This window comes from Reyranella massiliensis 521, from assembly GCF_000312425.1.
Taxonomy (GTDB): Bacteria; Pseudomonadota; Alphaproteobacteria; order Reyranellales; family Reyranellaceae; genus Reyranella; species Reyranella massiliensis.
This window is the reverse complement of sequence record NZ_HE997181.1, coordinates 911,572-967,588: the sequence shown is the minus strand read 5'-3', so window position 1 is coordinate 967,588 and position 56,017 is coordinate 911,572. Positions and strand designations below refer to the sequence as shown.

General features: G+C 64.9%; 58 protein-coding genes (2 of these 58 running past the window's edge). 37 read left to right on the top strand and 21 right to left on the bottom strand.

Annotation, left to right across the window (positions count from 1 at the left end):
* The 5 genes from BN60_RS04735 to acdA form a co-directional block, all read left to right on the top strand.
* Window positions 1–224 carry the final stretch of a transglutaminase-like domain-containing protein gene (locus BN60_RS04735; RefSeq protein ID WP_020694849.1) on the top strand. The gene continues 868 nt to the left of window position 1, outside the view, so 224 of the gene's 1,092 nt are visible here — the last part of the coding sequence; its start codon lies beyond the left edge, outside the window; its stop codon occupies window positions 222–224.
* A gap of 72 nt (window positions 225–296) precedes the next feature.
* Window positions 297–1,799, top strand: a complete 1,503-nt coding sequence (locus BN60_RS28580) for an adenylate/guanylate cyclase domain-containing protein (protein ID WP_020694848.1) — start codon at window positions 297–299, stop codon at window positions 1,797–1,799.
* Window positions 1,796–3,370, top strand: coding sequence for an adenylate/guanylate cyclase domain-containing protein (locus tag BN60_RS28575; protein WP_020694847.1), 1,575 nt, complete (start codon window positions 1,796–1,798; stop codon window positions 3,368–3,370). Before BN60_RS28580 ends, BN60_RS28575 begins: the two co-directional genes overlap by 4 nt.
* Window positions 3,371–3,389: 19 nt before the next feature.
* A complete protein-coding gene (locus BN60_RS04720; protein WP_020694846.1) occupies window positions 3,390–3,968 on the top strand; it encodes a peroxidase-related enzyme in 579 nt (192 codons plus the stop codon).
* Between the two features lie 24 nt (window positions 3,969–3,992).
* Entirely contained in the window at window positions 3,993–5,186 is a 1,194-nt protein-coding gene (gene acdA / locus BN60_RS04715; protein WP_020694845.1) for a 3-sulfinopropanoyl-CoA desulfinase, read from the top strand.
* A 16-nt stretch (window positions 5,187–5,202) separates the two neighbouring features.
* Here acdA and BN60_RS04710 read toward each other — a convergent pair whose 3' ends face one another.
* The 3 genes from BN60_RS04710 to BN60_RS04700 are packed head-to-tail and all read right to left on the bottom strand — an operon-like array spanning window position 5,203 to window position 6,809.
* Complete coding sequence (locus BN60_RS04710) at window positions 5,203–5,907, bottom strand: hypothetical protein (protein ID WP_020694844.1); 705 nt, start codon at window positions 5,905–5,907, stop codon at window positions 5,203–5,205.
* A gap of 9 nt (window positions 5,908–5,916) precedes the next feature.
* Complete coding sequence (locus BN60_RS04705; protein WP_020694843.1) at window positions 5,917–6,312, bottom strand: Rrf2 family transcriptional regulator; 396 nt, start codon at window positions 6,310–6,312, stop codon at window positions 5,917–5,919.
* The gene (locus BN60_RS04700; protein WP_245539810.1) at window positions 6,309–6,809 is read right to left on the bottom strand and encodes a GNAT family N-acetyltransferase; all 501 of its coding nucleotides are present in this window, start codon (window positions 6,807–6,809) and stop codon (window positions 6,309–6,311) included. The genes BN60_RS04705 and BN60_RS04700 overlap by 4 nt, the downstream gene beginning before the upstream one ends.
* Between BN60_RS04700 and boxC the strand changes: the two genes are divergently transcribed.
* The 17 genes from boxC to BN60_RS28570 all read left to right on the top strand — a co-directional run bounded on the left by boxC (window position 6,808) and on the right by BN60_RS28570 (window position 23,913).
* Complete coding sequence (gene boxC, locus BN60_RS04695) at window positions 6,808–8,472, top strand: 2,3-epoxybenzoyl-CoA dihydrolase (protein WP_020694841.1); 1,665 nt, start codon at window positions 6,808–6,810, stop codon at window positions 8,470–8,472. The two genes, BN60_RS04700 and boxC, sit on opposite strands and share 2 nt — an antisense overlap.
* Before the next feature lie 23 nt (window positions 8,473–8,495).
* Window positions 8,496–9,914, top strand: coding sequence for a benzoyl-CoA 2,3-epoxidase subunit BoxB (gene boxB, locus BN60_RS04690; RefSeq protein ID WP_020694840.1), 1,419 nt, complete (start codon window positions 8,496–8,498; stop codon window positions 9,912–9,914).
* A 144-nt stretch (window positions 9,915–10,058) separates the two neighbouring features.
* Complete coding sequence (locus BN60_RS04685; RefSeq protein ID WP_020694839.1) at window positions 10,059–10,415, top strand: hypothetical protein; 357 nt, start codon at window positions 10,059–10,061, stop codon at window positions 10,413–10,415.
* Between the two features lie 105 nt (window positions 10,416–10,520).
* Window positions 10,521–12,077, top strand: a complete 1,557-nt coding sequence (locus tag BN60_RS04680; protein ID WP_020694838.1) for a benzoate-CoA ligase family protein — start codon at window positions 10,521–10,523, stop codon at window positions 12,075–12,077.
* A 253-nt stretch (window positions 12,078–12,330) separates the two neighbouring features.
* Complete coding sequence (locus BN60_RS04675; protein ID WP_043283635.1) at window positions 12,331–13,179, top strand: cache domain-containing protein; 849 nt, start codon at window positions 12,331–12,333, stop codon at window positions 13,177–13,179.
* Entirely contained in the window at window positions 13,176–13,772 is a 597-nt protein-coding gene (locus tag BN60_RS04670; protein ID WP_043283634.1) for an adenylate/guanylate cyclase domain-containing protein, read from the top strand. Before BN60_RS04675 ends, BN60_RS04670 begins: the two co-directional genes overlap by 4 nt.
* A 143-nt stretch (window positions 13,773–13,915) precedes the next feature.
* Window positions 13,916–15,031 (top strand): ABC transporter substrate-binding protein, encoded by a 1,116-nt coding sequence (locus BN60_RS04665; protein ID WP_083856350.1) that lies wholly within the window; start codon window positions 13,916–13,918, stop codon window positions 15,029–15,031.
* 75 nt (window positions 15,032–15,106) lie between these two features.
* Window positions 15,107–16,021: a branched-chain amino acid ABC transporter permease gene (locus tag BN60_RS04660; RefSeq protein WP_020694836.1), complete on the top strand. Its 915-nt coding sequence runs from the start codon at window positions 15,107–15,109 to the stop codon at window positions 16,019–16,021.
* Window positions 16,022–16,043: 22 nt separating this feature from the next.
* Window positions 16,044–16,997: a branched-chain amino acid ABC transporter permease gene (locus tag BN60_RS04655; RefSeq protein WP_020694835.1), complete on the top strand. Its 954-nt coding sequence runs from the start codon at window positions 16,044–16,046 to the stop codon at window positions 16,995–16,997.
* On the top strand, window positions 16,994–17,752 hold the full coding sequence (locus BN60_RS04650; RefSeq protein ID WP_020694834.1) for an ABC transporter ATP-binding protein: 759 nt from the start codon (window positions 16,994–16,996) through the stop codon (window positions 17,750–17,752). Before BN60_RS04655 ends, BN60_RS04650 begins: the two co-directional genes overlap by 4 nt.
* The gene (locus BN60_RS04645; protein ID WP_020694833.1) at window positions 17,752–18,453 is read left to right on the top strand and encodes an ABC transporter ATP-binding protein; all 702 of its coding nucleotides are present in this window, start codon (window positions 17,752–17,754) and stop codon (window positions 18,451–18,453) included. Before BN60_RS04650 ends, BN60_RS04645 begins: the two co-directional genes overlap by 1 nt.
* A 17-nt stretch (window positions 18,454–18,470) precedes the next feature.
* A complete protein-coding gene (locus BN60_RS04640) occupies window positions 18,471–19,568 on the top strand; it encodes a polyamine ABC transporter substrate-binding protein (protein WP_020694832.1) in 1,098 nt (365 codons plus the stop codon).
* 1 nt (window position 19,569) lies between these two features.
* Window positions 19,570–20,577, top strand: coding sequence for an ATP-binding cassette domain-containing protein (locus BN60_RS04635; protein WP_020694831.1), 1,008 nt, complete (start codon window positions 19,570–19,572; stop codon window positions 20,575–20,577).
* An 11-nt stretch (window positions 20,578–20,588) separates the two neighbouring features.
* Entirely contained in the window at window positions 20,589–21,428 is an 840-nt protein-coding gene (locus BN60_RS04630; RefSeq protein ID WP_020694830.1) for an ABC transporter permease subunit, read from the top strand.
* Complete coding sequence (locus BN60_RS04625; RefSeq protein WP_020694829.1) at window positions 21,425–22,216, top strand: ABC transporter permease; 792 nt, start codon at window positions 21,425–21,427, stop codon at window positions 22,214–22,216. Before BN60_RS04630 ends, BN60_RS04625 begins: the two co-directional genes overlap by 4 nt.
* A gap of 87 nt (window positions 22,217–22,303) precedes the next feature.
* A complete protein-coding gene (locus BN60_RS04620; RefSeq protein ID WP_245539808.1) occupies window positions 22,304–23,482 on the top strand; it encodes a sulfite oxidase in 1,179 nt (392 codons plus the stop codon).
* Between the two features lie 11 nt (window positions 23,483–23,493).
* A complete protein-coding gene (locus tag BN60_RS28570; protein WP_020694827.1) occupies window positions 23,494–23,913 on the top strand; it encodes a hypothetical protein in 420 nt (139 codons plus the stop codon).
* On the opposite strand, the gene BN60_RS04610 is transcribed toward BN60_RS28570, so the two are convergent.
* Window positions 23,914–24,225, bottom strand: coding sequence for a winged helix-turn-helix transcriptional regulator (locus tag BN60_RS04610; RefSeq protein WP_020694826.1), 312 nt, complete (start codon window positions 24,223–24,225; stop codon window positions 23,914–23,916). It abuts the gene before it with no gap.
* 83 nt (window positions 24,226–24,308) lie between these two features.
* On the opposite strand from BN60_RS04610, the gene BN60_RS04605 reads away from it, so the two are divergent.
* Complete coding sequence (locus tag BN60_RS04605; protein WP_020694825.1) at window positions 24,309–24,878, top strand: carboxymuconolactone decarboxylase family protein; 570 nt, start codon at window positions 24,309–24,311, stop codon at window positions 24,876–24,878.
* Here the strand turns inward: BN60_RS04605 and BN60_RS04600 are convergent.
* Genes BN60_RS04600 through BN60_RS04585 form a run of 4 tightly spaced genes read right to left on the bottom strand, consistent with a single transcriptional unit; the run spans window position 24,847 to window position 28,093 of the window.
* A complete protein-coding gene (locus BN60_RS04600) occupies window positions 24,847–25,311 on the bottom strand; it encodes an SRPBCC family protein (RefSeq protein ID WP_020694824.1) in 465 nt (154 codons plus the stop codon). The genes BN60_RS04605 and BN60_RS04600 overlap by 32 nt on opposite strands.
* Window positions 25,277–25,636 (bottom strand): ArsR/SmtB family transcription factor, encoded by a 360-nt coding sequence (locus BN60_RS04595; RefSeq protein ID WP_051150087.1) that lies wholly within the window; start codon window positions 25,634–25,636, stop codon window positions 25,277–25,279. Before BN60_RS04595 ends, BN60_RS04600 begins: the two co-directional genes overlap by 35 nt.
* Before the next feature lie 44 nt (window positions 25,637–25,680).
* Window positions 25,681–26,838, bottom strand: a complete 1,158-nt coding sequence (locus BN60_RS04590; RefSeq protein ID WP_043283632.1) for a benzoate/H(+) symporter BenE family transporter — start codon at window positions 26,836–26,838, stop codon at window positions 25,681–25,683.
* A gap of 13 nt (window positions 26,839–26,851) precedes the next feature.
* On the bottom strand, window positions 26,852–28,093 hold the full coding sequence (locus tag BN60_RS04585) for a Zn-dependent hydrolase (protein ID WP_020694821.1): 1,242 nt from the start codon (window positions 28,091–28,093) through the stop codon (window positions 26,852–26,854).
* A 120-nt stretch (window positions 28,094–28,213) separates the two neighbouring features.
* On the opposite strand from BN60_RS04585, the gene BN60_RS04580 reads away from it, so the two are divergent.
* The 3 genes from BN60_RS04580 to poxB are packed head-to-tail and all read left to right on the top strand — an operon-like array spanning window position 28,214 to window position 32,167.
* Complete coding sequence (locus tag BN60_RS04580) at window positions 28,214–29,386, top strand: CaiB/BaiF CoA transferase family protein (protein WP_020694820.1); 1,173 nt, start codon at window positions 28,214–28,216, stop codon at window positions 29,384–29,386.
* On the top strand, window positions 29,383–30,411 hold the full coding sequence (locus tag BN60_RS04575) for a histone deacetylase family protein (protein ID WP_020694819.1): 1,029 nt from the start codon (window positions 29,383–29,385) through the stop codon (window positions 30,409–30,411). The genes BN60_RS04580 and BN60_RS04575 overlap by 4 nt, the downstream gene beginning before the upstream one ends.
* Before the next feature lie 34 nt (window positions 30,412–30,445).
* Complete coding sequence (gene poxB, locus BN60_RS04570; RefSeq protein ID WP_020694818.1) at window positions 30,446–32,167, top strand: ubiquinone-dependent pyruvate dehydrogenase; 1,722 nt, start codon at window positions 30,446–30,448, stop codon at window positions 32,165–32,167.
* Here poxB and BN60_RS04565 read toward each other — a convergent pair.
* The 3 genes from BN60_RS04565 to BN60_RS04555 are packed head-to-tail and all read right to left on the bottom strand — an operon-like array spanning window position 32,157 to window position 34,037.
* Window positions 32,157–32,957 (bottom strand): aminoglycoside phosphotransferase family protein, encoded by an 801-nt coding sequence (locus tag BN60_RS04565; RefSeq protein WP_043283631.1) that lies wholly within the window; start codon window positions 32,955–32,957, stop codon window positions 32,157–32,159. The genes poxB and BN60_RS04565 overlap by 11 nt on opposite strands.
* 12 nt (window positions 32,958–32,969) lie before the next feature.
* On the bottom strand, window positions 32,970–33,167 hold the full coding sequence (locus tag BN60_RS04560) for a hypothetical protein (RefSeq protein WP_020694816.1): 198 nt from the start codon (window positions 33,165–33,167) through the stop codon (window positions 32,970–32,972).
* A 27-nt stretch (window positions 33,168–33,194) separates the two neighbouring features.
* Window positions 33,195–34,037, bottom strand: a complete 843-nt coding sequence (locus BN60_RS04555; RefSeq protein WP_020694815.1) for an MBL fold metallo-hydrolase — start codon at window positions 34,035–34,037, stop codon at window positions 33,195–33,197.
* Window positions 34,038–34,220: 183 nt separating this feature from the next.
* On the opposite strand from BN60_RS04555, the gene BN60_RS04550 reads away from it, so the two are divergent.
* From BN60_RS04550 to BN60_RS04525, 6 genes are read left to right on the top strand one after another with little or no spacing between them, the layout of a single operon-like run.
* The gene (locus BN60_RS04550) at window positions 34,221–35,072 is read left to right on the top strand and encodes an ImuA family protein (protein WP_020694814.1); all 852 of its coding nucleotides are present in this window, start codon (window positions 34,221–34,223) and stop codon (window positions 35,070–35,072) included.
* Window positions 34,978–36,639: a Y-family DNA polymerase gene (locus BN60_RS04545; protein WP_083855953.1), complete on the top strand. Its 1,662-nt coding sequence runs from the start codon at window positions 34,978–34,980 to the stop codon at window positions 36,637–36,639. The genes BN60_RS04550 and BN60_RS04545 overlap by 95 nt, the downstream gene beginning before the upstream one ends.
* A 9-nt stretch (window positions 36,640–36,648) precedes the next feature.
* Entirely contained in the window at window positions 36,649–36,927 is a 279-nt protein-coding gene (locus BN60_RS04540; protein ID WP_020694812.1) for a FitA-like ribbon-helix-helix domain-containing protein, read from the top strand.
* Complete coding sequence (locus BN60_RS28565) at window positions 36,924–37,364, top strand: type II toxin-antitoxin system VapC family toxin (RefSeq protein WP_020694811.1); 441 nt, start codon at window positions 36,924–36,926, stop codon at window positions 37,362–37,364. The genes BN60_RS04540 and BN60_RS28565 overlap by 4 nt, the downstream gene beginning before the upstream one ends.
* A gap of 4 nt (window positions 37,365–37,368) precedes the next feature.
* Window positions 37,369–40,680: an error-prone DNA polymerase gene (locus BN60_RS04530; protein WP_020694810.1), complete on the top strand. Its 3,312-nt coding sequence runs from the start codon at window positions 37,369–37,371 to the stop codon at window positions 40,678–40,680.
* Window positions 40,681–40,698: 18 nt separating this feature from the next.
* On the top strand, window positions 40,699–41,067 hold the full coding sequence (locus tag BN60_RS04525) for a hypothetical protein (RefSeq protein WP_020694809.1): 369 nt from the start codon (window positions 40,699–40,701) through the stop codon (window positions 41,065–41,067).
* Between the two features lie 8 nt (window positions 41,068–41,075).
* On the opposite strand, the gene BN60_RS04520 is transcribed toward BN60_RS04525, so the two are convergent.
* Window positions 41,076–43,517: a ligase-associated DNA damage response DEXH box helicase gene (locus tag BN60_RS04520; protein ID WP_020694808.1), complete on the bottom strand. Its 2,442-nt coding sequence runs from the start codon at window positions 43,515–43,517 to the stop codon at window positions 41,076–41,078.
* 28 nt (window positions 43,518–43,545) lie between these two features.
* Between BN60_RS04520 and BN60_RS04515 the strand changes: the two genes are divergently transcribed.
* From BN60_RS04515 to moaA, 4 genes are read left to right on the top strand one after another with little or no spacing between them, the layout of a single operon-like run.
* The gene (locus tag BN60_RS04515; protein WP_020694807.1) at window positions 43,546–44,580 is read left to right on the top strand and encodes a ligase-associated DNA damage response exonuclease; all 1,035 of its coding nucleotides are present in this window, start codon (window positions 43,546–43,548) and stop codon (window positions 44,578–44,580) included.
* 3 nt (window positions 44,581–44,583) lie between these two features.
* On the top strand, window positions 44,584–46,164 hold the full coding sequence (locus BN60_RS04510; protein ID WP_020694806.1) for a cisplatin damage response ATP-dependent DNA ligase: 1,581 nt from the start codon (window positions 44,584–44,586) through the stop codon (window positions 46,162–46,164).
* Window positions 46,165–46,171: 7 nt separating this feature from the next.
* The gene (locus BN60_RS04505) at window positions 46,172–47,554 is read left to right on the top strand and encodes a DUF2252 domain-containing protein (RefSeq protein WP_020694805.1); all 1,383 of its coding nucleotides are present in this window, start codon (window positions 46,172–46,174) and stop codon (window positions 47,552–47,554) included.
* Between the two features lie 31 nt (window positions 47,555–47,585).
* Window positions 47,586–48,614 (top strand): GTP 3',8-cyclase MoaA, encoded by a 1,029-nt coding sequence (gene moaA, locus BN60_RS04500; RefSeq protein ID WP_051150085.1) that lies wholly within the window; start codon window positions 47,586–47,588, stop codon window positions 48,612–48,614.
* 10 nt (window positions 48,615–48,624) lie between these two features.
* Here the strand turns inward: moaA and BN60_RS04495 are convergent, their stop codons facing one another.
* The 3 genes from BN60_RS04495 to BN60_RS04485 all read right to left on the bottom strand — a co-directional run bounded on the left by BN60_RS04495 (window position 48,625) and on the right by BN60_RS04485 (window position 50,781).
* Window positions 48,625–49,551 carry a DMT family transporter gene (locus BN60_RS04495; RefSeq protein ID WP_020694803.1) on the bottom strand — a complete coding sequence of 309 codons (927 nt, stop codon included), beginning with the start codon at window positions 49,549–49,551 and terminating at the stop codon, window positions 48,625–48,627.
* Window positions 49,552–49,619: 68 nt separating this feature from the next.
* Complete coding sequence (locus BN60_RS04490) at window positions 49,620–50,336, bottom strand: gamma-glutamylcyclotransferase (RefSeq protein WP_020694802.1); 717 nt, start codon at window positions 50,334–50,336, stop codon at window positions 49,620–49,622.
* Window positions 50,337–50,346: 10 nt separating this feature from the next.
* Complete coding sequence (locus BN60_RS04485) at window positions 50,347–50,781, bottom strand: MaoC family dehydratase (protein WP_043283630.1); 435 nt, start codon at window positions 50,779–50,781, stop codon at window positions 50,347–50,349.
* Between the two features lie 239 nt (window positions 50,782–51,020).
* On the opposite strand from BN60_RS04485, the gene BN60_RS04480 reads away from it, so the two are divergent.
* A complete protein-coding gene (locus BN60_RS04480; protein ID WP_020694800.1) occupies window positions 51,021–51,842 on the top strand; it encodes an enoyl-CoA hydratase in 822 nt (273 codons plus the stop codon).
* Window positions 51,843–51,845: 3 nt separating this feature from the next.
* On the opposite strand, the gene BN60_RS04475 is transcribed toward BN60_RS04480, so the two are convergent.
* The 6 genes from BN60_RS04475 to BN60_RS04450 all read right to left on the bottom strand — a co-directional run.
* Window positions 51,846–52,652 (bottom strand): ABC transporter permease, encoded by an 807-nt coding sequence (locus BN60_RS04475; protein WP_425357821.1) that lies wholly within the window; start codon window positions 52,650–52,652, stop codon window positions 51,846–51,848.
* Window positions 52,645–53,472, bottom strand: coding sequence for an ABC transporter ATP-binding protein (locus tag BN60_RS04470; protein ID WP_202949784.1), 828 nt, complete (start codon window positions 53,470–53,472; stop codon window positions 52,645–52,647). The genes BN60_RS04475 and BN60_RS04470 overlap by 8 nt, the downstream gene beginning before the upstream one ends.
* 6 nt (window positions 53,473–53,478) lie before the next feature.
* On the bottom strand, window positions 53,479–54,519 hold the full coding sequence (locus tag BN60_RS04465; RefSeq protein ID WP_020694797.1) for an ABC transporter substrate-binding protein: 1,041 nt from the start codon (window positions 54,517–54,519) through the stop codon (window positions 53,479–53,481).
* A 71-nt stretch (window positions 54,520–54,590) separates the two neighbouring features.
* Entirely contained in the window at window positions 54,591–55,454 is an 864-nt protein-coding gene (locus BN60_RS04460; protein ID WP_020694796.1) for a crotonase/enoyl-CoA hydratase family protein, read from the bottom strand.
* Between the two features lie 10 nt (window positions 55,455–55,464).
* Entirely contained in the window at window positions 55,465–55,797 is a 333-nt protein-coding gene (locus BN60_RS04455; protein WP_020694795.1) for a DMT family transporter, read from the bottom strand.
* Window positions 55,794–56,017: the 3' end of a glycosyltransferase family 2 protein gene (locus BN60_RS04450; RefSeq protein ID WP_020694794.1), read on the bottom strand. Its footprint extends 817 nt past the window's final position; only the last 224 of its 1,041 coding nucleotides appear in the window; its start codon lies beyond the right edge, outside the window — the gene reads right to left on this strand; its stop codon occupies window positions 55,794–55,796. Before BN60_RS04450 ends, BN60_RS04455 begins: the two co-directional genes overlap by 4 nt.

Below are 56,017 nucleotides of genomic sequence, written 5' to 3'. Positions count from 1 at the left end.
TGACCGATCCGAAGGTCGTTGCCGCGCGCCGCGCGCTGTTCGGCGCCTGGGAGGGCAACTGGCTCGCCTACAATGTCGCGCACGATCTGAAGCTGCCGGACTCCAAGGAACCGCCGATTGCCTTCCTGATGTACCCGCAGGCCGAGAATCGGTCGGGCTTCCTGGATTCCCTCGATCCCGACAAGTTCCGGTACCGCATCACTGCACGCGAACTGACATCGTAGGGCCTTCTATCCAAAGAGGAGGAAAGCGGTGGGGCCATTCCGCTCGACCGCTTTCCGCCCTATATCGGCGGCATGACCGCCACGACGGATGCGGCGCCGCTTGCGGCGTCGGCCAGCATCGAGCGCCGATACTATGCGGCGATGGCGGTGCCGTTTGCGGTCGACGTGATTTCGGACGCGGTTTACGCTCTGATTCACCAGGCTCCAGAAATCCTGTTCCCGACTCTGGTGATCGCCTCCTGCTTTTTGCTGGTGGGCGTCGGCCTGGGCGCCTGGTGGCTGATCAGGCCAATCATGCGATTCGTGTCGGGCGAGGCCAGCTTCGAGCAAATCGAGCCGCAACTCGCCCGCCTGCCTTACAATTCGGCCATGGTCGTGGGTGTGCTCTACACGCCCATGTTGACCATGCGCGTGCTCTCCCACCAGCTCGGCATCACCTTCGGCGCGACGTTGGAGCCGACCCAGCTGGCGGATGCCTTCGCCACGATCGTGGTCGGCAGCCTGTTCAATGTCGTCCTGACCTACTTCGTCGTCAGTGCCTATTTCGACCGCCTGTGCGAGCATCTGTTTCGAACGCACGGCGTGAACATGGCGACGTTTCACGGCCGCTTTCGCAACAAGGTCGCGCTGGCCATGGTCTTCCTGTCGATTGCAGGCTTGATCCTGCTGGCCGCGGACATTGCAAGCTATTCGGGCGCGCGATTGATACGTGAGGCTACCTCCGATATCGTCCTCACCCTGACCGGCGCTGCCTTCGTCTACTATTGGATCTCCCAGGCGCTGACCCGACCGATCGACCGTCTCGATGGTGGCCTGCGACGGGTCGCCGACGACGACTACACCGTGCGCCTGCCCGTCACGACCAACGACGAACTCGGCCATGCCGCCAGCCGCTTCAACCAGATGGTCGAAGGCCTCGCCGAGCGGGAATACCTGCGCGACACCTTTGGCAAGTACGTGAGCGAAAGCGTGGCGACCGCGATCCTCGGCGACAGCGGACGCAGCGGCCGCACCGTCGATACCACCGCCGAAGCCACGCTGATGTTCACCGACATCGAGGGCTTTACAGGACTTTCGGAAGGCGCCACGCCAACGGAGATCGCGGCCCTTCTCAACACCTATCTCGGCACTGTCGTGCCGGTGATCCAGCGTCATGGCGGCGTGGTGAACAACTTCATCGGCGACGGGTTGTTTGCGAGCTTCAATTTGCCCCTGCCACTCGCCAATCATGCAGCGGCCGCGGTGAACGCCGCTCTCGAAATTCAGCAAGCCCTGGCAGCCACGCCCTTCGCCGGCAAGGCCGGGCTGCGCACCCGTATCGGCATCAACACCGGACAGGTCATCGGCGTCACCATCGGTACCGAAAACCGGCTGAGTTACACTCTGCTGGGCGATGCGGTGAACGTGGCCTCGCGCATCGAACAGCTCAACAAGAAATTCGGCACGACGATCCTGGCGGCCGAGAGTACGGTTCTCGCGGCCAGCGCCGTAGAAGCCTGCGAACGCCTGGGCGTCACGGATGTGCGTGGCCATCGGGGCAACGTCGTCGTCTATCGCGTGGGACCTCCAGCATGAGCGATATCACGGCCACCGCCTTGTCCACCTCGACACCTGTCGCAACTACGACGGCAACACCCGCCGAGATCGCCGCAATCAGCCGTCGCTATTTCTGGATGGCGACGTCGGTGTTCTTCCTCGACCTGTCAATTGTCACGATCTACGCCGTTATCGCCAACACTTGGCGCAACTACCCGATCGTCGTGGGATTCGGCGCCCTCGTTCTGGTCGGCGTCAACTTCCTCGCCATTTCCCGGCTCTTTCAGCCGGTGCGGCGCTATCTCGACGGCGAGATTCCCTTCGAAGAAGTGCAGCGACGGCTGACACAGCTCCCTCTGCTGACGGCACAGCGGGTGTTCGCACTCACCTTCTTCACCTGGGCCGCCCGCCTCTCCTCGCCGTGGTGGGCTGGCCCCTCGGCCTCCAACATTCCAGTGCCGGCGATTGCCGACTTCATCGCGACCTGCGCCGTGCTGATGGTGCTCTACTTCACCTTCACCTACTTCGTCGTCAGCGACTATCTCTCGCAGCTCTGCACCTTCATCTTCCGGCATTACGGCCAAAATCTCGGCCTCTTCTTCGGCCGCTACAGGAACAAGCTGGTCGTCGCGCTGGTCGTCATCTCGATCGGTCCCCTGGCGGCCATCCTGGTCGATCTCTTCTCCTACCAGGGCGATCGCCAGCAAATGGAGATCCTCGTCGACGTCGCTTCGGCCGTCGTCGGCGTCTCGATATCGGCCTTCTACATCAGCCGCTCGCTGCTGCGGCCGCTGCGTACTCTCTCTCAGGCCATGACCAAGGTGAGCAAGGGCGACCTCAGCCAGCGCATTCCCGTCACCTCGAACGACGAGGTGGGCGAGCTCACCGGCCAGTTCAACAACATGATCGAAGGCCTGCGCGAGCGGGAGCGTATCCGCGAGACCTTCGGCCGCTATGTCGACGAAAGCGTCGCCGCCACCATCCTGCGGCGCGAAGGTTCAGGGGTTCTAGCCGGAGAGACCCGCGAGGCGACCGTGCTGTTCAGCGACATCGAAGGCTTCACGACGATTGCCGAGCACCTGCCCCCGGACCAGCTCGTCATTGCCCTGAACGAATATCTTCAGACGGTGCTGGCGCCGATCCGTGCCCATGGCGGCGTGGTCAACACCTTCATCGGCGACGGCCTGTTCGCGTCCTTCAACATGCCGCTGGCCTGCGACGGCCACGCTTCGGCCGCCGTTCGGGCCGCCCTCGACATCCAGCGCGCCGTCGGCAGCCGCACCTTCGGCGACGTCGGCATGTCCTTCGCGACGCGCATCGGCATCAGCACCGGCGGCGTAATCGGCGGCTCGGTCGGCGCCGGCCAGCGCATGAGCTTTACCTTGCTGGGCGATACGGTGAACCTCGCGGCGCGGCTCGAGGAGCTGAACAAGCAGCATGGCACACGGATCCTCGTCTCCGAAAGCACCCGCTCGAACTGCAACGGTGAGTTCTCCTTCAGCCCCTTGGGCAGTGTGGTCGTTCGCGGCCGCAGCGAGCCTGTGGCGATCTTCAGCATCGATCCCGGCGGAACGAGAGGCTATTCCTCACCGCGCCTTGCCAATGCCTGACCCCGCTGGAGATCGATTCATGTCTTCCCCCGCTTCGCTGCCCATCAGCCGTTTCCCCGTTCCCGCCCTGGCCGATCTGCCTGCCGACATTCGCGAGCGGATCGTCGCCGTTCAGGAAAAATCCGGCTTCATTCCCAACGTCTTCCTCGTCCTGGCACACCGGCCGGACGAATTCCGGGCGTTCTTCGCCTATCACGACGCCCTGATGGACAAGCCCGGCAACCTCACCAAGGCCGAGCGCGAAATGATCGTCGTGGCGACGAGCAACGCCAACCAGTGCCAGTATTGCGTCATCGCGCACGGCGCCATCCTGCGTATCCGGGCGAAAAACCCGCTGATCGCCGACCAGGTTGCCATCAATTATCGCAAGGCCGATATCACACCGCGCCAGACCGCGATGCTGGACTTCGCCATGAAGGTGTCGTTCGAAGCCAATACCGTCGGTGACGACGATTTCGCCGCCCTGGCCAAGCACGGCTTCAACGACGATGACGTCTGGGACATCGCCTCGATCGCCTCGTTCTTTGCGCTGTCCAATCGTATGGCGAACGTCACCCGGATGCGTCCGAACGACGAGTTCTATACGCTGGGCCGTTAGTCACTTCTTGCAAAGGCTGTTGCGATGAACGCGTCCGGACTGTCGCCCGATCAGGTGAAACTGCAGGCTCGCGCCCGCGAACTCGCCGCAGGTCCCGTCTCGAAGCGGGCAGCCGAGGTCGATCGCACCGAGCAGTACCCCTGGGACAATGTCGACCTGCTGAAGGACGCCAAGCTGATCGGCATGACGATCCCGCAGCAATATGGTGGCCAGGGCAAGGGCTGGCTCGACGCGGTGCTCGCAATCGAGGCCTTGTCGGCATCCTGCGCCGTGACCGGCCGCATCGCTGTCGAGACCAATATGGGTGCGATCAGCGCGGTCATGGCCTACGGCTCGGACGAGCAGAAGAAGATGGCCGCCGACATGGTGCTGTCGGGCGACAAGCCGGCGATCTGCATCACCGAGCCGGACGCCGGCTCCGACGCCAACGGCATGACCACGCGCGCAGACAAGAAGGGCAACCGCTATGTCCTGAACGGTCGCAAGCACTGGATCACCGGCGGCGGCGTCTCGCGCCTGCACCTGATCTTCGCCAAGGTCTACGATGAGAAAGGCACCTTCGAGGGAATCGGTGGCTTTCTCGCCATTCGCGATGAGACCAAGGGCCTCAAGATCACCAAGCGCGAGCCGACCATGGGTCTGCGCGGCATCCCCGAAGCGGTGATCGACTTCGAAGACATGGACGTCCCGCCCTCTTCGCTGGTGATCCCGCCACGCGGCCTGAAGAAGGGCTTCGCCGACCTGATGAACGCCTACAACAGCCAGCGCGTCGGCGCCGCGACCGTGGCACTGGGCATTGCCCAGGGCGCCTATCAGCTTGCGCTCGACTGGTCGGAAAAGCGCCAGCAGTTCGGCCGGCCGATCAACGAGTTCCAGGGCCTGCAGTGGAAGCTCGCCGACATGTCGATCAAGCTCGCGGCCTCGCAGTCACTGGTCTACGACGCCGCGCGCTCCGGCGAGGGCGGCTTTCCCGACATGCTGATGGCGGCGCAAGCCAAGGTCTTCACCTCGGAAAGCGCCATCCAGGTCGTGAACGAGGCGCTGCAGTTCTTCGGCGCCCGAGGCTATTCGCGCGAGCTGCCGCTGGAACGCATGGCCCGCGATGTGCGCATGTTCACCATCGGTGGCGGCACCGCCGAAGTGCTGCGCAATGTCGTGGCGGGTGCCCTGCTTAAGAAGAAGCTACCGCAGACACGGGACGGCTGGGGCAAGGAATAGGCCTCTCGGCGGCGCGCTACTTCAACGTCGTCGTCGTGGCCCCCCACTTGTCGCCCTGCCGAGTATAGCGCACGCGCTTGCGTTCGTTGCCCTGATCGCCGGACTTGAGACAGGTGGCCGTGAGCGACGAGGCGCTCTCCCAGGCGAGCTGGCACTCGCCCAGGCCGCAGGGAATCGTGGTCTCGATCTCCGCTTTCACGCCATCTTCGGTGGGCCGCAGGATGGCGAGATTGTCCTTGCCGTTCAGCAGGTCGCAAACGCCATAGGCGAAGCGCGCCTTGTCCGGCGACCAGACCGGCGGACCGGGAAGGTCGATCAGCTTGCCGGTCTTGCGCATCACCAGCGTGAAGAGGTGATCTTCATAGAAGACGGTGCGCACGAGGTGGAACGCACCATTCTCATCGTAGTGCTGGTAGATGTAGAAATACATCTCGTCGCCGAACGGACAGTCGGTGAGCGTCACGACCTTGCCGCCCGTGACGGCGATGTAAAGCCTATCCAGATTCCGCCAGACGTCGCGGTTGTTCACCCAGCGCGTCTTTTCCTCGGCCCAGTTCTTCTGGTTGGCGGGCGGCGTATGGCTGGCCCAGTCGCGCCACGTCTCGACCTCGTTCCAATTCTTGGGCGCGCAGGTCGGCGGAGGCTTGCCCGTATCGTTGGCCAGCGCGAAGCCCGGCGAAAGCACCGCGACGGCGAAAAGACATATCCATCGGATCAACATTCCACCCTCTTACATCGGGTGCTTCAACATAGTCTCGAGGCTCACCGAACGCAGCGTCGCTTCGGCAATCTCGTCAATCTCCGTTAGCACGCGCTGCAGGGCACCGCCGATCTCAGTGTCTTCGCCGGGTTCCTTGGCGCGACTGCCGGGGGCCGGCTCGAACAGGGCCACGATATCCATCAGGGTCGTGCGACGGCGATTGCCGATGAAGCGGTAGCCGCCGGCTGCCCCGCGCCCGCCCTGCACCAGCCCCGCCGTCGCCAGCGTGCGCAGGACCTTGGCGAGGTGGTGTGACGAGACGCCGAACCGTTCAGCGAGATCGGCAGCCGAGAGTGTGCGCTGGGGATCGCGCGCCAGTTCGAGCGTCGCGTAGAGGCCGAGCCGAGTTGCCGTCTGCAGTTTCACGGCAATTCCATATCGAGCTGCAAAGATGGCCCCGCGACCATGCCCTGCGCGCGGAAGAAGGAGAGGATCAGATGGTCCTTGCGATCCACCAGGGTGCGCAGCCGCGTCACGCCGGCCTGCCGGAAGCGCGTCGCCAGCGACTCGAACAACGCGCTGCCCACCCCCTTCAGTCGGGTCTTGGGATCGACCTGGATCGCGAACACCCAGCCGGCTGCCGGCTGTCCAAACTCCCAGGCCCGGACCTCGCCAGCGATGAAACCCGCCAGGGCTCGACGATCGGTCTCTGCCACCAGGAAATGACGATCCGGAGCCAGCATATCCTGCCAATAGCCCGGCTTGGAAAGGCCGGTTAGCCGCTCGTCCAGAGCGGAAATAGCCGGCAAATCAGAGGGTTGAGCGGGGCGGATCGTGACCATATCTGAGCGAGCAGAATGCTCTTGCGGCAAGGAAAGTAAATAGGTATTTCCGTACCGAATTACAGAAATAGGGAACGCCATGGCCGAGACCCCGCCCATCGATTTCCGGACCGAGCCCAGCCGCTATCGCCACTGGAAGCTCGCCCTCGAAAACGGCGTCGCCTACCTCACCATGGACGTGAACGAGGATGGCGGGCTGAAGCCAGGCTACAAGCTGAAGCTCAATTCCTACGACCTCGGCGTCGATATCGAGCTGGCCGATGCCGTGCAGCGGCTGCGCTTCGAGCACCCCGAGATCGGCGCCGTCGTCATCCGCTCCCAGCGCGACCGCATCTTCTGCTCCGGCGCCAACATCAACATGCTTGGCCTCTCCACCCACGACCACAAGGTGAACTTCTGCAAGTTCACCAACGAAACGCGGCTCGCCATCGAGGATGCCAGCACGAATTCCGGCCAGACCTACATCTGCTCCATCAACGGCATCGCCGCCGGCGGCGGCTACGAGCTCGCTCTGGCCTGCGAACAGATCCTGCTGGCCGACGATGGATCGAGTGCGGTGTCCCTGCCCGAACTGCCGCTGCTCGCCGTGCTGCCGGGCACCGGCGGCCTGACCCGCCTGGTCGACAAGCGTTTGGTGCGCCGCGATCATGCCGACTTCTTCTGCACCACCGCCGAAGGCCTGCGCGGCAAGCGCGCCAAGGAATGGCGGTTGGTCGACCGGCTCGTGCCGCCATCCAAGCTGGTCGACGAAACGAAGAAGACGGCCGAAGATGTCGCCGCCAAGTCGTCTCGCCCGAAGGACGCCAAGGGCATCGCCCTGCCTGCCATCGAGCGCAGCATCGAAGGCGATACGATCCGCTACGGCCATCTCACCGTCGAGATCGATCGCGAGGGCCGTTCGGCAAAGCTGCGCGTCAACGGCCCTGCCGCGGCACCGCCGGCCGATGCCGCCGCGATCCACGCCCAGGGCGCTGCCTTCTGGCCGCTGGCTCTGGCCCGCGACCTCGACGATGCGATGATGCATCTGCGCCTCAACGAGACCGAGATCGGCACCTGGGTGCTGCAGAGCCAGGGCGATGGGGCGCTGGTCGAAGCCTACGACGCACTGCTGGCCAAGGAGGCGTCGAACTGGCTGGTGCGCGAGATCGTGCTCTATTGGAAGCGCACCCTGAAGCGGCTGGACGTCAGCTCGCGCAGCCTGATAGCACTTATCGAGCCCGGCTCGTGCTTCACCGGCACCCTGTTCGAACTCGTGCTGGCGGCCGACCGCTCCTACATGCTGGACGGCGTTTTCGACGGCTCCAACCTGCCGGCTGCCACGATCCGGCTCACGTCGATGAACTTCGGCCCCTATCCGATGGGCAACGGCCTGACGCGGCTCGCAACGCGCTTCCTGGCCGAGCCTGCCCATGTCGACGAACTCAAAGGCGAGATCGGCGAGGCACTGGACGCCGAAGCCGCCGACGAGGCCGGTCTCGTCACCTTCACGCCCGATGATATCGACTGGGAGGACGAGGTCCGGCTGGCCGTCGAGGAACGTGCCGGCTTCTCGCCCGACGGACTGATCGGCATGGAAGCGAACCTGCGTTTTCCCGGCCCGGAGACGATGGAGACCAAGATCTTCGCCCGCCTCTCGGCCTGGCAGAACTGGATCTTCCAGCGCCCCAATGCCACCGGCCCCGAGGGGGCGCTGAAACTTTACGGCACCGGCAAGCAGAGCAAGTACGACCGCAAGCGCGCCTGAGCGACGCACGCAAGGAGGAACACATGGCCATCGACTACAGCCAGCTCATCCCCAACAACGTCGACCTCTCGAGCGACCGCCGCCTGCAGCGCGCGCTGGAGAACTGGCAGCCGCGCTTCCTCGACTGGTGGAAGGACATGGGGCCGGACGGTACCTCGGCCTTCGACGTCTATCTGCGCACGGCGGTTTCGACGGATACCAACGGTTGGGCCAATTTCGGCTACGTGAAGATGCCGGAATATCGCTGGGGCATCTTCCTGGCCGAACGCGATCAGAACCGTCAGATCGCCTTTGGCGACAACAAGGGCAAACCCGCCTGGCAGGATGTGCCCGGCGAACACCGCTCGACCCTGCGCCGCCTGATCGTCACCCAGGGCGATACGGAGCCCGCCTCGGTCGAGCAGCAGCGGCTGCTCGGCAAGACCGCACCTTCGCTCTATGACCTGCGCAACCTCTTCCAGGTCAATGTCGAGGAAGGCCGCCACCTCTGGGCGATGGTATACTTGCTGCACGCCTATTTCGGGCGCGACGGCCGCGAGGAGGCCGAGGCGATGCTGGAGCGCCATTCGGGCGACCCCGACAAGCCGCGCATCCTCGGCGCCTTCAACGAGGAGACGCCGGACTGGCTCTCCTTCTTCATGTTCACCTTCTTCACCGACCGCGACGGCAAGTATCAGCTCGCGTCGCTGGCCGAATCGGGCTTCGATCCGCTGGCACGCTCCTGCCGCTTCATGCTGACCGAGGAAGCGCACCACATGTTCGTGGGCGAGACCGGCGTCGGCCGTATCATCCAGCGCACCTGCGAGCTGATGAAGGAACACAAGACCGACGATGTCCGCGCGCTCGGCGCCATCGACCTGCCGACCATGCAGAAGTACCTCAACTTCCACTTCTCGGTGTCGCTCGACCTGTTCGGCCAGGAAGCCTCGACCAATGCCGCGAACTACTACACCCAGGGCGTGAAGGGTCGGTACCTCGAGACGCGCATCGACGACGACCATCTCCTGGTCAACGACACCTACGAGATCGAGACCATGGAAGACGGCCGCATCGTCAAGAAGGCGGTACCGGCCCTGCAGGCACTGAACGAACGGTTGCGTCAGGACTATATCGAGGACTGCGCCCGGGGCGTGGTGCGCTGGAACAAGACCATCGAGAAGGTCGGGATCAACTTCGAGATGAAGCTGCCGCACCGTGCCTTCGACCGTCGCATCGGCGCCTTCGCTGGCCAGCGCGTCTCGCCCGACGGCAAGCTGCTCTCCGAAGCCGAGTGGAAGGCCAACGAAAGCAAGTGGTTGCCGACCGACGAAGACCGCGCCTACATCAAGTCGCTGATGGGCCCGGCCGTCACGCAGCCCGGTAAGTTCGCCCACTGGATCGCCCCGCCCGCGCGCGGCATCAACAATCAGCCTGCCGACTTCGAATATGTAAGGTTCAATTAGGGACTGTCTTCGGGACGGGGCCGAGGCGACAGCCCGTCGTCCCGCGGAGCGGCCCTGCCCCATTTCGGCCGGAATCCGCCGTTTTGCACAGGAAACTTCCCTGTGGCCCCAGCGTTATTTGGGGCACAGGAAAGGAGACAGGTAATGCGCAAGCTCAGCATTGCCATCGTGCTCGGCAGCGTCCTCGCGGCGGCGCCGATTTCCGCCGCGATGAGCCAGAGTAGCAATCCCGAGTACACGGTGTTCATCGACCGCAGCGGCAACAAGCCGTTGACCGCGGGCGCGAAGGATACGGTTCGCAAGGCCATCACCGCCTCTAAGTCGCGGACGATCCAGATCCAGGGCCGCGCCGACTATGCCGACGTGGTGAAGAACGAACTTGTACTTCAGGGCGTGTCACCCGACCGGATCAACGTTCACCCGGTCGTGTCCAAGCCCCTGCAGAAGGTTGGCGACGGCATGAGCGATCCGACCGACCGCAAGGTCGTCATCAGCTTCTAACTGGCTGCAAAGTAATGCCGGGCGCTGCCATACACTGGCGGCGCCCGCGCCATTTGGGAGAATCAGCGTCTCGCCATCGGGCCGCGAGTTGCGCTACAGGAAGCCATGGCTCTCCCTCCCGGCATCGCCTTTTCGCCCGACCACAAGGTCTCCCTGCCTTCGAGGTTCAACGTCGCCGTGCCGTTTATCGACCGGCATCTCGGCGAAGGCCGCGGCGCCAAGGCCGCGATCAGGACGCGCCAGGAAACCGTGACCTATGCCGAGCTGGCCGAGCGGGTGAACCGTGCGGGAAATGCACTCCTGGCGGCAGGGCTCAAACCGGCCGACCGGCTGCTCATGGTCGTGAAGGACTGTCCGGCGTTCTTCTATCTGTTCTGGGGAGCCATCAAGGCCGGCATCGTGCCGGTGCCGCCCAACACGCTGCTGCGCGCCGACGACTATGCCTACATGATCGAGGACTCGAGCTGTGGGCTCGTCGTCTATTCGAGCGAGTTCGCAGGCGAGATCGAACCCGCGTTGAAGCAGCTCGGCGCGAAGACGCCGCGCGCAATGACCGTGGATGCCTTTGCCGCGGAGATGGCCAAGGCATCGCCCAACCTCGACGCGCGCCCTGCAGCGCCGACCGACGATTGCTTCTGGCTCTACTCCTCCGGCTCGACCGGCCGGCCGAAGGGCGCCGTCCACGCCCAGCGCGACATGGTGGTGACAAGCGAGCTCTACGGCGTGCGCGTGTTGGGCGTCACCGAGCCGGACATCTGCTACTCCGCCGCCAAGCTCTTCTTCGCCTACGGTCAGGGCAATGCCATGACCTTCCCGCTGTGGGTCGGCGGCACGGCGGTGCTCGACGACCGGCGCCCGACGCCGGACACGACCTTCGAGATGATCGAGACCTTCAAGCCGACCATCTACTACGGCGTCCCTACGCTCTATGCTGCCCAGCTCGCGGCTCTCGAAAACGCGTCGCGCGATCTTTCCTCGGTGCGCGCCTGCGTCTCGGCGGGCGAGGCGCTGCCGGCCGACATGTTCCGCCGCTGGCAGGAGAAGACCGGCACGGTGATCCTGGACGGAATCGGCTCCACCGAGGCGCTGCATATCTTCGTCGGCAACCGGCTGGGCGATTATCGCCCGGGCACCAGCGGCAAGCCTGTGCCCGGCTACGAGGTGCGCATCCTCGACGAGAACGGCGCCGCCGTTGCCCAGGGCGAGAGCGGGCGGCTGTGGATCCGTTCCGAGTCGACCGCGAAGTACTACTGGAACAAGCCGGAGAAGACCGCCGAGACCATGGTCGACGGCTGGCTGAATACCGGCGACACCTACCGGCAGGACGATGCCGGCTACTTCATCTACGAAGGCCGCAGCGACGACATGCTGAAAGTCGGCGGCATCTGGTGCTCGCCGGTCGAGATCGAGAACTGCCTGGTCGGTCACCCCGCAGTGCTCGAAGCAGCGGTAGTGGGCCATGCCGACGACGAAGCGCTGATCAAGCCCAAGGCCATCGTGGTATTGAAACACCCCGGAACCGACAGCGCCAAGCTAACCGACGAGCTGATGGCTCACTGTAAGAAAACATTGGCTCCGTACAAGTACCCGCGCTGGGTCGAATACGTTCCGGAGCTGCCGAAGACGGCAACCGGCAAGATCCAACGCTTCAAGCTCAGGTGACATCGGCGACGGTGATCCGCAGGTTCGAGGTGAAGGATCTCCACGCCAGCTAGCCATCTCGCTGGCAACAGGCTTCGCCGGGGCGACGCCTCGCACTTCTATCGCGATCCACGCCTGATAGGTCACTTTCGACAATCGCGAGCAATGGTCCGCCTTCGCCGTAGGCACGCTGGCAGCGGTACCTCAGGCCGTCGCGTTCGTCGTCCTGCCTGTCGACGGCCAACCGTCGACTTTCGCGCGAACCGATCGACGTATGCTTCCGGAGCGTCGCGAGAACATCCCCGGGGCCGATCAGCTCCTGGAGCGCGCCCGGACGATGGAGGGGCCGGGCTGGGGCAAGCCGATGTGGATCGAGGTGCTGGGAGAAACAATTCTGCCGATCATCGTGCCGATCCGCGTGCACGGCGAATTTCGGGGGCTCGTGGGCGCTGCGATCAGGGCCACCGACCTCTCTCGCTTCCTGGTCGATCTCCAGCTGCCCGACGAGCGTACGCCCTTCATCCTGTTCGACCACGACAAGATCCTGGCGCACCCCTTCCTGGCACAGCCCGAGGGCATCGCCCTGCAACGCGCCCGAGGACGGCCTTCCACCCTGGCCGAGGTCGACGACCCGGTGCTGGCGTCGATATGGGCGCCCGATCAACGGCAAATCGACTGGACGAACGACCGAACGCCTTTCATGGCGCACTGGAACTGGGTCAACGACAACAGCTTCGCCTGGTTCTATCGCCAGGTCGGCGAGTATGCGCCCGCCGATCTGACCGTCGGCTACTACGCGCCCGGCCGGGAGTCGGCCTGGGCACGTTGGATCGTACGCGGCATCCTGATCGCCGGCGTCCTGCTCATGCTGTTCACGGCCATTGTCGCCGTCCTGTTGGGCCGGCGGCTGGCGCGGCCGATCCTGGCCCTGGCCGATGCCGCCCGTGCCGTCGAACGGCTGGAGTTCGACAGGATGCCGGAACTGGGCAGCAGCCGCGTGCGTGAGCTCAGCCTCGCCAATCGCGCTTTCGAGCGCATGGCGCGTGGATTGCGACTGTCGGCCACCTATCTCCCCCGCGCCCTCGTTGCCCACCTCACGGCCCAGACGGGGCTTTGCCGGTGAGCGAGGATCGCGTCATCACCGTGATGTTCTGCGACCTCGAAGGCTACTCCGCCTATTCCAACGGCCGGCCTGCGACGGAAGCGGCATCCTACCTGAACGATCTGTTGGCCTGCGTCGGCCCTGCCATCGAGGCGAATGGCGGGACGATCGACAAGTACATCGGCGACGGGCTGATGGCATTTTGGGGCGCACCGGAACAGCGGTCGGACCATGGCTGGGCCGCCTGCCACGGTGCCCTCACCGTCGCCCGCGAAGTCGAGGCGTTCAACGCCGAACGCCGGAAGCTTGGATTGCATGCTTGCCGCATGCGGATCGGCCTGCACACCGGCAAAGTCCTGGTGGGCAATATCGGCTTCGCCGGCCGCGTCGACTACACGGCGATCGGAGAGGCCGTGAACGTCGCCTTTCGCCTGGAACAATTTGGCCGCAACGTTCCGGGGCCCGACGAGGTACGGATCGTGGTCAGCGCAAGTTGCCGGCAGGCGGCGCAGGCCGGATTCCACTGGATGCCGCTCGACGGCGGCCCGGCCGGCGTCGCCACCGAAGGCGCCCTGCCCCTTTCCCTGCTACGCGGCCCGGTGACGGTTCAATAAGCCGTTGTTGCTGGCTGGGTTTTCCGCTTCTATAGCGCCCAAGGAAATTGGGGTTCACAGGGAGAACTAGCGTGAAAAGCAAATTGTTTGGCGCCGCAACAATTGCGGCGCTGGCGACCGTTGCCGCTGGCGCCCTGCCGGCGATGGCCCAGAGCCCGATCAAGATCGGATTCGTGAGCACCTTCTCCGGCCCGCAGGCTGCGATCGGCGAGGACATGCGCCGCTCGGTCGAACTGGCCAAGGAACATCTCGGCGGCAAGATGGGCGGCAAGCCTTTCGAGATCGTCTACGAGGATGACCAGTTCAAGCCGGACGTCGGCAAGCAGAAATCCGAGAAGCTCGTCCAGCAGGACAAGGTGAACTTCGTCACCGGCTACATCTGGTCGAACGTGCTGCTGGCCTCGCTCAAGACAGTGACCGACGAAGGCGACACGATCCTGATCTCGGCCAATGCCGGGCCATCGCAGATCGCGGGCGACCTCTGCAACAAGAACTTCTTCTCGACCTCATGGCAGAACGACCAGACGCCGATGGCGATGGGCGAATACCTGCAGAGCAAGGGCGTGAAGAGCCTCTATCTGATGGCGGGCAACTACGCGGCCGGCAAGGACATGCTCGCGGGCGTGAAGCGCACCTTCAAGGGCCAGATCATCGGTGAGGATCTCACCAAGTGGCCGGACCAGCTCGACTTCTCTGCCGAGCTCGCCAAGATCCGCGCCGCCAAGCCGGACGGCATCTTCATCTTCTACCCGGGCGCGCACGGCGTTCAGTTCCTGACGCAGTACGCTCAGGCGGGCCTCAAGGGCCAGATCCCGCTCTATCAGGTGTTCTCGATCGACGCGATCACGCTGCCGCTGCAGAAGGAGCTGGCACTCGGCACTCTGGGGGCACAGGAGTGGGTGAACGACCTGCCGAACGACGCCAACAAAAAGTACGTCGCCGACTTCAAGAAGAAGCACGGCGTCTACCCGTCCTACTACGGCGCCCAGAGCTACGACGCGATCATGCTGATCGCCTCGGCGGCCGAGGCCCTCAAGGGTGATCTGTCGAACAAGGACAAGGTCCGTGCCGAGATGAAGAAGGCGAACTTCAAGTCGGTGCGCGGCGACTTCAAGTTCAACACCAACCAGTTCCCGATCCAGAACTTCTACATCCAGGAAGCCGTCAAGGATCCGGAAGGCATGATGACGGTGAAGACGATCGCCACTGCGATGAAGGATGCCAAGGATCCGTTCTACGAAAAGTGCCCAATGAAGTAGAGCTGGCAGGACGAGTACCGACGGGAGCGCGCACACCGCGCTCCCGTTTCGTTTGAAGGGGATGAGCTAGGGGACATGGACTACCTGCTGCTTCAGATGCTGAACGGCATGCAGCTCGGCCTGCTGATGTTCCTGCTCGCCGCCGGGCTGACCTTGACTTTCGGCATCATGGATCTCGTCAACCTGGCGCACGGCTCGCTCTACATGATGGGTGCCTATATCGCATGGACGACGATCAGCTGGACGGACTCCTTCGTCCTGGGCGCGCTGCTGGCGCTGCCGGCCATCTTCGTCCTGGGCCTCATCGTCGAAGCGGTCGTGGCGCGGCGGCTCTATGCCCGCAACCATCTCGACCAGGTGCTGGCGACCTTTGGACTGATCCTGTTCTTCAATGAACTGGTGCGCGTCATCTGGGGGCCGGCCGGCAAGAGCATCGCCGTGCCCACCTTCCTGAACCATACGGTCGAGATCCTGCCCGGCGTGCCCTACCCTGCCTATCGCTTCGCCATCATCGTTGTCGGCGCGGCAGTCGCCATCCTGCTGGCCTGGCTGGTGGCGCGCACGCGAATCGGCATGCTGATCCGTGCCGGCGCCTCCAACCGGCGCATGATCGGCGCTCTGGGCGTGAACATCGAACTGCTCTTCAGCCTGGTATTCGGTCTGGGCGCGGTGTTCGCCGGTCTGGCCGGGTTGATGGCCGCCCCCATCACCTCGGTGAAGATCGGCATGGGCGACGACATCCTGATCCTCGCCTTCGTGATCATCGTCATCGGCGGTATCGGCTCGATCAAGGGCGCGTTCATCGCGGCCATGGTGGTCGGCCAGATCGACATCGTCGGCCGCGCTTTCCTGCCCGATCTGCTGAAGACATTCCTGAGCGCCAGCGCCGCCTCGAGCGCCGCGCCGGCGATCTCGCAGGTGCTGGTCTATGTCGTGATGGCGGGCGTGCTGGTCTGGCGGCCGACCGGCCTGTTCGGACAGCGGACGTGAGCGGCGCCTCGTGATAGCCGCCTTGCGTACACCGCGCGGGCTCATCACCGCGCTCGTCCTGCTGATCCTAGCGGTGCTGCCGCTGCTGACCCAGGCTTTGGACCAGCGCTATCTGTTGTCGATCGGCACGCGCATCGTCATCTGGTCCATCGCCGCCGTCAGCCTCAACATGATCCTGGGCTATGGCGGCCTGGTGAGCTTCGGCCATGCCGTCTTCTTCGGCATCGGCGGCTATGCCGTCGGCATCCTATCGGTTCATGGCATATCGAGCGGCTGGATCCAGTGGCCGGTGGCGCTGATTGCCGCAACGCTGTGGGCCGCCTTGATCGGCGCCCTGTCGCTCCGGACGCGCGGCCTCTACTTCATCATGATCACCCTGGCCTTCGCGCAGCTCGTCTACTATGTCGGTGGCGGCCTCGAAGCCTACGGCGCCGACGACGGCCTCAACATCAGCCGCAGCCGCTTTCCCGGCCTGGTCGACTTGCGCGACAAGGCGTCCTTCTACTGGCTCTGCTTCGCGGCTCTCTGCGGTACCCTTTGGTTCTGCAGCCGCTTCGCCAATTCGCGCTTCGGCCACGTAATCCGCGGCGCCAAGTCGAACGACCTGCGCATGACGGCGCTGGGCTTCCCTGTGTTCCGCTATCGCCTCGTGGCCTTCACTCTCTCCGGCGCCTTTGGCGGACTGGCCGGCATTCTGCTCGCCAACGAAGGCGCCTATATCTCGCCCGCCATGATGTCGTGGGTGAAGTCGGGCGATCTCATCGTCATCGTCGTGCTGGGCGGCATGGGCACGCTGTTCGGCCCGCTGTTCGGCACCATTGCCTTCTTCGTTTTGGAAGAGTCGCTGCCGCATCTGCTCGACCTCTTCAACAAGGGATGGGGCGAATACTGGCAGATCGTGTTCGGCCCACTGCTGATCCTAGTCGCGCTCTATGCACGCGGCGGCATCGACTCGCTGTTGGGGCGGCGCTCATGAGCACGCCATTGCTCAGCGCGGACCGTCTCGTGAAGCGCTTCGGCGGCCTGCTGGCCACCGACAATGTCTCGATCGACGTCGTGCCCGGTGAAATCCATGCCCTGATCGGCCCCAACGGCGCGGGAAAAACGACGCTGGTCGGCCAGCTTACCGGCAACATCACGCCGGACTCCGGCACGATCCGATTCGCAGGGCAGGACATCACACACCTGCCGACACACAAGCGCGTGCACCTAGGCTTGGCGCGCTCCTTCCAGATCACCTCGGTGCTGCGCGAGTTCACCGCGCTGGAGAATGTAGCGCTGGCCGTGCAGGCCCACGCCGGTCACTCCTTCCGCTTCCTGGCCGATGCACGCAACGATGAACGCCTGCGCGGCCCGGCCCGCCGCGGCCTGGAAGATGTGGGCCTCGGTGACCGTGCGAACACACTGGCGGCGGCCCTCAGCCATGGCGAGCAGCGCCAGCTCGAGATCGCCATGGCCCTCGCGGGCGATCCGTCGCTGCTGCTCCTCGACGAGCCGATGGCGGGCATGGGCGTCGAGGAGAGCCAGCACATGATCGGCTTTCTGCGCGCCCTGAAGAGCAAGCGTGCGATGCTGTTGATCGAGCACGACATGGATGCCGTCTTCCAGCTCGCCGATCGCATCACCGTGCTGGTCTATGGCCGGGCCATCGCCAGCGGCACGCCGGCCGAAATCCGTGCCAACGAGGACGTACGCCATGCCTATCTCGGCGACGACGGAATGGTAGCCTGATGCTCCGGGTCTGCGACCTCGAAGCTTTCTACGGCCCCAGCCAGGCGCTGTTCGGCATGGAGCTGAGCATCAATGCCGGCGAGGTCGTGACCCTGATGGGGCGCAACGGCATGGGCAAGACGACCACCGTGCACGCCATCATGGGCCTCATGCCGGCGCGGCGCGGCGTCGTCGAGTTCGAGGGCCGGCGTGTCGATCAGCTTCCGTCCTTCCGCATTGCCCGGCTGGGCTTCGGCCTGGTGCCGGAGGGACGGCAGATCTTCCCCAACCTCTCGGTTCGCGAGAATCTGATCGCCGCCAGCGCAAACCGCACCGGCCGGCCGAGCCCATGGACGATCGAACGCGTCTTCGAGTTCTTTCCCCGGCTTGGCGAGCGCCAGCGCAACATGGGCAACCAGCTCTCGGGCGGCGAGCAGCAGATGCTGGCGATCGGCCGCGCGCTGATGACCAATCCCAAGCTGCTGATCCTGGACGAAGCTACCGAAGGCCTGGCGCCGTTGATCCGGCAGGAAATCTGGTCCTGCCTCGGCCGGCTGAAGGGCGAAGGCCAGGCGATCCTGGTGATCGACAAGAATGTCGGCGCTCTGATCGCTCTCGCCGACCGCCACCACATCGTGGAAAAAGGCCGTGTCGTTTGGAGCGGAACGTCGCAGGCGCTGGCCGGCGACAGGGACTTGCAACATAGGTATCTAGGCGTCTGATTCTCCCGGAGTTGCCGATGCGTCTGTTCGCTCTCGCTTCGTTGCTCGTTCCCTCGGTGCTCGCCTTGAGCGCCGCGTCGGCGTTCGCCCAGGGATCGGTCAACGTCTACAATTGGTCGGACTATATCGCCGAAGACCAGCTGAAGGACTTCGCCAAGAGCACGGGCATCAAGGTCAACTACACGACCTACGACTCCAACGAGATTCTCGACGCCAAGCTCAAGACCGGCAAGTCGGGCTACGACGTCGTAGTGCCGACAGCCTCGCCCTTCTTCGTGCGCCAGCTCCAGGCCAAGCTGTTCACGCCTCTCGATCGCTCCAAGCTCAAGAACTGGAATAATCTCGATCCCGAGATCATGGCGGCGCTCGCCAAGTACGATCCCGGCAATGCCCATGGCATTCCCTGGATGTGGGGCACGACGGGCATCGGCTACAACGTCGCCGAGATCAAGAAGCGGATGCCGGATGCGCCGGTCGATTCGCTTAGGATGATCTTCGATCCGGCGGTTGTGTCGAAATTCAAGGATTGTGGCGTGATGCTGCTCGACAGCGCCACCGATGTGCTGCCGGCCGCCCTCAGATATCTCGGCCTCGATCCGGATTCCAAGAAGTCGGAGGACCTCGCCAAGGCCGCCGACGTGGTGAAGGCGATACGGCCCTTCGTCACCAAATTCCATTCGTCGGAGTACATCAACGCGCTGGCCGGCGGCAGCATCTGCCTGGCCTTCGGCTTCTCCGGCGACATCTTCCAGGCACGCGATCGCGCTGCCAAGGCAGCCGACAAGCGTGAGGTCGCCTATGCGATCCCCAAGGAAGGCTCGCTGCTCTGGATCGACGTTGCCGGCATCCCGAAGGATGCGCCGAACCTCGCCAATGCCTACGCCTTTCTCGATTTCATGTTGGAACCCAAGGTGGCGGCGGCTTCGAGCGAGCTCACGGGCTATGCCAACGCCAACAAGGCGGCCCTCGCGCTGTTGCCCAAGGACGTCTCGGGCAATCCGCTGATCTATCCTCCGGCTGACGTGCGGGCGAAGTTCTATACCATCACCGCCGGTACTGCCGATCAGCTGCGTGAGCGCACGCGTTTGTGGACAGCCATCAAGACGGGTCGATGAATTGCACGCTGGGCCTATTGCTGACTCCATCGTTCGCATCGAAGGACTGACCAAGCGCTTCGGCGCCATCACCGCCGTCGACAGCGTCGATCTCGAAATCCGGCGCGGCGAGCTCTTCGCCCTGCTGGGCGGCTCGGGCTGCGGCAAGACCACTCTGCTGCGCATGCTGGCAGGCTTCGAGGTGCCGGACGGCGGCCGCATCGTCATCGACGGCCAGGACATGACCGGCGTTCCACCGCATCTGCGGCCGGTCAACATGATGTTCCAGTCCTACGCCCTCTTCCCGCACATGGATGTGGCGGCCAACGTCGGCTACGGGCTGCGCCGCGAAGGCGTACGGGCGCCGGAGATCGCGACGCGCGTCGCCGAGGCATTGGAGCAGGTGAAGCTCGCCGATCATGCCGCGCGGCGACCGGCCCAGCTCTCCGGTGGTCAGCGCCAGCGCGTGGCGCTGGCCCGCGCGCTGGTGAAGCGTCCCAAGCTGCTGCTGCTCGACGAACCGCTGGCCGCCCTCGACCGCAAGCTGCGCGAAGGCACGCGCTTCGAACTGGTGCGGCTACAGGAGCAGCTTGGCCTCACCTTTGTCATGGTCACGCACGACCAGGAAGAAGCGATGTCCATGGCGACGCGATTGGCCGTCATGAACACCGGCCGGGTTGCCCAGGTCGGGACACCGCACGAGATCTACGAACGGCCGGCATCGCGCTTCGTCGCCGACTTCATCGGCATCGCCAACATCCTTGAAGCCGATGGCGGATGGCTGGCGCTGCGGCCCGAGAAGATCACGCTGGCCGCTGACCGGCCCGACGCCGCGAACACGGTGGCCGGCAAGATCCTCGATATCGCCTACGAAGGCGACCGCTCGCTCTATCGCATTGTCACCGAGGGCAAAGGAACGATGGTGGTCTCCACCACCAACATCGACCGCATGCAGCCCGCCTCCTTCGCGCGCGGCCAGGAAGTCTGGCTCGGCTGGTCGGCCGACGCCGGGCATCGCGTGAGCGAATGAGCGCCTAGGCCATGCGCTACGTCATCGCGCTGCCCTTCCTCTGGCTGATCGTCTTCTTTCTGCTGCCGTTCGCGCTGGTGTTGGCGATCGCGCTCGGCACCAACGCGCCCGATATCGCACCGCCGGTCGAGCTGGGCTTCAGCTTCAAGAACTTCGCCCTGCTGTTCTCCGACGATCTCTATGTCGCTGCCTGGCTGTCGTCGTTGCGCATCGCCGCGACCTCGACCCTGATCGCGCTGCTGCTGGGCTATCCCATGGCCTACGCCATTGCGCGAGCGCGACCTGAGCGGCGCCCCCTGCTGCTGATGCTGGTCGTGCTGCCCTTCTGGACGTCGTTCCTGATCCGCATCTATGCCTGGATGGGGTTGCTGGCGAAGAATGGCCTGATCGACCAGTTCCTGCGCTGGAGTGGCATCGCGGATAATCCCGGCAGCATCCTCGGCACGGAATGGGCGGTGCATCTTGGCATCGTCTACGCCTACCTGCCGTTCATGGTTCTGCCGCTCTACGCGACCCTGGAGAAGCTCGACACGAGCCTGCTGGAAGCTGCGGCCGATCTCGGCGCCAGGCCCCTGATCGCCTTCCTCACCGTCACCCTGCCCTTGTCGCTGCCCGGAATCGTGGCCGGTTGCCTGCTGGTCTTCATCCCTTCGATCGGCGAGTTCGTCGTTCCCGATCTGCTGGGCGGCACCGACACGCTGATGATCGGCAAGGTCCTGTGGGACGAGTTTTTCACCAATGCCGACTGGCCCCTGGCCTCGGCCGTGGCGATCTGCCTGTTGGTCCTGCTGGTCGCTCCCATCGCCCTGTTCCAACGCCAGCAGGCGCGTAGTCTGGAGCGCCGCACATGAACGGCCGCGCCCGATTCGCCTTCACGGCGCTCGCCTTCGGCTACGCCTTCCTCTACCTGCCCATCGTTCTGGTGATCGTCTATTCGTTCAACGAATCGCGGCTGGTCACGGTCTGGGCAGGCTTCTCCACCAAATGGTGGCAGGCGCTGTTCGCCAACGAGGCAATGCTCGACGCCGCCTGGCTGTCGCTCCGCATCGCTCTTGTGAGCGCCACGGCCGCTGCCGCCATCGGCCTCGCCGCCGGCTATGCCCTCGCCCGGGCACCCTTCTTCTTCGGCCGCACGCTGTTCGGCAGCCTGGTCATCGCGCCCATGGTGATGCCCGAAGTTGTAATGGGCATTTCCATGCTGCTGCTTTTCGTAGGCTCGGAGCAGATTTTTGGCGGACCCGACCGCGGCTTCCTGACCATCGCCCTCGCGCACACGACCTTTTCCATCGCTTTCGTCGCCATCGTCGTGCAGGCGCGGCTTGCCGACTTCGATCGCTCGCTCGAAGAGGCCGCGATGGATCTCGGCGCGACGCCGTGGACGACCTTCCGCACCATCACCCTGCCGCTGATCGCGCCAGCCGTCGGTTCTGGCTGGCTGCTCGCCTTCACATTGTCGTTAGACGATTTGATCCTGACGCAGTTCGTGGCCGGCGCGCAGTCGCAAACCCTGCCGATGCGCGTCTATTCCAGCGTCCGCCTCGGCGTCGATCCGCAAATTAACGTACTGGCCACCATCATCGTCTGCGTGGCGGCCTGTGCATTGATCCTGTCGGGCTGGCTGACGCGACGGAGAGTTTGAGCTAAGAATTCGGTGTCCTGGGAGGAAAAAATGCCGAGAACGGGAACAATCAAGGCGTCGCGACGTAACCTGCTGAAGGGAGTCGGGATGGCAACAGTCGGTGCTTCATTGCCGCCAGTTGGCGCGGCACTAGCGCAAGGCGCGCCTGCTGCAGCCAAGGGACCCAAGCTCCTCGAAATGGATGGCAAGGCCAAGCTCGCGATCCTTGGCGACAAGCCGCTGGTCGCCGAGACGCAGGCCGAGCTGCTGGACGACGACGTCACGCCGACGGCCAAGCTCTTCATCCGCAACAATGGCCAGGTCCCCGACGTGACGGGCGATCCCAAGGCCTGGAAGATCAAGATCGACGGCGAAGTGAATACGCCGCTGGAGATCAGCGTCGGCGAGCTGGCGAGCCGCTTCCCCAACGTCACCTACAATCTGATGCTGGAATGTGGCGGCAACGGCCGCTCCTTCTTCTCGCCCGAAGCGCGGGGTAATCAGTGGACCAACGGCGGCGCGGGCTGCCCGCAATGGACCGGCGTACGCCTGGCCGATGTGCTGAAGGCGGCCGGCGTGAAGCCGTCGGCCACGTACACGGGCCACTATGGCGCCGATCCGACGCTCGCCGGCGAAACCGACAAGCCCAGCATCTCGCGCGGCGTACCGATGGCCAAGGCGATGGAAGAGCACACGCTGATCGCCTTCAAGCTGAATGGCCAGGACATCCCGCTGATCCACGGCGCGCCCGTACGCCTCGTCGTGCCGGGCTGGCCGGCCTCGGCGTCGACCAAGTGGCTGAAGCGCATCTGGGTGCGCGACAAGGAGCATGACGGTCCCGGCATGGGCGGCTTCTCCTACCGTGTACCGAAGACCCCGATCGTGCCCGGCAGCAAGGGCGACGCCAAGGACATGGCGATCCTCGAATCAATGCCCGTGCGGTCGGTCATCACCTTTCCGGCCGACGGCACCAAGCTCGCGGCCGGCACACGCAAGCTCGACCTGCGTGGCCATGCCTGGGCCGGCGATTACGACGTCAAGACGGTCGACATCTCGACCGACTATGGCGTCACCTGGAAGAGCGCCAAAATCAATCCGCCCGCCAACAAGTTCGCCTGGCAGCGTTTCACTGCATCGATCGATCTGCCGACTGCGGGCTACTACGAAGTCTGGGCCAAGGCGACGGACAGCAAAGGCGTGACGCAGCCCTTCGCCGCCGCTAACTGGAACCCGCAAGGCTACGGCGCCAATCCGATCAACCGCATCCGGGTGCTCGTCGAATCTTGAGCCGGCTCACCATGACACACGTCGTCGTCATCACCTTGACGACGACGTTTCTGCTCCTCGCCCTCGATCGCGCGGGCGAGTTGGGCCGCAAGCAGTATGTCTACGTGCCGCCGGCGCCCAAGGTGGAAGCGCCGCCGGTCGATCCCGACAAAGGCAAGCCGCCGCCGCACAACGACACGGTCGACGATCTGCCCGACGGCAAGGGCCGGGAGATCACCTTCTATACCTGCACCGCCTGCCATGGCGTGGCGCTGATCAAGGCGCAGGGGCTGACGCGCGACCTCTGGGATTCGACCATCGACCTGATGCTCGAAAAGCACCGCATGCCACCGGTGAAGGCCGAGGACCGTGCCGAAATCCTCGACTATCTCGCCGAACATTTCCCGCCCCGTCGCAAGGGTCGTGGAAGCGACAACCCATTTCTGAAGTAGTCATCCGGCCGCTTTTGCCCACTTTTCCGACCAGGTGTGCAGAGGCAGAAAGAGCTGCAGCAGCTCGCGGCCCAGCGCCGTGAGGCGATAACCCACGGCATCGTCGAGTTCGACCAGCTTCGCCTCGCGCAGTTCGGCCAGTCGGGTGTTCACGATGGTCGGGCTGGCGCCGATCCGGTCCTGCAGATCGCGGAAACGCTTCGGTTCCTCGCGCAGCTCCCAGACGATGCGCAGGGTCCAGCGCCGGCCCAGCAGATCGAGCAGCCGCATGATCGGCCGGCCTGTCTGCGAACCGCGAACGCGCTTCACCATCTATTTCACTCCGTTACTACAATTTCTGTAGCAATGACGCCTGGCCGTTGCTACGTAATCTGTAGCACAAACGGAGACCCGCCATGCCCCGCATCGCCCCGGCCGAAGCGCCCTATCCCCCCACGATCGCCGCTGAACTCGACCGTATCATGCCCAAGGACGTGGAGCCGCTGATCCTGTTCCGCACGATGGCCAGGAACCCTCGCGTGTTCGGCAAGATGTTCGCCGGCGGCCTGCTCGACAAAGGCGCCCTTTCGCTGCGTCAGCGCGAAATCGTCATCGACCGCACCACGGCCCGGCTGGGCTGCGAATACGAATGGGGCGTCCACGTCGCCTTCTTCGCGAACCGCGTGGCCTTGGATACCGATCAGGTCGCGGCCCTTGTGCACGGCCCGGCCGATGCGCCCTGCTGGACGCAAGACGAGCAAGCCCTGATCGCCGTCGTCGACGATCTGGTCGACCATCGCACGATTGCGACATCGACCTGGAATGTCCTCGCCGTGCACTTCGACGAGACGCAGATACTCGAGACGATTGCGCTGGTGGGCTACTACCACACGATCAGCTTCTTGTGCCGCGGACTGGAGCTGCCGCTCGAAGCCTATGCCGCACGTTTCCCGCTTACGCCGCAATCTCGGCAATCCGCGCCATGATGCGGCCCCAGCCGGACTTCATCGTATCGTAGGCAAAATCGTTCTCCGGCGACCGGAACCCCGAATGCACGAGCTTCAGGCGCGTCCCGGAGCCCGCGGGTTCGAGCGTCCAGGTGGCAACGCTATCAAGCTCCGATCCGTACTTGGCATTGTTCTTGGAGCCGCCCTTCCAGCTATAGACGAGTCGCTTCAACGGTACGACTTCAAGAACCTCGCAGTGGACGACGCCGTCCCAGTCGCCCATCGGCTGGGTACGGAAATGGAAGCGCTTGCCGACGATGGGCTCGAAGTCGCTGGGCATCAGCCAGCGTGCGAGCAATTCGGCCGCGGTCAAAGCACGCCAGATCTTCTCGGGAGAGTGCGGCAGAACCTCTTCGACCACGATGTCGCGCACGACCTCAGTCACCGCGGCGCCTCGGTTCGGGTTGGTCATTGTCCATCTCCTCGAGCAGGGACTTCAGGTTGGTGAAGCGTTCGCGCCAGAAGACGCCGTAGACACCCAGCCAGTCGACCAGCGGTGCGAGCCCGCGCGGCTCGCAGCGATAATGGATGTTCCGGCCCTCGCGGCGTTCGCTGAGCAGGCCGGCTTCCTTGAGCGACCGGACATGCTGCGAAATTGCCGGCTGGGAGACGTCGTTGCGCGCCGTCAGCGCCCCGACCGTGAGCTCGCCGGCAGTCGCGATTTGTTCGAACACCGCCCGCCGCGTCGGATCGGCCAGGGTGCGCATAACGGTGGCGATATCGCCTAGGGATGACATGACCAATATATAAGTATGTACTTATATATTGTCAACAGAGACAGTCAGCGCTTTACGGCCCTGTCGATACCGAGGATCAGGAGACCGAAGACGAGCCCCCAGAAGGCGGAGCCCACGCCCATCAAGGTGACGCCCGAGACGGTAACTGCGAGCGTGCCGGCTGCGGCCAGCCGGTCCTGATCACCGGCCAAGGCGCTGCCCATGGCACTCGCCATCGAGCCCAACAATGCCGTGCCTGCGACCGTGGCCAGCAGCGCTGGCGGCAGCGCGCCGAACAGGCCGACCAGCGAGGCCCCGAACACGGCGATCAATCCCCAGAACAGCGCGTAGAACGGTCCGGTCATCCAGCGCTTCGCCGGATCGGGATGAGCATCGGGGCCAGTGCAGAGCGCCGCCGAGATCGCGGCGAGGTTGGATGTGTGGGCGCCCATGAAGGCCGTGCCGAGCGATGCCGCGCCCGTGACGGCGAGGATGGGCTGGGTCGGCGGCTGATAACCCGAGGCCCGCAGCACGGCGAATCCCGGCAGGTTCTGCGATGCCATCGTCACAAGATAGAGCGGCACGCCGAGCCCGATCAGGGTCGCAAGATCCCAGGCTGGCGCGGTGAGCTCGATGGAGGTGAACCCGATCGGCGGCAACGGCTTCACAAGGCCAAGCGACCAGGCGAGCAGGCCGCCGGCCACCAGTACGATCAATGACGCCAGCGCCGGCAGGAACGCGCGCACGACCAGGAACAGGACGAGCAGCGGCAGCACCAGCAGCGGTGAGGTCGGGACATGCTCGATCATCGCCATTACGAGGCGCAGCAGAATGCCCGCCAGCATGGCGGCCGCAATGCTGGCCGGAATCCTCTCGATCAGCCGGCCAAGCGGCCGCACCGCGGCGGTGAGCAGGATCAGCACGGCCGCCAGTACGAAGGCCCCCACGGCGGCCGCGAAGCTCGGCACGCCGGTGGTCGAGGCGATCAGCGCTGCGCCTGGCGTCGACCAGGCGGCAATGATGGGCATGCGATAGCGGACGCTCAGCACCAGGGCGCTGAATGCGGTAGCAAGCGACAGGCCCGAGACCCACGAACTCGCCTGCTCCGGCGTGGCGCCGACCGCCTGGGCCGCTGCCAGGATGATGGGCAGCGTGCCGCCCGCGCCGGCGATGGTCGCGACCAAGGCAGCGGTCGCGACCGAAACAAATCCCCCCGATTTCACGACAGCCTCTACTCTACTTGTTGGCGGTATCGACCATCGCCTGCAGAAGGATCTGCGCGCCGGCCCCGACATCGTCGCGAGTCGCGTCTTCGATCTCGTTGTGGCTGATGCCGTCCTTGCATGGCACGAAGACCATGGCGGTCGGCGCGACGCGGCTGACATAGCAGGCGTCGTGACCGGCGCCGCTCACAATATCCATATGGGCGTAACCCGCCTGCTGCGCGCCGCGACGCACTGAATCGACCAGCTCCTTGGCGAAGGGCGATGCCGGGAAGTGCCAGATCTGTTCGATCTTCACGTCGAGGCGATGGCGCTTGGCGATCTCCGCCGCGGCCGCGCGCATGTCGGCATCCATCCTGGTGAGTTCGTCGTTGTCGGGATGGCGGAAGTCGAGCGTCATGAACACGCGGCCGGGGATGGTGTTGCGGGCCTGCGGCAGGCTATCGATCACCCCTACCGTGGACCGTCCGTTCGGCCGGTTGCCGATGCGACGGGCCTCGACGATCAGTTCGGCGGCGCCGACCAGCGCATCGCGACGGCCTTCCATGGGGGTCGTGCCAGCGTGGCTTTCCATGCCCGTCCAGTTGATCTCGTACCAGCGCTGCCCCTGCGCACCCGTGACGACGCCGATCGTCTTCTTTTCGCGCTCGAGGATCGGCCCCTGCTCGATATGCGCCTCGAAGAAGGCGCCGACCTTGCGGCCGCCGACGGGCTCCTTGCCGTCGTAGCCGATCTTCTTCAGCGCCTCGCCGAAGGTGACGCCCTCACGATCCTTGATGGCCAGCGCATAGTCGAGTTCGAAGGCACCGCCGAACACGCCCGAGGCCACCATGGCCGGCGCGAAGCGGCACCCCTCTTCGTTGGTCCAGACCGCGACCTCGATCGGCGCCTCCGTGACGTAGTTGGAGTCGTGCAGCACGCGCAACACTTCCAGTCCAGCCATCACGCCATAGGCGCCATCGAACTTGCCGCCGGTCGGCTGGGTATCGAGATGGCTGCCGGTCATGACGGGTGGCTTGGTGGGATCGCGGCCTTCGCGGCGGGCGAAGATGTTGCCGAGCTGGTCGACCTTGATGGTACAGCCCGCCTCCTTCGCCCAACGCACGAAGAGGTCGCGTCCTTGCCGGTCGAGGTCGGTCAACGCGATGCGGCAAACGCCGCCCTTCTCGGTGCCGCCGATCTGGCCTAGCTCCATCAGGCTCGACCACAAGCGGTCGAAATCGACGCGAAGATTGGGGCGTTCTGCGGACTTCATGGCAACTCCAGGCAAGACGGAACGCGCGACCATAGCAAATGCCAGCCAGCGAAACGAAGTGCTTGAGCGGCAGGTCTGGGTCTTGCAAGGGTGCTGCCCTCCAGGAGGAATTTCACGCCCATGCTGCCGCTTTCCGACACGCTCGTTCTCGACCTCACGCAAGTCATCGCCGGACCGACCGCCGGCCAGATCCTGGGCGACATGGGCGCCGATGTGATCAAGGTCGAGCCGTTGAACGGCGAGCATTTCCGCCCGCATTTCGACGGCGCCTGGGTGCCTTCGATGAATCGCAACAAGCGCGGCCTCGCGCTCGACCTGCGCACCCAGGGTGGCCGCGACGTGCTGATGCGCCTGGTGCGCAAGGCTGACGTGTTCATGGAAGCCTTCACGCCGGGCGTCATCGACAAGCTGGGTTTCGGCTGGGATACCGTCTCCAAGGAGAACGAGCGCCTGATCTATGCCTCGGTCTCGGGCTACGGCCAGACCGGCCCCTATGCAGGCCGTGCCGGCTACGATCCCTGCATCCAGGCCGAGATCGGCCTGATGGACGCGACCGGCCCGGACGGTGGTGAGATGTGCCGCGTCGGCACCGCCGCGATCGACTATTGCACCGGCTCGTTCTGCGCGGCTGGCATTGCCTTCGCATTGCTGGGCCGGCACAAGACCGGCAAGGGCCAACGGCTCGACCTGTCGCTGTTCGACGTCGGCATGCACATGATGAGCCACTGGATCACCAACCAGGGCCGCACCGGCGAGGACCCCGTCCGCATGGGCACCTCCAACTCGATCCTGTCGCCGCTGCGCGTCTTCCCGACCAAGACGCGGCCGATCTTCGTCGCAGGAACCAACGATGCCTTCTGGCGGCTGCTCTGCACGGCGCTCGGCAAGCAGGAATGGCTGGCCGACAAGCGCTTCGCCACCAATGCTGACCGTGTCGCCAACCGCGCCATCCTGGAGCCGATGATCGAAGCCTATTTCATGGAGCACACGGCAGACGAGCTGCTCGACAAGCTCATTCCGGCCGGCATGGCCTGCGGCGCCGCCTACAAGGTGAGCGACGTCATGGTGAGCGCACATGCCGAGGCGCGCGGCAGCGTGCTCGAAATCGACTATCCCGGCATTGGCCCGGTGAAGTCGGCGGCCAATCCTATCAAGCTCTCCGACGCTCCCGTCGAGACGCGGCGCAAGTCCCCCATGGTGGGCGAACACACGGTCGAGATCATGCGCGAAGTGGGCTATAGCGATACGGATATCGCCTCTCTCCGCGACGCAAAGGCCATCGCGACCCTATGAAGATCGTCTATTCCGACAAGCACGCCGGCCACGATCCCCAGACCTTCATCGTCCGCGGCGTGAAGCAGCGCAGCGCCGAGCAGCCGGAACGTGCCACCCGACTGCTTGCGGCGGCCCGCGAGGCCGGCCACGAGATCCTGCCGCCCAAGGCGTTTGGCAGTGCTCCCGCCGCCACGGTGCATACGCCGGAATACATCGACTTCCTGCAGATCGCCGCACGCGAATGGGCCAAGCTGCCCGGCGCCAGCCCGGAGGTCGTGCCCAACGTCCATCCGGCGCGCGCCCATGCCTCCTATCCCAAGGCGCTAGCCGGTCGGGCCGGCTGGCATCAGGTCGACATGGCTTGTCCGATCGGACCACACACCTGGGAGGCAGCCCTTGCCGCCACGGAAGTGGCGACCACCGTGGCCGATATGGTGCTGGGGGGCGAGCGGCAGGCTTATGCGCTCTGCCGGCCGCCCGGCCATCACGCCTATGCCGACATGGCGGGCGGCTTCTGCTTCCTGAACAACACGGCGGTCGCAGCCCAACGCCTGCGGAGCCAACACGCCCGCGTCGCGGTGCTGGATGTCGACGTGCATCACGGCAACGGGACGCAAGGAATCTTCTACGAGCGCGACGACGTGCTGACTATCTCGATCCACGCCGATCCCGCGAACTACTATCCCTACTTCTGGGGCCACGCCCACGAGCATGGCGCCGGCAAAGGCCAGGGCTTCAATCTCAACCTGCCGCTGCCCCTGGGCTCCGCGGACGCGCCGTGGCTCGATGCCGGAGACAAGGCCTTGGCCCGCATCAGGGAATTCCAGCCGACCGCTCTGGTCGTGGCGCTGGGCCTCGATGCCAGCGAGAGCGATCCCTTGCAGGGGTTGAAAGTGACCGGCGCCGGCTTCCACGCCATGGCCGAAAAGATTGCACGCGCCGGCCTGCCGACGGTCTTGGTGCAGGAAGGCGGCTATCTCGGCGACGATCTCGGCCGCAACCTGGTTCAGTTTCTGGCCGGCTTCGAGAAGGGTCGCGCCTAGGAGACCTTCTCCCCTCAACATCACGGAGTTCAGCATGGCACGGACGATCGCCGACCTGATGGCCGAAACCCTGCGCGCCGCCGGCGTGAAGCGTATCTACGGCGTTGCTGGAGACTCCCTGAACGGCTTTACCGATTCGCTGCGCCGCATGAAGGAGATCGACTGGGTCCACATGCGCCACGAGGAAGCCGGCGCCTTCGCCGCCGGCGCCGAAGCCCACCTCACCGGCGAACTTGCGGTCTGCGCCGGGAGCTGCGGCCCCGGCAACATGCACCTCATCAACGGCCTGTTCGACTGCTACCGCAGCCGCGTGCCCGTGCTGGCGATCGCCGCGCATATTCCGAGTGCGGAGATCGGTGGCCACTATTTTCAGGAGACGCACCCCGAGCAGCTCTTCGCCGAGTGCTCGCACTATGTCGAGCTGGTCTCCAATCCCGATCAGATGCCGCGGGTCCTCGACAAGGCGATCCGCGTCGCCGTCGCCGAGCGCGGCGTGGCGGTGGTCGTGATCCCGGGCGACGTGGCGCTGCTCAAGACCGACGCCAAGGTCGCGACCTGGCTCGCCCCCAAGCCGCCGGTCGTGCGGCCGTCCGATGCCGATCTCGATGCTTTGGCCGAGCTCCTGAACAACGGCAAGAAAGTCACCATGATGTGCGGCGCAGGCTGCGCCGGTGCACATGGCGCCGTGGTCGACCTGGCGCGCACTCTGAATGCGCCGATCGTGCATTCGCTGCGTGGCAAGGAGCATGTCGAGTACGACAATCCCTTCGATGTCGGCATGACCGGCCTGATCGGCTTCGCTTCGGGCTATGCCGCCATGAAGGAATGCGACACGCTGCTGCTGCTCGGCACCGACTTCCCCTATCGGCAATTCTACCCCGAGCAGGCCAAGGTGGCGCAGATCGACATCAGGGCCGAAAGCCTCGGCAATCGCTGCCGCCTCGATATCGGAGTGGTCGGCACCGTCGCCGATACGGTGGCGGCCCTGCTGCCCCGGCTGAAACCCAAGACGGACCGGACGTTCCTCGACGCCGCCCTCGCACACTATGCCAAGGCACGCGCCGATCTCGACAAACTCGCCGAGAGCAAGCCCGGCGGCAAGATCATCCATCCGCAGTACGTTGCGCGCCTGATCAGCGAGCTGGCCGATGACGACGCGGTCTTCACCTGCGATGTCGGCACGCAGTCGGTGTGGGCGGCACGCTATCTGAAGATGAACGGCAAGCGGCGCCTGATCGGCTCGTTCAATCACGCCTCGATGGCCAACGCCATGCCGCAGGCGATCGGCGCGCAGGCCTCACACAAGGGCCGGCAAGTCATCTCCATGTCGGGCGACGGCGGCTTCGCCATGATGATGGGCGATTTCATCAGCCTCGCCCAGCTCGGCCTGCCGGTGAAGGTGGTAGTGCTGAACAACGGCACGCTGGGCTTCGTCGAGATGGAGATGAAGGCCGCGGGCTTTGTCGACACCGCCGTCACACTCAAGAACCCCGACTTCGCAGCCATGGCCGCGGCCATGGGTATCAAGGGCGTCAGGGTCGAGGACCCGGCCAAGCTCGAAGGTGCCCTGCGCGATGCCTTCGCCCACAAGGGGCCTGCCCTGGTCGATGTCGTAAGCGCCCGCCAGGAACTCGCCATGCCGCCCAAGGCGACGCTCGAACAGGCCTACGGCTTCAGCCTGTTCCTGATGAAGGCCGTGATGGACGGCCGCGCCACGCAGATCATCGACCTGGCGCGCACCAACCTCAGGCTCTGAGGGCCGCTGCCGCCAGCTCGGCGACGACAAGGTCGAGGCCCGGATGGTCGCCATCGCCCAGGATCCATACGGCCGAGAGGCTGGCGAAGGCGAGTGTCCAGCGCAGCAGGTGTGTGCGGTCGAGGGCAGCGGCTTCGGCGATGACTTCGACCTGACGCGCAAAGCGGCCCGGCGCAAGGGCCGTCGGTTCGTCAGGATCGCGCAGGATGTTCACGAAATCAAAGGCGCGGTCGCCCAGCAGTCCCTTCGGATCGATGACGATCCAACCGCGCGAGCCGGCATCCAGCACGTTCTCGTGATGGATGTCGCCGTGCAGCACGACGATCTCCCGCGGATGCTCCAGAAGTTCCTGCGCAACGCTGCGGCCCTCTGCAATGACGCCGTCCTGACCTCGAGCTCGCAATAGCGGCTCGAACCAGACTGTGAGCGGTACGAGATCGGGAGGCAGCGGGGCGCAGTGCCGATGCAAGCGACTGGTCACCTCGCAAAGAATACGCGTCGCTTCGTCGTCCTGGCCGGAGCGCGCCATCGTCGCCAGCGACCGTGGCCCCATGGCGCGTTCGAGTAGAAGCACGCCGTCGTCCTCGGCCAACACGCGCGCGGCGCCCTCGCCTCGCCACCAGGCCATCAGGCGACAGCCCCGCTGTTCTTCCTTCTCGAGCGCGATCTTCAGCATTGCCGGAACGTCCCCGCGACGCACCGGCAGCAGGACGCTGCTGTGAGTCTTCAGCAGATCGCCGTCGGGTTTGAGGTTCCAGCGCGCGAGATAGTGATCGGTTTCGGTTGCGATTGCGGAACCTGCCTAGGCTTTCTTACCGAGATTGTTGAAGAAGCGCGTCCAGCTCGAGGGCCAGAAGGCCAGGATGAACACCACCAGCGCGACGAGAAACAGTGAGATCACGCCCTGGATGACCTCGAAGTTGAGGGCGTCTTCGGCGACAAAGAACCCCGCCACGAAATTCGCAGCAATCAAAATCAGGCGGACCACCCAGCTCAGCATCGCGACCTCTTATGCCTTGTCTTGTAATCAATCGCCGCCATTACCGCCAACGACATAAACGGTGAGCTTCTCCGGTAGGGTATCGTGCGCGACCTCGATGGTGCGGCGGTCGGGCCAGATGAAGACGGCATCCTGGTCCTGCATCAGCTCCTCGAAACGCGCGACCTGACCGCGGCCCCAATAGTGCATGGGCAGGACGATGCGCGGCTGAAGCTGGCGTACGACCTCCACCATGACCGGCAAACCCACCGTGTAGGCGCCGTCGATCGGCACCATCAGCACGTCGATGCGGCCGAGCTCGTCGAGATGCTCCTTGGTGAGGCGGTGGTGCAAGTGGCCGAGATGGGCAATGCAGAGATCGCCGATGGTGAAGGTGAAGATCGAGTTGCCGTTGATGCGCGCCGAACCGCCGCCCCAGTCGCGCGCATTGGTCGGCACGTTCGATACCTTGAGATCCTTCAAGGTGACGTCGTGCTTGGCTTCGGTTTCGCCGGGCTTGGTCGGCCATCCCGGCAGTACGTAGGTGATGCCCTCCTCGGGATGATCCGTGTAGTGGGTGGAGTGCGCGTTGTTCATCGTCACGATGTCGGGCTTTCGGCCAAAGCCGTTCAGGCCGTTGTAGTCGGTGATGGCCCGCACACCTTGAGGTGTGTTGATCTCGAAACTGGCATGGCCGAGGAAAGTGATGATGGCACGGCTGGCGCTGTCAGCGACCATTTGCATGCCATCGAGCGAAGCGACCTGAACGCCCCGGCCCAACAGAGCAGGACCCAGCTCGACGAGGTTTTTGGAACAGCGCGCCAGCGCTGACCCTGCCAGCAGGGCAAACAGGGTCGCCAGCAGGGCGGTGGCGGATAGGCGTGCGGTCATTGGATCTCCGGCGCGGTATCGCGGGAAAGCCCCTCAGCTTCAGCAAAATGCAGGCGGCATGCCAGCCCCTTAATCCCTCCCCTCGGACTCCCGTTGACTCTTGGCGCCGAGAGAACTAGAACAAAACAAGAACATTGTATCTCTGAATATCCCCAACGCGTTTCATCGACCTTCGAGGGGGCGATGCCTGTCATTTCCCCAAATGCCTTTGCTCCCCCTGCCGCCAACGATCTGGCAGCCGCCGTCCCGCTCGGCCTGCGGGAAAAAGTGCGCCGGCTGGAGCGCGCCCACAGCGCCCAAAGGGGCGGTCGCGCTGCCAGCGTAGCCTTGGGACTGCCGGCCATCGATGCCCTGCTGCCCGACGGCGGTCTGCTGACCGGCGCGCTGCACGAGATCGAGGCAGGCCCTGCACCCTCCGGCCGTGTCGCTTCGCATGACGGGGCGGCGCTGGGGTTTGCCGGACATATCGTCGGTCGCTTCGTCCGGCAGACCGGGGGGACGATCCTGTGGTGCCGGCGTCCCACGGGCACCTTCGATGCTCCGCCTTACATGCCGACGCTCTCCGCCTGGTTCGACCCGGCTCGCGTGCTGATGGTCACAGCGCAGCGCGACGCGGATCTCTTCTGGGCAATGGAAGAAGGGCTGCGCTGTCCCGGCATCGCCGTGGTCCTGGGCGAGACGCGCGCCGCCGACCCGACTGCGGGCCGCCGCCTGTCGCTGGCTGCCGAGAAGAGCGGCATTCCCGCTTTGCTGCTGAGGGCACAGCCTGCGCCACCGCAAAGCGTGTGCGCGACGCGCTGGCGAATCGCCTCGGCGCCCTCGCATTCGACACCTGGCCTCAGCGATGTCGGCGCCGCGCGCTGGCGTCTCGAACTGAGGCGCAACCGCTTCGGCACACCGTCGGCTGCTGAAATCCCGTCATGGCTCGTGGAGTGGAACGATGAAACGCATTGTCTCTCTGTGGTTCCCCAAACTCTCGACGGATCGTCTAGCGCGTACTGGCCAGAGTCCGACGCCGCGCGACTGGTCGGCTAGATCGGCCGCTACCGTCGTTTGGCACGATGGCTGCCCGCGCCTTGCCGCAGTCAACGGCCATGCTCGCGCCGCCGGTCTGCGTCCGCACATGCGGCTGGCCGATGCGCGTGCCTTGCTGCCCGATCTCGTCACCACGGCAGGCGAACCGCAGGCCGACCGCCGACTGATCGAGACGATTGCCAATTGGTGCGATCGCTACACGCCCTGGGTGGCAATCGATCCTCTGGGCAGTGCCATCGCCGAGGAAGGCACGGAAGCCTGCAGTGCCGGCGGCTTCGGCGGCGATGCCGGCCTGCTGCTCGACGTCACGGGCTGCACCCATCTCTTCGGCACGGGCGAGGCCGGCGAACGCGCCCTGCTCGCCGACCTGACCCAGCGGCTTTCACGACACGATTTTGCTTGCCGGGCGGCAATGGCCGACACGGCGGGTGCCGCCTGGGCATTGGCCCGCTTCGCCGAACGCCAAGCCGATCTCTTCTGCCCTCGCCACAGCCAGCGCGCCGCGCTCGCGGGGCTGCCGGTCGAAGGGTTGCGGCTCGATGCACCGATCCTGGAGACCTTCCTCAAGCTCGGCCTGCGTCGCATCGGCGATCTCTACCCGATGCCGCGAGCGCCGCTCGCCCGCCGGTTCGGCGACCAGCCCCTCGCCCGCCTCGACCAGGCGCTGGGCACGCTTGCCGAGCCAATCGAGCCGCGCCGCCCACCACCCGCTTTCCGTACACGCCTCGCCTTCGCCGAACCTATCGGCCGGCCGGAGGATATCGCTGCCGCCACCAGCCGGCTCCTGGCCGCACTCTGTCGGCAGTTCGAGCAGGCGGGTGTCGGGGCCCGCAAGCTCAAGATCGCGCTCTACCGCGTCGACGGATCGGTCGACCGCACGTCGATCGGCACCAGCCGACCCAATCGCGACAATCCGAGATTGATGAAACTCTTCGAGGAAAAACTAGGGGAACTCGATGCCGGCTTCGGCGTCGAACTGATGATCCTGGGCGCCCCCGAAGTCGAGGCCTGGAGTGGCACGCAGGATGCCCTGCCCGACCAGAACGCACCGGCCGTTCCCGCTGGCATCGACGGCACGATCGATCTTGCCGACCGTTTGGCGCTGCGGTTGGGAACAGCGAATGTCGTGCGGTTGCTGCCACGCGACAGTCATCTGCCCGAACGCGTGCAGGTCGCGGTCTCTGTCGGGACGAAGCCTGCCGCGACCGGCGCCTGGGCGCGCGTGGCCGGCCTCAAGGGCGCGCGGCCGACGCGGCTGCTGCAGCGGTCCGAGCCGGTCGATGTCATGGCGCCGGTGCCCGACGATCCGCCGCGCCATTTTTCCTGGCGCCAGCACAAGCATCGAATCGTGCGCGCCGAAGGACCGGAGCGGATTGCCGACGAATGGTGGCGGCCGCGGCCCGATGGCAGCCGACCACCGGCCGGCGGCGTGCCGCTGGTTCGCGATTACTACCGTGTCGAGGACGACGATGGCGGCCGCTTCTGGCTGTTCCGCGACGGCGCCTACAAGGTCGCCGCCAACGGCCAGCCGACGGCGCGCTGGTTCCTCCACGGTTTCTGCGCCTAGGAGGGGAACATGGAAGAAGTGCAAGTGGTGGAAGAGGTGGCAAAGAAGCCCAAGAACACCCTGACGATTCGCGGTCTCGACGACGCGACCATCGAACGTCTGAAGGCGCGTGCCCGCAGCCGCAAGCGCTCCCTCGAAGCCGATCTGCGCGACCTGCTCACCCATACGTCGCGCCAGCCACTGGTACTCGATGCTCTGGCCGAAGCCGACCGCATCGCCGCCATGACACCCACCATCGTGTTGCAGACCGACAGCGGCCTGCTCGCCTGTGCAGGCAGCGAGCCATGATCGTCGTCGTCGATCCCAGTGTGGCGCTTAAATGGTTCGTCGAGGAGCCATTACGCCCGCAGGCGCGCATGTTGCTGGCCGACAAGCACGAGCTGATCGCGCCCGACATTCTGATCGCCGGTGTCGCCGAGCTGGCATGGAAGAAAGTGACACGTGGCGAGATTTCGGCCGAACAAGCCGAGCCCATTGTGCGCAACATCGCCCTGCCCGCTTTCATTTCGGCTTTCGTCGACTCGGCCCGATTGCGCAACCGCGCCTTCGCCATCGCCCTGCAATGTGGCCGGCCGGTGCACGAATGCTTCTATGCGGCCTGCGCCGAAGCCACCGCCGCGCCTCTGGTCTGCACTGACGAGACTTTCTTGCAAGCCTTGAAGACAGCGGCAATCGACGTGCGTGGCTTGCCGCTCGCCCGCATACGCGAACTCGTCCCGGCATGAAGCCATGGACTATGCCGAGCTCCAGGTCACGACCAACTACAGCTTCCTGCGCAGCGGCTCGCATCCGCGTGAGCTGGTAGAGCGTGCGATCGAGCTCGGCCATACCGCCATTGGCATCACCGACCGCAACACGCTGGCGGGGGTGGTGCGGGCCTTCGCTGCCGCCAAAGGGGAGAAGAAGACCGATCCCGACAGGATCAAACTACTGGTCGGCAGCCGTATCGAAACGCGCGACGGCTACTCGCTGCTCGCCTATCCCACCGATCTCGATGCCTACAAGCGCCTCTCCCGCCTGCTGACCCAGGGCAACCGGCGAGCGGCGAAGGGGAAGTGCAACCTCACCTTCGACGATCTCGCAGCACATGCCGAAGGCATCCTGGCGATCGTCCTGCCGCCACGCCACCTCGACGATCCAACCTTCCACGAACGGCTACGCGCCCTCGCTGATCTGTTCGGCGACCGCTGCTATCTCGCCGGTTCCATGTTGTTCCGCGGCGACGATGCCCGCCGCCTCGCCCGGCTCGACAATCTCGCCGCCGAATTCGGCGTGCGTTTCGTCGCCACCAACGACGTGCACTATCACGCTCCCGAACGACGGGCTCTGCAGGATGTGGTGACCGCCATTCGGCTGGGCTGCACCGTCGACGAACTGGGTTTCCGCCGTTTCGCCAGCGCCGAGCGTCATCTCAAGGACGGCCGGGAAATGGCGCGCCTGTTCCACCGCCATCCACACGCCATCGCACACACGCAGGAGATTGTGCAGCGCTGCAGCTTCTCGCTCAAGGAACTCACCTACCAGTATCCGGTCCTGTACGAAGGCGGCGAGACGCCGATGAACAAGCTCATGCGTCTCACCTGGGAGGGCGCCCGGAAGCGCTATCCCGATGGGATTCCTCAGGACATCGCCGACACAATCCGGCACGAATTCGACCTGATCGACCAAAAGAAGATCGCACCTTACTTCCTGACCGTGCACGAGATCGTCGAATATGCCCGCAGCCGGGAAATCCTCTGCCAGGGTCGTGGCTCCGCCGCCAATTCCGCCGTCTGCTATTGCCTTCACATCACATCGGTGAACCCCAAAGAGGTCGAGGTTCTGTTCGAGCGGTTTCTCTCGAACGCACGAGACGAACCGCCTGATATCGACGTCGATTTCGAGCACGAGCGTCGCGAGGAAGTGATCCAGTGGATCTACGACGAAAAAGGCCGCACGCGCGCTGCTTTGGCCGCCACGGTGATCGCCTACAGGAGCCGCAGTGCCATTCGCGACGTCGGCAAGGTGCTCGGTCTTTCGCCTGACACGGTAGGCGTGATGGCCGACACGGTGTGGGGCATGGGGTCGAGCGGAGTCAAAGTCGATCACGTGCGGGATGCGGGCCTCGATCCCATGGATCCGCGCCTCATGCTGGCACTTGAATTGTCTTCTGCCCTGTGTGGCTTCCCGCGCCATCTCTCGCAGCATGTCGGTGGCTTCGTCCTGACCGAGGATCGGTTGGACGAATTGGTGCCGATCCAGAATGCGGCGATGGAAGACCGCACCGTCATCGAATGGGACAAAGACGATCTCGACGTTCTGGGTATTTACAAGGTCGACGTGCTGGCCCTCGGCATGCTGACGGCCTTACGCAAGAGCTTCGACTTGCTCAAAACCCATTACGACGAGCACAAGTCGCTCGGCATGCGGCCGAACGATCAGGAAGTCTACAAGATGCTGTGGCGCGCCGATTCGGTCGGTGTCTTCCAGGTCGAAAGCCGTGCTCAGATGTCGATGCTGCCGCGTCTGAAGCCAAAGGACTATTACGATCTCGTGGTCGAGGTGGCGATCGTACGCCCCGGCCCGATCCAAGGCGGCATGGTTCATCCTTACCTGAAGAACCGCGCCAATCCGGATGCCATCACCTATCCAAGCCCGGAACTCAAATCTGTCCTGAAAAGAACACTGGGCGTGCCATTGTTCCAAGAACAGGCAATGCAGATCGCCATGGTCGCAGCCGACTTCACGCCGGAGGAAGCGGATAAATTGCGCCGTGCCATGGCAACATTCCGCCATAACGGCACGATCTACAAGTTCAAGACCCCCTTCATCGAAGGCATGGTGAAGAAAGGCTACGAGCTCAGCTTTGCCGAGCGATGTTTCAAGCAGATCGAAGGATTCGGCGAGTACGGCTTTCCCGAAAGCCACGCCGCGAGCTTCGCTTTGCTGGTCTACGACTCTTCCTGGGTGAAGCACTACTATCCTGAAGTCTTCGCCGCCGCCCTGCTCAACTCGCAACCCATGGGTTTCTATGCACCGGCGCAACTGATCCGTGATGCGCGCGAGCACGGTGTCGAAGTACGCCCACCCGACATCAATGCGAGCATCTGGGATTGCACTTTGGAACGCAGGGACCACAGCAACCGCTGTGCCTTGCGCCTAGGCCTGCGCCAGGTGACCGGCCTCTCCGAGGCCGACGTCGATCGAATGGTCGCGCAGCGCACGACGCCTTATCGCGATCCGGCCGATCTGTGGCGGCGCTCCGGCCTTACCAAGCGCCAGATCCTGGCGTTGGCGCGCGCCGATGCCTTCGTTTCGCTAGGCCTGTCGCGCCGCGACGTGTTGTGGGCGGTACGTGGCTTTTCCGACCTGCCGCTGCCTTTGCTCGACGGGCCGGCCGTGCAGGCTCCTGAGCCGGCTGTGACCTTGCCGGCGCTGACCCTCGGCGAAGCCGTCGTCGACGACTACGCCAGCTTCTCCCTGTCCCTGCGCTCGCACCCGCTGGCGCTGCTGCGGCCCACCTTCGCGCAAAGAGGAATCTCCAGCACAGCGGTCCTGAAGGAGTCGAGGAACGGCGACGTCTTCTCGCTAGCCGGCCTCGTGCTGGTACGCCAGCGGCCGGGCACCGCCTCGGGTGTGGTCTTCGTCACCATCGAGGACGAGGTGGGCATCGCCAACCTCGTGGTCTGGCCCAAGGTGTTCGAGGCGCACCGCCGCATCGTCATGGGTTCGCGCCTGATGGGCGTGCGCGGCAGAATCCAGCGCGAAGGCGAAGGAGACTATGTCGTCATCCACCTCGTCGCCGACGAGCTCTGGGATCTTTCGGCCGAACTCGACTCCATTTCCGATCTCGACACCTTCCACCTCACGCAGGGCCGCGGGGATGAGGTCCGGACCGATCCGGGTGACCGCCGGACGATGAAGATCGCCGAGGCCAACGCCACACGCCACCGGTCAAGCCGCAGCGTGCCCACCCAACCGCCGACGCCCCAGGGATACGACCGCAGCCGCATCGTCCTCGACCGGCCCAAGATTCGCATCCATAGTCGTGACTTCCACTGATCTGGTGGCCGGCCTTACGTGCGACTGCTCGTCGTTTTCCTGATCGCTGTCTCACTGGCAGGGCCCGCCGCCGCGCAGGCTCTGGAGGATTGTCCGCTCTACGCACCCAGCACGCTCGAAGCCTGGATCGCCTCACCGGACCTCAAGGCCGCGGCCTACGGCTACACCTGCCGCATGATCAACATCGACGCGACCTTGAGTCAGGCGGCACGCGAAGGCACGCAGCAAGGCGACAGGACGGCCTGGACGGAAACCTACCGCCGCACCTTGGAACGCATTCGCGAGGCGAGCGCCGTCAACCGGCGCTGGGCCGGCGCCGAGGCGACGCGCAACCTTGCCGTCTTGACGCGCCTCGAAGTGAAATACCGCCGGTTGGCCGAGCTCTGAGCGAAGACTCAGAGCCGCGTCGCCTCGTCGATCAGCTCCTGCGCCGCGATGTCGAGCAGTTCGTCCTCCGCCGTACCGCCCAGCACGCTCTCGCGGCCGATCTCCAGCAAAACCGGCACGGCGAGCGGCGAGATGCGATCAAGGCGGCGGTATTCGATGCGGCCCTTGGCGCGCTTCAGAAGATCGCCCAGGCGCTTCAGGTCGGCGAGCTGCCAGGCTGCATCCTGACGCGTGGCGCGCAGCAGGATGTGGCCGGGCTCGTGCTGGCGCAGCGTGTCGTAGATCAGGTCCGAGCTGAACGTCACCTGCCGGCGCGACTTCTCTTCGCCGGGGAAGCGCCGCTCGATCAGGCCGGCTATCACCGCGACATTGCGGAACGAGCGCCGCAGCATCGTCGACTCGTCCATCCAGGCTTCGAGATCGTCACCCAGCATGTCCTCGTCGAAGAGCTGGTCGAGCTGCGCCTTGGTCGGTGGGCGGAGCCCCCAAAGGCCCAGCACGTAATCCGTCGCGACGAAGCCCAACGGCCGCAGCCCCATGCGTTCCATGCGGCGCGTCAGCAGCATGCCGAGTGTCTGGTGCGCGTTCCGGCCCTCGAAGCAATAGGCCACGATGAACTGCTTGCCGCCGCGCGGGAACCCTTCGATCAGGAGCTTGTCCTCGCTGGGCAGGGTCGAACGGATACGCTGAATGCGCAGCCACTCGCGCACTTCGGCCGGCAGCTTGGGGTGCCGCGCCGGGTCCTGCAGGATGCCGCGTACACGGTCGGCCAGGAAGGTCGAGAGCGGCAGGCGGCCGCCGCCATACGCCGGCACCTTGGGATCGCCGCCCGTGGCCACCGAACACTGCGCCATCAGCTCCTTCACCCCCTCGAAGCGCAGCAGCCGGCCGGCGAAGACGAAGGTGTCGCCCGGCACCAGCCCCTGGATGAAACTCTCCTCGACCTCGCCCAGCACCGGCCCGCGCCGCATCTTCACCTTGATCAGCGGCAGCTCGACGATGGTGCCGACATTCATGCGGAACTGCCGCGCCACCAGCGGCGAGGCCAGCATCCAGCGTCCATCGGGCAGTTTCTTCAAACGGTGCCAGCGGTCGTAGGCGGCCAGCGCATAACCGCCGGTGGCAACGAAGTCGAACGTGTCGTCGAAATCCTGGCGCGACAGGTCGCGGTACGGCTGGGTCCGGCGGACCTCGGCGAAGAAGGCTTCGCGATCGATCGGCTGGGCACAGGCGGTGCCGACGATGTGCTGCGCCAGCACGTCGAGGCACGGCGGCCGCGGCGGATCGCCGTCGAGCTCGCGGGCCTCGACGGCTTCGAGCGCGGCCAGCGACTCCAGCACCTCGAAGCGGTTGGCCGGTGCGATCATGGCGCGGCTCGGCTCGTCGAGGCGGTGATTGGCGCGACCGATGCGCTGCATCAGACGGCTCACGCCCTTAGGTGCGCCCATCTGAATCACGAGATCGACGTCGCCCCAGTCGATGCCGAGATCGAGCGAGGACGTCGCCACGACGGCGCGCAATCTCCCTGCCGACATCGCCGCCTCGACCTTGCGGCGCTGCTCCACCGCCAGCGACCCATGGTGCAGGCCGATTGCCAGATTTTCCTCGTTGATGCGCCACAACGCATCGAAGGCCAGCTCGGCCTGGGCGCGCGTGTTTACGAAGATGATCGAGGTCTTGTGCTGGCGGATGATGTTGTAGATCTCCGGCACCGCGTGACGCCCCATATGGCCGCCCCAGGGAATGCGCTCCTGGGCATCGATGATGGTCACGACCGGCGGCGCACCGGGTTCGCCCATCACGATCTCGACCGGCTCCTCGCGCAGCTTGAGAAAGTCGGCGAGCGCCGGCGGATCGGCGACAGTCGCCGAAAGGCCGACGAACCTCGCCTGCGGTGCGAGCGTGGCCAGTCGCGACAGGCAGAGCGCCAGATGATGGCCGCGCTTGGTCGTGGCAAAGGCGTGCAGTTCGTCGATGATCACGCACTTCAGCGAGGCGAAGAAACGCGCCGCGTCGAGATAGGAGAGCAGCAGCGCCAGCGACTCCGGCGTGGTCATCAACAGATCGGGCGGCCGTTCGCGCTGGCGCAGGCGGCGGCTCTGCGGCGTGTCACCCGTGCGGCTCTCGGCGCGCACCGGCAGCTTCATTTCGGCAATCGGCAGTTCGAGATTGCGCCGGATGTCGGTCGCCAGCGCCTTCAGGGGCGAGATGTAGAGCGTATGAAGTTCGCCCTGCCCCTTCTTGTGCGCCAGGTCCTCGCCGGACTGTCGCCGCTCCGTCAGTTCGATCAATGACGGCAGGAAGCCCGCCAGGGTCTTGCCGCCGCCGGTCGGCGCGATCAGCAAGGCGCTGCGGCCTTTGCGCGCCAGATCGACCAGGGCGAGCTGATGCGGCCGCGGCGCCCAGCCACGGCTTTCGAACCAGCGTGAAAAGAGGTCGGGAAGCCCCATATCTGTCGGGTAGGATGCATCAGGCTCAATGACAACCGACACGCTCGCTCCCACTCCCTTGAACCCGAGGTCCTGGCTCTATCCGACGCCGCGCGGCCTGTACTGCGAGCCCGGCGACTTCTACGTCGACCCGGCCTTCGCCGTCGCACGCGCCGTGATCACGCACGGTCATGGCGACCATGCACGGCCGGGCCATCGCGCTGCCCTCGCCACGCCCGAGACGCTGGCGATCATGCGGGCCCGCTTTCAGGATATGCCCGATACGGCCCAACAGCCGCTGAAATACGGCGAGAGCGTCAAGATGGGTGAGGTCAAGGTGGGCTTTGCGCCGGCCGGCCATATCCTGGGCTCGGCGCAAGCAGTGCTGGCATATCGCGGCCAGCGCATCGTCGTCTCGGGCGACTTCAAGCGCCGGCCGGATCCCACCTGCCCGCCGTTCGAGCCGGTGCCGTGCGACGTCTTCATCACCGAAGCGACTTTCGCGTTGCCCGTCTTCCACCATCCCTCCGACGCGGGCGAGATCGGCAAACTCCTACGCTCGGTCGCGACCTTTCCCGAGCGTACTCATCTGGTGGGCGTCTACGCGCTGGGCAAGTGCCAGAGGGTCATCCGGCTGCTGCGGCAGGCGGGCTACGACAGACGCATCTGGCTGCACGGCAGCCTGCTCTCTCTTTGCAAACTCTACCAGGATCACGGCATCGACCTCGGCGACGTGGCGCCGGTTTCCGAAGCGATCCTTGAAACCTTCAAGGGAGCGATCGTGCTCTGCCCGCCCTCGGCCCTTGCCGACCGCTGGACGCGACGCTTCGCCGATCCCATCGCTGCCGTCTGCTCCGGCTGGATGGGCGTGCGGGCGCGGGCACGCCAGCGCGGCGCGGAGCTGCCCTTGATCATCTCGGACCATGCCGATTGGGCCGAGCTGACCCAGACCCTGAAGGATGTCGGCGCTCCCAAAGTCTGGGTGACGCACGGCCGCGAAGAGGCGTTGGTCCACTATGCCCGCTCGATCGGCATCGATGCCGAGGCACTGCATCTCGCCGGCCGCGAGGAAGAGGAGTCCTGACAGGTGCAGGCTTTCGCCCGCCTCCTCGACGCACTCTCCTTCCAGCCCGCCCGCAACGCCAAGCTGCGCCTGATCGAGACCTATCTCGGCGAGACGCCCGATCCGGACCGCGGCTGGGCGCTGGCGGCACTGACCGGCGGGCTCGACTTCCCCGCCGCCAAGCCGGCGCTGCTACGCGGCTTTGGGGAGGAACGGATCGGCGAAGAGCTTTTCGCGCTGTCCTACGACTATGTCGGCGACCTGGCCGAGACCCTGGCGCTGATCTGGGAAACCGATCCCGCCGCCGGGCCGCCGCCGACGCTCGGGGAGGTCGTCGAGACCCTGCAACGTGCGAGCCGCAGCGAAACGCCCGCCATCCTGAAGCGCTGGCTCGATGCCCTCGACTCGACCGGGCGCTGGGCTCTGTTGAAACTGTTGACCGGCGCGCTTCGGGTCGGCGTCTCCGCCCGGCTTGCCAAGCAGGCAGCCGCCAATCTCGGGCATCAACCCGTCGACGCCGTCGAGGAAATCTGGCACGGGCTGAGCGCACCCTATCGGCCCCTCTTCGACTGGTTGCTGCACGATGCACCGCGACCCAGCAGCAACGCCGGCGGTGCCTTCCTGCCGCCAATGCTCGCCCATCCGATCGACCGGACCGAGCTCGATACGCTCGATCCGGCGCACTTTCGTGCCGAATGGAAATGGGACGGCATCCGCGTCCAGGTCGCCTCTTCCGGCGGCGTGAAGCGGCTCTACAGCCGCGCCGGCGAGGACGTGTCGGGCGCCTTTCCGGACATCGTCGACGCCATCGACTTCGAGGGCGTGTTCGACGGTGAACTGCTGGTGCGACGCGAGACTGCCGTTGCGCCGTTCAACGACCTGCAGCAGCGCCTGAACCGCAAGACCGTCACGCCGAAGATGCTCAAGGAGCATCCTGCCCATGTCAGGCTCTATGATGTGCTGTGGCTCGAAGACCAGGATTTGCGCGGCCTCAGCTTCGACGAGCGTCGCGCCCGCCTCGAAGCCTGGATCGCCTTGAAGGAGCGCCCGCGCTTCGACCTCTCGCCCCTGGTGAGTTTCCGCGACTGGATCCATCTTGCCGAGCAGCGCGAGGCGATGCGTACCGACGGCATCGAAGGGCTCATGCTGAAGCGCGCCGACAGCGCCTACCTTGCCGGCCGCCCCAAGGGTCCCTGGTTCAAATGGAAGCACGATCCGATGCTCGCCGATTGCGTGCTGATGTACGCCCAGCGCGGCCACGGCAAGCGCAGCTCCTTCTATTCGGATTTCACCTTCGGCTGTTGGAGGGACGGCGCCGGCGGCAAGCGCGAACTCGCGCCGGTCGGCAAAGCCTATTTCGGCTTCACCGACGAGGAACTGCGCTGGCTCGACAAATGGGTGCGCGACCACACGACGAATCGCTTCGGACCCGTCCGCGAAGTTTCACCCGGGCTGGTGCTGGAGATCGCCTTCGACGGCATCGCCCGCTCGACACGCCACAAGTCCGGTGTCGCGATGCGCTTTCCCCGCATCAATCGCATACGCACTGACAAACCGGCAGACGAAGCCGATACCGTCGACAGTCTGTTGCGGCTCGTGCCATGATTCTTGCATGGTCGAGACGTCTCCCGGCGCTCTGCCGCCACAAACACACACTTTCTCCTTCGACGAACGTACAGCCCGTGGCCGCGTGCTGCGGGAGCGTTGCTCACGCAAGACGCATGCGGCATGGGAGGCACCGTCCCATCGGCGCGATCCCATCGAGATCTTGATCGAACAGGGCGAGTCGCGACTCCCCGATCTGCTGCCGCTGCGCTACGCCCGCATGAAAGCCTCGCCCTTCGCCTTCCTGCGAGGAGCAGCCGCGATCATGGCGGCCGATCTTGCCATGACGCCGACAACGGGCGCGGTGGTGCAGTCCGCGGGCGACTGCCACTGCCTCAACTTCGGCGGCTTCGCGACACCCGAACGGCGACTGGTCTTCGACATCAACGATTACGACGAGACCGCGGTCGCGCCCTGGGAATGGGACCTCAAGCGGCTGGCAACGAGCTTCGCCGTCGCCACGCGCGACCGGCTCGACAAGAAGGGCCGCACGGAACTCGCGACAATCGTCGCACGCGCCTACCGGGAAACCATGGCGACGCTTGCCGAGACACCGATACTCGATGCCTGGTACCGAGCCCTCACCGTCGACGATGAAGACAGGGCTGCAGCCATGGGCATCGACGCGCGCTCCTTGCGCAAGGCAGGCAGCGCGCTCGTCCATGCCGTCGAAATCGCCTCGCTGAGCCATCACCCCGGCCCCACGCCGCGTATCAAGGACGAGCCGCCCCTCGTGCATCATCCTGCGCCCGCTGCCGCGCCTGCTTTTCGGGCCGCAGTGGAGGCAATGATGGACGATTACTGCACCTCGCTGACCCCCGAGCGCCGCACGCTGGTGGAACGTTATCGGCTCGCCGATGCCGCCTACAAGGTGGTCGGCGTGGGCTCGGTCGGGACACTGTGCGGTGTGCTGCTCATGGTGTCGGGCGATGGCGAGGCCCTCTACCTCCAGTTCAAGGAAGCGACCCGCTCGGTCCTCGAAGCCCAGGCAGGACCAAGCCCCTATTCCCACCATGGTGAGCGGGTGGTTCGCGGCCAACGTCTGCTGCAGGCCGCGAGCGACTTTCTGCTGGGATTCGCCACCGGACCGACCGGCCGCCACATCTACGTGCGCCAGTTGCGCGATGCCAAGATCAAGCCGCGGGTTGAGGTCATGTCGCCCGGCGGCTTCCGCCGCTATGCCGCCATCTGCGGCGAAGTGCTGGCGCGAGCCCATTCCCGCACCGCCGACGCGGTCATTCTGTCCGCCTACCTCGGCAAGAGCCCGACCTTCGACGACGCCATCGGCGCCTTCGCGCTGGCCTATGCCCGCCAGACAGAACTCGACCATGCGCGCCTCGTCGACGCCATAAAGGCCGGCCGACTACCGGCTGCGACCCAGGATTCCTAGGGTCTTTCGCCCCTTGCAGGGGCTCTGAGGCATGCCCATTATCGGAACGTCCTGCAATAGAAGTTCCATGATCGACCCGTTCGGCCGGCATATTTCCTATCTGCGCGTATCGGTGACAGACCGCTGCGATTTCCGCTGCGTCTACTGCATGGCCGAGGACATGACCTTCCTGCCGAAGTCGGAAGTCCTGTCGCTGGAGGAGCTGGAAAGGCTCTGCACGGCCTTCGTGCGCCGTGGCGTCAAGAAGCTGCGCATGACCGGCGGCGAGCCGCTGGTGCGCAAGAACGTGATGTCGCTGTTCCGTGGGCTGGGCCGGCACCTGGAATCGGGCGCCCTGGAGGAACTCACTCTCACCACCAACGGCAGCCAGCTCGGCAAGTATGCCCAGGAGCTGGCCGATATCGGCGTTCGCCGCGTCAACGTCTCGATGGACACGCTCGATCGCGACAAGTTTCGGCAGCTCACGCGATGGGGCGATCTCGACCAGGTAATGCGCGGCCTCGATGCGGCGCAGCGCGCGGGGCTCGCTATCAAGATCAATGCGGTGGCGCTGCGTGGCGTCAATGACATGGAGTTCGAAGAGCTGATCCGCTGGAGCCACGGCCGTGGCATGGATCTGGTTCTGATTGAGGTCATGCCCATGGGCGAGATCGGCGAGGCGGCGCGGCTCGATCAGTACCTGCCGTTGTCATTGGCGCGCGCCGATATCGCCAAGCACTTCACCCTCAGCGAAACCGACTACCGGACGGGCGGGCCGGCTCGCTACTTCCGTGTCGAGGAGACCGGCGGCCGGCTGGGCTTCATCACGCCGCTCACCCATAATTTCTGCGAAAGCTGCAATCGCGTGCGCCTCACCTGCACCGGCACGCTCTACATGTGCCTGGGTCAGGAGGACGCCGCCGATCTGCGCGCGCCATTGCGCGCCTCCGAGAGCGATGAAATTCTCGATCGGGCCATCACCGAGGCGATCGCGCGCAAGCCCAAGGGGCACGATTTCATCATCGACCGCCGCCACACCGGCCCCGCCGTCCCCCGCCACATGAGCGTGACGGGCGGCTGAAGGCCGAGCTTCAGGCCTCCGGGTTGGCCTGCGAACTCGCCGTCTTGATCTGCGCCCGCCGCACCGCCTCGCGGTGGGAGATGTACATGGCGCTGGCGAAGATCACGGCCGCGCCGACAAAGGTCCAGACATCGGGCTGCTGGAAGAACAGGAAGTAGCCCAGCATCGTGTTCCAGATCAGGGACAGGAAGCCGATGGGCTGCAACAGGGTGATGTCGGCAAGCTGGTAGCCGCGTTGCTGGCAGAGATGCCCCAGAGTGCCCGCGAGGCCCGCCGCCAGGAACCAGCCGATGTCGGTCCACTGCGGCGTCTGCCAGAACCACAGGGCAACCGGCAGCGCGCAGATCACGATGACGATGTTCTGCCAGATGACGATCGTATTGGCCGAATCCGTACGCGCCAATGCCTTGGAGATCAGGTTCGATGCCGAGAAGATCGGGGTCGAGATCAGAATGCAGAGCACGCCGAGATGCAGTGCGCTGAAACCCGGCCGGATGATGATCATGGCGCCGATGAAGCCAACGAAGACAGCCATCCAGCGCCGCATCCGCACATCTTCGCGGAGGAACAATGCCGCACCGATGGTGACGAAGATCGGCCCGGTAAAGCCCAGCGCGGTGATCTCCGCCAGGGTGGTGAGCGGCAGCGCGATGAACCACAGGAACATGCCGACGGTATGGATGGCGCCGCGCGAGACGTGCAGACCCAGGCGATTGGTGTGCAGGGCGCGATGGAGGCCCAGCCGGAACACGATCGGCAACAGGAACATCGCGCCGAAGAGATAGCGCAGGAACGCCATCACATAGGGATTGAGATGCTGCGCCGGAATCAGCGTAAAGACGTTCAGCAGCGCAAACAGGATGCCTGACAGGCCGACCCAGAGAATGCCACGCAGGTTGGGCGGCAGCGCGAGCCACCGGTCGACGAGTGCAGTCACATCGCGACTATGTCACAGGCCCTGAACCATATCATCCCGGCCGTTACGGCCGCTTCCGAGAGGCGAGGTCAGGCCTGGCCGGCCGCCACACCGTTGACTTGCCCTGCGACCAGCACCGGCTCGCCCCGCAGATCAGCGACGCGCGTCGCCAGCTCTTCGAGGTAGGGATCGTTGATGCCGAGGGACCGGGCATGCTCGACCGTATTGGCGAGATAATCGCGACAGGGGCCGCGACGCCCCTCCGCGAAGGCGATGTGATGGGCCGCGCGATCGATCGGCAGATCGCCGCAATACTGGCAGTGCTGTGGATCGACGACGAAGGTTACCGCGGTGACGGCACGACCGTCGCGAAGCACAGCCGGCACCCAGCGGGGCTGATAGACGCCCGACAGCATCTCGCGGTTCCAGAGAATGCCGAGTTCGCTATGCACCTGATGGGGGGCCAGACGGTAGGCAATGCCTTCGCAGGCTCCCCCGCCTTCGAGCGCCAACATCAGGCCGGGAAGTTCCGGCGTGCCACGTCCAAGAGGCACCCAGAAACAGAAGGACCGACGCCAGCCCTCGATCGAGCAGGGCGTGGCTTCCATGAATTCGAAGGCCGGGTTCCACATCAAGGAACCATAGGCAAACACCCAGACCTCTTCGCCTGGCCGGTAACGCGTGAGCGTTTCCTTCAGGCTTGCTTCACGGGCCTCGGACGAGAGGAAGAAGTGGTAGCCGGCGGCATGGGCATCGGCGACGATCTGGTCGATCCGCTCCGAGGTCAGTTCTTCGCGTTTCAGCAAGGGCTGGTCCTCAGGTGCCGTACACGATGGACATGGTCTCGGCCACACAGGCCGGGCGCTCCTGCCCCTCGATTTCAATCGTCACCTGATTGGTCAGCCGCACGCCGCCCTTGTCCATCGGATCGGCAGCGATCAGCTTGGCACGGGCCCGCACCCTCGCCCCGGCCTGCACCGGGCTGGTGAAGCGAACCTTGTTGCAACCGTAATTGATGCCGTTGCGAACGTTGTTGATGTGCGAGATCTGGTGATTGAGCATCGGGATCAGCGAAAGCGTCAGGAAGCCGTGAGCAATAGTCTTGCCACCCGGCATGTCCTTCTTGGCCCGCTCGACATCGACATGGATCCACTGATGGTCGCCGGTCGCATCGGCAAAGAGGTTGATCCTCTCCTGTGTAATCTCGACCCAGTCGCTCACCCCAATTTCCTGGCCCACGTGCTTATGCATCTCGTTCGGGTGAGCGAATTCCCTTTTAGCCATTTCCAACCTCTGCCCTATTTATTGCCGTCTGACTGCAATATACCACCAATTTATTCACCGGCAGCAATTTTCAAAGCCAGCGTCCCCCTTGTCGCGATCATGGGCGAGCGAGGGCACTTGCCCGCCGCCTATGGCGTCCCAATTGTATCGTCGCGGGCTTTTGCTCATCATGCCATCCACAAGAATGCACATGAGGAGACCCCCGGATGGCATATGAAACCGTCCTGTACGACGTCGCGGACCACATCTGCACGATCTCGCTGAACCGTCCAGAAAAGCTAAATGCCTGGACGCGTCAGATGCACCTCGACCTGAAGGACGCCATGCACAAGGCGGGGGCAGATCCGGACGTTCGTGCCATTATCCTGACCGGTTCGGGTCGCGGCTTCTGCGCCGGCGCCGATATGGGCGGCCTACAAGCTATTGGGGCCGGTGCCTCGACCGACCGCTCATCCAAGGCCCAGGAAACCCTGCCAGGGGGCAGCACTCTGGCCGAGTTCAAAATGAACTACTCGTACTTTCCGGCCATCCCGAAATTCATCATTGCTGCAATCAATGGTCCGGCGGCAGGCCTCGGCATGGTCATCCCGCTCTACGCCGATCTACGATTCGCGGGTGAGTCCGCCGTCTTTACGACCGCCTTCGCCCAGCGCGGCCTCATTGCCGAGCACGGCATAAGCTGGCTGCTGCCGCGGCTGGTGGGCCTCCCTGCCGCGCTCGACCTTCTTTGCTCCGCTCGCAAGTTCCGCGCACCGGAAGCGCTGGCGCTCGGCCTGGTCAACCGCGTTATCCCGGACGACAAGCTGATGGCCGAGACGCGGGCCTACGCGACCCTGCTCGCCAACACCGTCTCGCCGCGCTCGGTCGCCGTGATGAAGCGGCAGCTTTGGGAAGCTGAGTTCCAGACGCTGGCCGAAGCGACCACCCAGGCGAACTACGAGATGGAGCTCTCGTTCCAGACCTCCGACTTCAAGGAGGGCGTGGCGCACTTTCTCGAGAAGCGCGCCGCGCGTTTTACGGGCAAGTAGCGCCTAGACCTTCTCGGTCTCGCTGGCCCTGGGTTGCCAGGTCATCAGGCGCCGCTCGACGGCGCCGACCGCGCCATCGAGTGCCAGTGCAAACGCCGTCAGCACCAGGATGCCGGCAAAGACGGTGTTGATGTCGAAGGTCCCCTCGGCCTGCAGGATCAGATAGCCGACGCCCATCGAGGAGCCGAGATATTCACCGACCACGGCGCCGACGAAAGCCAGACCCACAGCATTGTGCAGGCTCGCGAACACCCAGCTCATGGCGCTGGGCAGATAGATCGAACGCAGGAGCTGACGGCTCGACGCGCCCAGCATGCGGGCATTGGCAATCAGGTTGGGACTGACCTCGCGCACGCCCTGGTAGACGTTGAAGAACACGACGAAGAAGACGAGCGTGACGCCCAGCGCGACCTTCGACCAGATGCCGAGCCCGAACCAGACCGCGAAGATGGGCGCCAGAACGACGCGCGGCATCGAATTGAAGCCCTTGATGTAGGGATCCATCACCGCCGAAGCGGTCGGGGACAGCGCCAGCCACAGGCCGATGCCGAGACCGAAAGCGGCGCCGATCACGAAGCCCAACGCCGTTTCGAGCAGCGTGATGCCGAGATGGCGGAATATCTCGCCGGTCGCGAACCAGTCGACGATCACCCAGAAGACCTTCTGCGGTTCGCCGAAGAAGAACGCCGCCCGATTGGGCTTGTCGAAATAAAAGGGCGGGATCAGGCCGGGCGCCGTCATCAGGTACCAGAAGACGATCAGCAGGCCGAGAACGAGGACTTGCAGGATACGCAGACGCATCTCAGGCAACCTTCTGCGCGGCATAGGCCTTCAGGACTTCTTCCTTCATGGCCGCCCAGATTTCGCGATGGAGCGTCAGGAAAGCCGGCGTCATGCGGATCTCCGATACGTCGCGCGGCCGCGGCAGGTCGACCCTGAAGTCTCCGATGGGCAGGGTCGCCGGGCCAGCCGACAACACGACGACGCGATCGGACAGCGCGATCGCCTCTTCTAGGTCGTGGGTGATGAAGAGGACGGACTTGCGGTCCTCCGCCCAGAGCGCCAGCAGCTCGTTCTCCATGAGCTGGCGCGTCTGCACGTCGAGCGCCGAGAAGGGCTCGTCCATGAGCAGGATGTCGGGGCTGAGAATCAGCGTCTGTGCCAGCGCCAGCCGCTTGCGCATGCCGCCTGACATCTGGTGCGGATAGCGATCGCCGAAGCCCGCCAGACCGACCCGGCGCAACCACGCCTCGCCCTGGGCAATCGCGTCGCCGCGCGGCACGCCGCGAAATTCGAGGCCCGCGATTACATTGTCGATGCCGGTGCGCCACGGCATCAGCGCATCGGCCTGGAACATGTAGCCTGCCCGCCGGTTGACGCCCTCCGCCGCGACCAGCCTTTCGCCAAACACATCGACGGTTCCCGACGAGGGCGCGAGCAGGCCCGCCGCAACGTTCAGCAAGGTCGACTTGCCACAGCCGGTCGGGCCGACCACCGAGACGAACTCGCCCTTTGCCACGTTCAGCGTCGCATTGGCGACGGCGGTATAGGGTTCGCTTGCCCCGTCCCGGGCGGCGAAGCGGCAGGTGATATCGGCCAGCGACAAGGCCGGCACGTCAGTCGGCGTCACGGCGGGCTAACTGCGCTTGCCAGCGCGCTGCGCCAACTCGTTGGTCCAGGTGTCGGCAAGTTTGATCTTGCCGATATCCGCCGCGATCTTGGGATCACCGTCGGCCAGGAACTTCAGTGCATTCTCCATGGCACCGGGAGGCATCAGCCCGTCCGGCGAGATCGTCTCGCGGACGCCCGCAAACGACTTCTCGTAGACCGCACGGTCGCCCAGCAGATAGGCCTCGGGCACGGAGTTCGCGACCTCGGCAGGCGAGGCCTTCTGCAGCCATTCGTTGGCACGCACGATCCCCGTCGCCAGCGCCTGCGCTGTGTTCGGGGTCTTCGTCAGAAGCTCGGGCTGGGCATAGAGGCAGGCCGCTGGGAAAGCCCCGCCGAACAGTTCCTGGTTCCCCTTCATGGTCCGCGTGTCGAGCATGATCTTGATGAGCTTCTTCTCCTGCAGGATCGTCAGCGCCGGATCGGACTGAGACACGCCGTCGACCTCGCCCTTCTCGATGGCCGCCACCACAGAGGCCCCGGCGCCGACGCCGATCGCCACGATGTCGGTTGCCTTCAAGCCGCCCTTGGCCGCCCAGAAGTTCACCAGCATGTTGGTCTGCGAGCCCGGCGCCGTAACGCCGAACTTCAGGCCCTTGATGTCGGCAGGCCCCTTCACCTTGGCGGCGACGTCGTTGCGCAGCCCGATGGCGAGCTGCATGCCGCGGCCGATCAGGGCGAAGCCCACGATCGGCTGGCCGCGCTGCTGCATGCGGATCGTGTGCTCGTAGGCGCCGGCGACCACGTCGGCGCTGCCGCCCATCAGGGCCTGCAAGGATTTGGCGCCACCCTGGAAATCGTTGATCTCGACGTCGAGGCCCGCTTCCTTGAAGAACCCCTTGCGCTCGGCGATCGTGAGCGACAGGTAGTAGAGTGCCGACTTGCCGCCGACGGCGAGCACCACCTTGCTCTTCTCGGGCTTGCCTTGCGCTCGTGCCACGTAGGGCGCAGCCATCACCATCGGCGCGGCGGCCAAAAGCGTCCGCCGCCGCATCTGCAGCTTGATCATCGTTCCCTCCGTGAAGACTTGTTTTTCGGCAGCTTGCCGCAAGCCTCCGGGAGGGGCAACCCGACCGGGCCCTACTTGAAGGGCCGCTCCTGCCACCAGGGGAAGAAGGACGGCATGCCGTCGCTCACCTTCATGGGGAACTTCGCGGGGCGCTTCTCCAGGAAGGCGACCACGCCCTCCTTCACGTCAGCCGACTTGCCGCGCGAATAGATGCCCTTGGAGTCGACCTTGTGCGCTTCCATCGGATGGTCGGCGCCCAGCATCTTCCAGATCATGTGCCGGTTGAGCGCGACGGAGACGGGGGCCGTGTTGTCGGCGATCTCGCGCGCCAGGGCATAGGCCGATGGCAGCAGATCGTCGGGCTTGTGCACCGACCGGACCAGCCGGCCGTTCAGGGCTTCCTCGGCCGAGAAGACCCGGCCGGTCATCACCCATTCCAGCGCCTGCTGTGGTCCGACGAGGCGCGGCAGGAACCAACTCGAACAGGCTTCCATGACGATGGCGCGGCGCGTGAAGACGAAGCCGTAGCGCGCTGCTTCCGACGCCAGCCGTACGTCCATGGCGAGCTGCATGGTGATGCCGACGCCGACCGCCGGCCCGTTGCAGGCGGCAATCGTGGGCTTGAGCGATTCGTAGAGGCGCAGGGTGAAGAGGCCGCCGCCGTCGCGATGACCATCGAGGCCCGGATCGACCGGTCCGCGATTCTCGGCATTGAAGGTGTTGGCGCCGCCGGAGAGATCGGCACCGGCGCAGAAGCCGCGGCCCGCCCCGGTGAAGACCACCGCCCGAATGTCGTCGTCGCGATCGGAGCGATCCATCGCGTCCAGCAGTTCCGACAGCATCTTGCCCGTGAAGGCGTTGAGCTTGTCCGGCCGGTTCAGCGTGATGGTGAGGATGTCCTTGTTCTTCTCGTACTTGATCTGCTCGTAATCCACGGCCCGGCCCTCAGCTCTGGTTGATCAACACGACGCCGCCCACGATCAGGGCAATGCCGCCAATCTGCTTGATGCCGAAGGGTTCACCAAAAAGGAAGTGCCCAAGCACTGCAACGATCGCATAGGAGAGCGACACGCTGGGAAAGGCGACCGAAACCGGAATTTTGCGCAGCGCGACGATGTAGAGAAATGCCGCGGAGCCATAGAGCGCCAGTCCTGCGATGGTCGAGGGACGCAGGAGCTGCGCCACGAAATCGGGGGCGTCGGCGCCGGCTTTCAGCAGCATCTGGCCACCGATTCCGGCCAGAATGCCGATTCCCAGCGCCACATAATAGATCGTCATCGCCCGCTCTCCCTTTGCGACGGTTCGCGATGCGGCTGCCCGGCCGCTCGCGTGTCGACCTTCGGTCTCTCGACTTCGAGACCTTCCGCACCGCGACGGAAGACCTCGCGGACGAGATATTGCGGCTTGCGATTGACGGCCAGGAACATGCGGCCGAGATATTCGCCGATCATGCCGAGCACCACGAGCTGCACGCCCGCCAGCACGAGGACAGCGACCA

What these genes read in the sequence shown, in the direction of transcription:
- BN60_RS28580 (WP_020694848.1), top strand. Translation starts at nt 297, where the DNA reads ATGACCGCCACGACGGATGCGGCGCCGCTTGCGGCGTCGGCCAGCATC.
- BN60_RS28575 (WP_020694847.1), top strand. Translation starts at nt 1,796, where the DNA reads ATGAGCGATATCACGGCCACCGCCTTGTCCACCTCGACACCTGTCGCA.
- BN60_RS04720 (WP_020694846.1), top strand. Translation starts at nt 3,390, where the DNA reads ATGTCTTCCCCCGCTTCGCTGCCCATCAGCCGTTTCCCCGTTCCCGCC.
- acdA (WP_020694845.1), top strand. Translation starts at nt 3,993, where the DNA reads ATGAACGCGTCCGGACTGTCGCCCGATCAGGTGAAACTGCAGGCTCGC.
- BN60_RS04710 (WP_020694844.1), bottom strand. Translation starts at nt 5,907, where the DNA reads ATGTTGATCCGATGGATATGTCTTTTCGCCGTCGCGGTGCTTTCGCCG.
- boxC (WP_020694841.1), top strand. Translation starts at nt 6,808, where the DNA reads ATGGCCGAGACCCCGCCCATCGATTTCCGGACCGAGCCCAGCCGCTAT.
- BN60_RS04700 (WP_245539810.1), bottom strand. Translation starts at nt 6,809, where the DNA reads ATGGCGTTCCCTATTTCTGTAATTCGGTACGGAAATACCTATTTACTT.
- boxB (WP_020694840.1), top strand. Translation starts at nt 8,496, where the DNA reads ATGGCCATCGACTACAGCCAGCTCATCCCCAACAACGTCGACCTCTCG.
- BN60_RS04685 (WP_020694839.1), top strand. Translation starts at nt 10,059, where the DNA reads ATGCGCAAGCTCAGCATTGCCATCGTGCTCGGCAGCGTCCTCGCGGCG.
- BN60_RS04680 (WP_020694838.1), top strand. Translation starts at nt 10,521, where the DNA reads ATGGCTCTCCCTCCCGGCATCGCCTTTTCGCCCGACCACAAGGTCTCC.
- BN60_RS04675 (WP_043283635.1), top strand. Translation starts at nt 12,331, where the DNA reads ATGCTTCCGGAGCGTCGCGAGAACATCCCCGGGGCCGATCAGCTCCTG.
- BN60_RS04665 (WP_083856350.1), top strand. Translation starts at nt 13,916, where the DNA reads ATGGCCCAGAGCCCGATCAAGATCGGATTCGTGAGCACCTTCTCCGGC.
- BN60_RS04660 (WP_020694836.1), top strand. Translation starts at nt 15,107, where the DNA reads ATGGACTACCTGCTGCTTCAGATGCTGAACGGCATGCAGCTCGGCCTG.
- BN60_RS04650 (WP_020694834.1), top strand. Translation starts at nt 16,994, where the DNA reads ATGAGCACGCCATTGCTCAGCGCGGACCGTCTCGTGAAGCGCTTCGGC.
- BN60_RS04645 (WP_020694833.1), top strand. Translation starts at nt 17,752, where the DNA reads ATGCTCCGGGTCTGCGACCTCGAAGCTTTCTACGGCCCCAGCCAGGCG.
- BN60_RS04640 (WP_020694832.1), top strand. Translation starts at nt 18,471, where the DNA reads ATGCGTCTGTTCGCTCTCGCTTCGTTGCTCGTTCCCTCGGTGCTCGCC.
- BN60_RS04630 (WP_020694830.1), top strand. Translation starts at nt 20,589, where the DNA reads ATGCGCTACGTCATCGCGCTGCCCTTCCTCTGGCTGATCGTCTTCTTT.
- BN60_RS04625 (WP_020694829.1), top strand. Translation starts at nt 21,425, where the DNA reads ATGAACGGCCGCGCCCGATTCGCCTTCACGGCGCTCGCCTTCGGCTAC.
- BN60_RS04620 (WP_245539808.1), top strand. Translation starts at nt 22,304, where the DNA reads ATGGCAACAGTCGGTGCTTCATTGCCGCCAGTTGGCGCGGCACTAGCG.
- BN60_RS28570 (WP_020694827.1), top strand. Translation starts at nt 23,494, where the DNA reads ATGACACACGTCGTCGTCATCACCTTGACGACGACGTTTCTGCTCCTC.
- BN60_RS04610 (WP_020694826.1), bottom strand. Translation starts at nt 24,225, where the DNA reads ATGGTGAAGCGCGTTCGCGGTTCGCAGACAGGCCGGCCGATCATGCGG.
- BN60_RS04605 (WP_020694825.1), top strand. Translation starts at nt 24,309, where the DNA reads ATGCCCCGCATCGCCCCGGCCGAAGCGCCCTATCCCCCCACGATCGCC.
- BN60_RS04600 (WP_020694824.1), bottom strand. Translation starts at nt 25,311, where the DNA reads ATGACCAACCCGAACCGAGGCGCCGCGGTGACTGAGGTCGTGCGCGAC.
- BN60_RS04595 (WP_051150087.1), bottom strand. Translation starts at nt 25,636, where the DNA reads ATGTCATCCCTAGGCGATATCGCCACCGTTATGCGCACCCTGGCCGAT.
- BN60_RS04585 (WP_020694821.1), bottom strand. Translation starts at nt 28,093, where the DNA reads ATGAAGTCCGCAGAACGCCCCAATCTTCGCGTCGATTTCGACCGCTTG.
- BN60_RS04580 (WP_020694820.1), top strand. Translation starts at nt 28,214, where the DNA reads ATGCTGCCGCTTTCCGACACGCTCGTTCTCGACCTCACGCAAGTCATC.
- BN60_RS04575 (WP_020694819.1), top strand. Translation starts at nt 29,383, where the DNA reads ATGAAGATCGTCTATTCCGACAAGCACGCCGGCCACGATCCCCAGACC.
- poxB (WP_020694818.1), top strand. Translation starts at nt 30,446, where the DNA reads ATGGCACGGACGATCGCCGACCTGATGGCCGAAACCCTGCGCGCCGCC.
- BN60_RS04560 (WP_020694816.1), bottom strand. Translation starts at nt 33,167, where the DNA reads ATGCTGAGCTGGGTGGTCCGCCTGATTTTGATTGCTGCGAATTTCGTG.
- BN60_RS04555 (WP_020694815.1), bottom strand. Translation starts at nt 34,037, where the DNA reads ATGACCGCACGCCTATCCGCCACCGCCCTGCTGGCGACCCTGTTTGCC.
- BN60_RS04550 (WP_020694814.1), top strand. Translation starts at nt 34,221, where the DNA reads ATGCCTGTCATTTCCCCAAATGCCTTTGCTCCCCCTGCCGCCAACGAT.
- BN60_RS04545 (WP_083855953.1), top strand. Translation starts at nt 34,978, where the DNA reads ATGAAACGCATTGTCTCTCTGTGGTTCCCCAAACTCTCGACGGATCGT.
- BN60_RS04540 (WP_020694812.1), top strand. Translation starts at nt 36,649, where the DNA reads ATGGAAGAAGTGCAAGTGGTGGAAGAGGTGGCAAAGAAGCCCAAGAAC.
- BN60_RS28565 (WP_020694811.1), top strand. Translation starts at nt 36,924, where the DNA reads ATGATCGTCGTCGTCGATCCCAGTGTGGCGCTTAAATGGTTCGTCGAG.
- BN60_RS04530 (WP_020694810.1), top strand. Translation starts at nt 37,369, where the DNA reads ATGGACTATGCCGAGCTCCAGGTCACGACCAACTACAGCTTCCTGCGC.
- BN60_RS04520 (WP_020694808.1), bottom strand. Translation starts at nt 43,517, where the DNA reads ATGGGGCTTCCCGACCTCTTTTCACGCTGGTTCGAAAGCCGTGGCTGG.
- BN60_RS04515 (WP_020694807.1), top strand. Translation starts at nt 43,546, where the DNA reads ATGACAACCGACACGCTCGCTCCCACTCCCTTGAACCCGAGGTCCTGG.
- BN60_RS04505 (WP_020694805.1), top strand. Translation starts at nt 46,172, where the DNA reads ATGGTCGAGACGTCTCCCGGCGCTCTGCCGCCACAAACACACACTTTC.
- moaA (WP_051150085.1), top strand. Translation starts at nt 47,586, where the DNA reads ATGCCCATTATCGGAACGTCCTGCAATAGAAGTTCCATGATCGACCCG.
- BN60_RS04485 (WP_043283630.1), bottom strand. Translation starts at nt 50,781, where the DNA reads ATGCATAAGCACGTGGGCCAGGAAATTGGGGTGAGCGACTGGGTCGAG.
- BN60_RS04480 (WP_020694800.1), top strand. Translation starts at nt 51,021, where the DNA reads ATGGCATATGAAACCGTCCTGTACGACGTCGCGGACCACATCTGCACG.
- BN60_RS04465 (WP_020694797.1), bottom strand. Translation starts at nt 54,519, where the DNA reads ATGATCAAGCTGCAGATGCGGCGGCGGACGCTTTTGGCCGCCGCGCCG.
- BN60_RS04455 (WP_020694795.1), bottom strand. Translation starts at nt 55,797, where the DNA reads ATGACGATCTATTATGTGGCGCTGGGAATCGGCATTCTGGCCGGAATC.